Raw genomic sequence first — 42,487 nt, forward strand, 5'->3', positions numbered from 1 at the left:
CATGCTGGGCGCACAAGAAAAGGACCTCCGCAGAGGCCCTTGGGCAAACGGAAGGAACTGGCCTGCGCTTACTGCAACGCCTGCACGCCCGCCACCAGCCAGCCCCCGTTGCCGGCCTTGGGGCGGGTGATGTTCCACACCTCGCGGAAGGGGTTGGGTCCGGCCGAGGGTTCCTCCCGGATCATGCCCGAGAACTCGACGCTGGCCATGTATTCATCATCCAGCTCCTCGATGCCCAGCAGCTGCGCATCCAGCATCACGACTTCCGTCTTGTTGGGGGCACCACCGGACTGCCGCTCGCGGTCGGCCAGCTGGGCCTGGATCTGCTCGATCATCTCGTCGGTCATCATCGCGCGCAGGGCGGGAATGTCGGCACGGTCCCAGGCGTCTTGCAGCTTGATGAAGTTGGCCTTGGACGCGCGCAAAAAGCCTTCGGTATCGAAACCGGCGGGAATGCCCCAGGTCTGCGGGCCGCTGAGGGCAGAGCCGATGAGGCTGCCGCCGTTGCCGGCCGGCTCCTGCTGGCCGAAGGTGCTGTTGCCACGTTCCCACGGGCGTGCCGAGGCATCGTTGCCGACGTTGTTCGGGCTGTAGCTGCGCGCGGCCGCCTGGCCAGCGCCCTGGAATGCCAGCGGGGAAGACTGGGCCGCTGCACGGGAGCGGCGGATCATGCCGATCACCGCGAGGATGGCCACGCCCACCAGCAGCAACAGCAGGAATTGGGCAAACCCTTCACCAAAGCCCAACGCGGAGGCCAGCCAAGCAAGACCGAGACCTGCCGCCAGCCCTCCCAGCATCGCTCCCCAAGGCCGGGAAGCCGGCGCCTGATTCGGCGTGGAGGCAGGCCGGTTGGCGGCGTTCGTGTTCTGGGTCGTGTTTTGCGTCGGCGCCTGGGCCGGCTGGGCCGGGGTGTTGCGCTGCGTCACGTTGCCCGACTGCTTGCCAAACGACATGCCGCCCCCCAGGCGCTTCTGGGCCCAGACCTCCGTAGAGGACAGCACCATCACCAACGCCAGACACACAGACCAGAATTTCATGCTTCTCTCGCTTCTTTCGTCCAATGAGAATCCATCATTCAACACTTGATGCCCACGTGCAAGGCCGTCACGCCCGCGGTCAGGTTGTGCACATCCACATGCCCGAAGCCGGCGCCACGCATCATGGCACGCAAGGTTTCCTGGTCCGGGTGCATGCGGATGGATTCCGCCAGGTAACGGTAGCTGGCTTCGTCTTTCGCCACCCATCGACCCAACTTGGGCAGGATGTTGAAGCTGTACCAGTCGTATGCCTTTTGCAAGGGCGGCGCCACCTTGGAGAACTCCAGCACCATCAGTTTGCCCCCGGGCCTGAGGACTCGATTCATTTCCTGCAGCGCAAGTTCCTTGTGTGTCATGTTGCGCAGCCCAAACGCCACGGTCACGATATCGAACCAGCTGTCGGCAAAGGGCAATTGCTCGGCATCGCAGACCAGCGTGGGCAAAACCACGCCTCGGTCGAGCAGGCGATCGCGGCCCTCACGCAGCATGGATTCATTGATGTCGGTATGCACCACGGTGCCGGTAGGCGCCACCAGCGGCGCGATGGCCAAAGCCAGATCGCCGGTGCCACCCGCGATGTCGAGCACCCGATCGCCGGGGCGCGGGTTGGCCACCGTGATGGTGTAGCGCTTCCACCATCGGTGCAGCCCGGCAGACATCAGGTCGTTCATCAGGTCATAGTGGGACGCGACCGAATCGAACACGCCGCGCACGCGACGCGCCTTGTCACGCTCGTCCACCGTCTCGAATCCGAAATGGGTTTGGCTCATGGGTGCAATGGTAGCCGCTACACGGAACGGCTCAATGGTGGTGCCCGCAGGCCGAAGCGGCTTTGTCGGGCATGGGCGCATCGCGGTCCAGACCGGCCTCGGCCAAGCGGCGCTCGTAGTCGGCCCACAGTTCCTCCTGTTTGGCCCCCAGGAAGTAGAGGTAGTCCCAACTGAAGATGCCGGAGTCGTGTCCGTCTGAGAAGGTGGGTTGAACGGCATAGTTGCCCACCGGCTCCAGCGCCACGATGCCAACGTCGCGCTTGCCGGTTTGCAGCACCTCCTGCCCTGGCCCATGGCCCTGGACTTCGGCCGACGGGGAGTAAATCCGCATCAGCTCGAACGGAATCCGGAAACGGGCCCCGTCGGAAAACGCGATCTCGAGCATGCGGGACTGGGCATGAACCGTGATGTCTTGCGGATAAGGGCTTTGTCTGTCGAGTCCGGCCATGGGTGCTGCTCCTGGGTGTGCCTCTATGAAAGGGATGCTAACGCGGCCGGCCCGTCACGCGGCGGTGCGCGATCGAAACACCCCGCCGGCGATGGCGGCATCGCAAGCGGGCAGGCGCGAGACGATGGCGTCGAGCCGCTCCGGATGAGACGCGCGTCGGGCGGCGGCCCACAGCGGGGCGGGGAAATGGCTGTCCCAGTCGTAGCGGGCAATCACATGCCAATGCAGATGGGGCACCATGTTGCCCAACGAAGCCAGGTTGACCTTGGTCGGCTGCAGGTGCTTGCGCACCGCCCGCTCCACGCCAGCGACCGCCCGCATGAGCAGGCCCTGCTCGGCTTCGGACAAATCGGTCCACTCGGCCACATGGGCATTCCAGATGACGCGGTAGAAACCGGGAAAGCCCGTGGCTTCGGCACCCGTGACACGCACGATACGCAGCTCGGCCTGACGCCACAGCACCCAGCCGCCGTCGTCGGCGCACAACGGGCAGGAAACCGCTTGGCTCACACCAGCACCCGCTCGATACCCCCGGCATTGGCCTGGGCCACGTAGTCGGGCATCCAGTTCGGGCCCAGGATCTGGTTGGCCATTTCCACCACGATGTAGTCGGCCTCCAGCAAGCCGTTGTTCAGGTCGTCGCCATAGCGGCTCAGGCCCTGGTAGCAGCTCGGGCAGCTGGTGAGAATCTTGGTCTTGCCCTGAGGCACGGCCACGCCGTTCTGTTTCGCCAGTTGCGCAAGCTGCTCGGCATTCTTGCGCAGCTCCTCTTCCTTGCGGAAGCGCACCTGGGTCGAGATGTCGGGGCGCGTCACGCCCAGCGTGCCCGACTCACCACAGCAGCGGTCGGCCTTGACCACGGTGTCACCCACCAATGCCTTGACCGTGGCCATCGGGTCTTGCAGCTTCATGGGCGTGTGGCAAGGGTCGTGGTACAGGTAGGCGCCCTTGGCCTCGAGCGTGATGCCCTTTTCCAGCAAGAATTCGTGGATGTCGATGATGCGGCAGCCGGGGAAGATCTTGTCGAACTGGTAGCCCTGCAACTGGTCGTAGCAGGTGCCGCAGCTCACCACCACGGTCTTGATGTCGAGGTAGTTGAGCGTGTTGGCCACGCGGTGGAACAGCACCCGATTGTCGGTGATGATCTTCTCGGCTTTGTCGTACTGGCCACTGCCGCGCTGCGGGTAGCCGCAGCACAGGTAGCCTGGCGGGAGCACGGTCTGTACCCCGGCATGCCAGAGCATGGCCTGGGTGGCCAGGCCCACCTGGCTGAACAGGCGCTCGGAGCCGCAGCCGGGGAAATAGAACACCGCCTCGCTGTCGCTGGTGGTCGTCCGGGGGTTGCGGATGATGGGGACGTAGTTCCTGTCCTCGATGTCGAGCAAGGCGCGCGCCGTCTTTTTCGGCAGTCCACCGGGCAACTTCTTGTTGATGAAGTGGATGACCTGTTCCTTGATCGGAGGAGCCCCGACCGTGGCCGGCGGCGAACTGGTCTGCTTGCGCGCCAAGCCCTTGAGCAGGTTGTGCGCGAAACGCTGCGCCTTGAAGCCCACCCCCACCATGGCGGCCCGGGCCAGCTTGATGGTTTCGGGATTGGTGGCGTTGAGCATGAACATGGCGGCCGCATTGCCCGGACGCCACGTCTTGCGCCCCATCTTGCGCAGCAGGTTGCGCATGTTCATGGACACGTCGCCGAAGTCGATCTTCACCGGACAGGGGCTTTCGCACTTGTGGCAGACGGTGCAATGGTCGGCCACGTCCTCGAACTCCTCCCAATGCTTGATGCTGATGCCGCGGCGGGTTTGCTCCTCGTACAGGAAGGCCTCGATCAGCAACGAGGTGGCCAGGATCTTGTTGCGCGGGCTGTAGAGCAGGTTGGCGCGCGGCACATGGGTCGAGCACACCGGCTTGCACTTGCCGCAGCGCAGGCAGTTTTTCACCGAGTCGGCGATGGCGCCAATGTCGCTCTGCTGCATGATGAGCGACTCATAGCCCATGAGCCCGAAACTGGGGGTGTAAGCCATGCTGAGGTCGGCTCGGCGTTGGTCGGGCTGCTCGAACAGCGCGCCTTGGCGCAACAGCTTGCCCCGGTTGAAGCGGCCATGCGGATCCACCTTCTGCTTGTAGCCGGTGAACGGCGCCAGTTCCTCGTCGGTCAGGTACTGCAGCTTGGTGATGCCGATGCCGTGCTCACCCGAGATCACGCCGTCGAGGCTGCGCGCCAACACCATGATGCGGTCCACCGCCTCGTGCGCGGTCTGCAGCATCTCGTAGTCGTCGCTGTTGACCGGGATGTTGGTGTGCACGTTGCCGTCGCCGGCGTGCATGTGCAGCGCCACCCAGACGCGCCCTTTGAGCACGCGTTTGTGGATCGCCTGGCATTCCTGCAGCACCGGCGCGAACACGCTGCCGGTGAAGATGGCACGCAAGGGTTCGCGGATCTGGGTTTTCCAGCTCGCGCGCAGGGTGTGGTCTTGCAGCTGCTCGAAATACGTGCGCCCGGTGTCGGGCTGGGTCGTGTCCAGCCCATCCATCCATGCTTGCCATTGGGTGCGGGCGGCACGAATGACGCCCAATGCGCGCTCGACGTGCTCCTGCACCGTCTCGGGGCCAGGCATTTCGCCGGCCTCCTCCACCTTGCCCAAAGGCAGGTGGCCGCGCGAGAAAAAAGCCTCCAGCTCGTGCGTGAGCTTGATCTTGTTGCGCAGGCTCAGCTCGATGTTGATGCGCTCGATCCCGAGCGTGTATTCGCCCATGCGCGGCAGAGGGATCACCACGTCCTCGTTGACCTTGAACGCATTGGTGTGCTTGCTGATGGCCGCCGTCTTCTTGCGGTCGGCCCAGAACTTCTTGCGCGCCTCGGGGCTGACGGCAACGAAGCCTTCGCCGGCGCGGCCATTGGCCAGCCGCACCACCTCGCTGGCGGCGCGGGCCACGGCGTCCGGGTCGTCGCCCACGATGTCGCCAATCAGCACCATTTTGGGAAACCCGCCGCGCTTGCTCTTGGTGGAATAGCCCACGGCGCGCAGGTAGCGGTCGTCCAGGTGCTCCAGGCCGGCCAGCAGCGTGCCGCTGCGCTTCTGCTCGGCGAACATGAAGTCCTTGATTTCGACGATCGAGGGCACGGCATCCTTCGGGTTGCCAAAGAACTCCAGGCACACGGTGCGCGTGTGCTCGGGCATGCGGTGCACCACCCAGCGCGCACTGGTGATGAGGCCGTCACAGCCCTCTTTCTGCACACCGGGCAGGCCGCTGAGGAACTTGTCGGTCACGTCCTTGCCCAGGCCTTCCTTGCGGAAGGTCTTGCCGGGAATGTCGAGCCGTTCGGTGCGGATCAGCGTCTTGCCGTCGGCCTCGAAATACTGCAGCTCGAAGCTGGCCACGTCGGCGTCGTGGATCTTGCCCAGGTTGTGACCGATGCGCGTGACCTGCAGCCACTGCGCGTCGGGCGTGACCATGCGCCAGCTGGCCAGATTGTCCAGCGCGGTGCCCCACAGCACGGCCTTCTTGCCGCCCGCGTTCATGGCGATGTTGCCGCCCACGCAGGAGGCTTCGGCACTGGTCGGGTCCACGGCGAACACGAAGCCCGCACGTTCGGCGGCGTCGGCCACCCGCTGGGTCACCACCCCGGCCTCGGTCCAGATCGTGGGGACTTTGTGGTCCACGCCGGGCAGGTCGATCAGCTCGACCTCGGTCATGGCTTCGAGCTTCTCGGTGTTGATGACCGCGCTCTTCCATGTCAGCGGAATGGCACCGCCGGTGTAGCCTGTGCCGCCTCCACGCGGGATGATGGTCAGCTCCAGCTCGATGCAGGCTTGGACCAGGCCGACCATCTCGGCCTCGGTGTCGGGGCACAGCACCACAAAGGGGTATTCGACGCGCCAGTCGGTGGCATCGGTCACATGGCTGACGCGGCTGAGGCCGTCGAATTTGATGTTGTCCTTGGCGGTGTGACGGCGCAGCGCACGCGCCACGCGCTGGCGCAACGCGGCCATGTCGTCGAACCAGCGGGCAAACGCCCGCACGGCCTGTTGCGCAGCAGCGAGCAGCTCACCCACCAGGGCGTCGCGCTCGCCGTCCTCCTGGGGCCGACGGCGCTTTTCCACCTCGCCCAGGCGGTGGTGCAGGGCATCGACCAGCGCGGCGCGGCGCTTGGGGTTGTCCAACAGGTCGTCGTGCAGATAAGGGTTGCGCTGCACCACCCAGATGTCGCCCAGCACCTCGTACAACATGCGGGCCGAGCGGCCGGTGTGGCGTTCCTCGCGCAACTGCTCGAGCACCTGCCAGGCGCGCTCACCCAGCAGGCGAATGACGATCTCCCGATCGGAAAACGAGGTGTAGTTGTACGGGATTTCGCGCAATCGCGGCGTGTCAGGGGCGGCTTCAAGCACATGCTGGAGCGGAATGGGCGCGTTCATATCGGTGGGCACTGGCAGCACAACGCTGGGCCGCAGATGTTACCGCAGCGCAACACCGCCTGGGCGTTCCCAGCGGTATGCACCTATGGCCGACAGGGGCTCGATCAAAGGGAGCGCCGGATCGCCACCGCCGTGCCCAACACCAGCACCAGAGCCGCATAGGTGGACAGCAGCCCATCGCGCCCATGCCACCACAACCCGGCCAGCATGACCACGCCCCCCAGCACCGACAGCAGCAGCCATCCCCACAGCAGGCTCTTCCAGCGCGCCCCCTGAGGCCGGCCGGGTCCGCGGCGCCACCGCACCATCGCCGGGGCCAGCAATGCGGACAAAGCCAGAGCAGGCAGCAACACGTGCAGCAGATGCAGGCCAGCAGCCAGGATGTTCATGCGGATGGCGTTTCCTTGGGAGCGCCGATTTTATAATCGGAGGCTTATGGCAGTCTGGGCGCTCGGCATCAATCATCAGACCGCTCCGCTGGACCTGCGGGGCCGTTTCGCGTTCGCCCTCGACCAACTGCCCTCGACGCTGGCGCGCTTCCGCGCTTCCCTGGCCCGCCAGCCCGAGGCCACGCTGCTGTCCACTTGCAACCGCACCGAAATCTACTGCGCCTGCGACGAACTCGCCGTGGAACCCACGGTGCAGTGGCTCGCCCAGACGGGCGGCGTCTCGCCCCAGGCCCTGCTCGACCACGCTTATGTGCTGCAGGAAAGCGAAGCCGCGCGGCACGCCTTTCGCGTGGCCAGCGGGTTGGACAGCATGGTGCTGGGTGAAGCCCAGATCCTGGGCCAAATGAAAGACGCCGTGCGCGCCGCGGATGCCGCTGGGGCATTGGGCACCACCCTGCACCAGCTGTTCCAGCGCTCTTTCGCCGTGGCCAAGCAGGTGCGCAGTTCCACCGAAATCGGTGCCCACTCGATCAGCATGACGGCCGCCGCCGTCCGCCTGGCCGGGCAGTTGTTCGAAGACCTCAAAGACATTCGGGTGCTGTTCGTGGGCGCCGGCGAGATGATCGAACTCGCCGCCACCCACTTCGCTGCCAAGCACCCCAAGGGCATGGCCATCGCCAACCGCACCCTGGAGCGCGGCGAAAAACTCGCCACCCGCTTCGGCGCCGAGGTGCTGCGGCTCTCCGATCTGCCCGATCGCCTGCACGAATTCGACGCCGTCATCAGCTGCACCGCCTCCACCCTGCCGCTCATCGGCCTGGGCGCGGTCGAGCGCGCCCTGAAAAAACGCCGCCATCGCCCCATGTTCATGGTGGACCTGGCGGTGCCGCGCGACATCGAGGCCGAGGTCAAGGAGCTCGACGACGTCTATCTCTACACTGTGGACGACCTCGCCGCCGTGGTGCAGACCGGCAAGGACAGCAGGCAGGCCGCCGTGGCCCAGGCCGAAGCCATCATCGACGCCGGGGTGCAAAGCTTCATGCACTGGTTGCAGCAGCGCGACCCACGGGTCGGCGTGGTCGGGCTGATCCGCGAACTCAACGCCCAGACCGACGCCTGGCGCGCCGCCGAGCTGGCCCGGGCGCGCAAGCTGTTGGCCAAGGGCGAAGACGTGGAAGTGGTGCTGGAAGCCCTGTCGCGCGGCCTGACCCAGAAAATGCTCCATGGCGCCCTGGCCGAGCTGCATGCTGGCGACGAGCGCACCCGACAGGCGGCCGCCGAGACCGTCTCCCGCCTGTTCCTGCGGGGCACGGGCCGGTCATGAAGCCGTTCGTCCGCGACACGCTCGAGCGCCAACGGCTGCGGCTGCACGAACTCGACGCACTGCTCAGCGCCCCCGACGCCGTGGACGACATCGAGCGATTCCGGCAGCTCACCCGCGAACACGCCGACACCGACGCCGTGGTCCAGCCCTATCTGCGCTACCTGCAACGCGAGGCCGATTGGCATGCAGCCCGCGCCATGGCCCAGGACGACGATCCCGACCTCGCCGCCATGGCCAGGGAGGAAATCGCCGCCGCCGAAGCCGACCTGGCCGCACTGGAAGCGGAGCTGCACGCACGGCTGGTGCCCCGCGACCCGGACGATGAGCGCAACGCCTTTCTCGAAATCAGGGCCGGCACCGGCGGCGACGAAGCCGCCCTGTTCGCCGGCGACCTGGCGCGTATGTACACCCGCTATGCGGAGCGCCAAGGTTGGCGCGTCGAAACCGTCAGCGAGTCCCCGGCCGAACTCGGCGGCTACAAGGAACTGGTGCTGCGCATCGTGGGGCCACGGGCCTATGGCTTGCTGCGCTTCGAATCCGGCGGCCATCGGGTGCAGCGCGTGCCCGTCACCGAAAGCCAGGGCCGCATCCACACCAGCGCCTGCACGGTTGCGGTGATGCCCGAGCCCGACGAGGCCGAGGCCATCCACCTCAACCCGGCCGACCTGCGCATCGACACCTTCCGCGCCAGCGGCGCAGGCGGCCAGCACATCAACAAGACCGACTCCGCCGTGCGGGTGGTGCACCTGCCCACCGGCATCGTCGCCGAATGCCAGGACGGCCGCAGCCAGCACAGCAACAAGGCCAAGGCCCTGCAGGTGCTGCAAGCGCGCCTGCAGGAAAAGGAACGCAGCGAGCGCGCCGCCCGGGAAGCGGCCGAACGCAAGGGCCTGATCGGCAGCGGCGACCGCAGCGACCGCATTCGCACCTACAACTTCCCGCAGGGTCGGCTCACCGACCACCGCATCAACCTGACGCTCTACAAGCTCGGGCTCATCATGGAAGGCGACCTGGACGAGGTGATCCAGGCCCTGCAAGTCGCGCGCGGCGCGGAGCTGATGGCCGAGCTGGAACAACGCGCCGAACAGGCCGCCCTCGGGACCTTGGCGTGACCCTGACGCTGCGCGCCGCTCTGCAGCAGGCTCAACAGCGCGGGTTGGAGCGGCTCGACGCGCAGATCCTGCTGCTGCACGCATTGGGCAAACCCCTGCACGAGCGGGCCTGGTTGATCGCCCACGACAGCGACGCGCTCTCCCCCAGCGAAGAGGAACGCTTCAGCGCCCTGTGCCAGCGGCGCCTGGATGGTGTGCCTGTGGCCTATCTCACGGGCGAACGGGCATTTTTCGGATTGCGCTTGCAGGTCGATGCCCGTGTGCTCGACCCGCGCCCGGACACCGAGACCCTGGTCGAATGGGCGCTGCACGTGCTGGCTCCCCGAGCGGCGCCGCGCGTGCTGGACCTGGGCACCGGCAGCGGCGCCATCGCCCTCGCCCTGCAACACCTGCGCCCCGACGCCGAGGTCTGGGCCGTGGACGCCAGCGCCGACGCCCTCGCCGTGGCCATGGCTAACGCCCAACGCCTGAACCTGCCGGTGCACGGCCTGCACAACCACTGGCTGCGCGACTGGCCTGCCTCGGCCCCCGAACGGTTCGACCTCATCGTCAGCAACCCGCCCTACATCCGTGCCGACGACCCACACCTGCCCGCCCTGCGACACGAACCCGCTCGAGCCCTCGTCGCCGGCGCTGACGGACTGGACGACCTGCGCGAAATCATCGCCACCGCCCCGCGCCACCTCGCCCCCGACGGCTGGCTGCTGCTGGAGCACGGCTGGGACCAAGCCCGCGACGTGGCCGCCCTGCTCCAGGCCCAGGGTTACCACGGCATCCTGCATCGACAGGACCTGGCAGGCCACACCCGCTGCACCGGCGCACAGGCGCCGGCCTGCACGGCGGCGGCCCCGAAGCGATAATGCGGGTTTGTCCCGATTCCCCTCCACCCTCCAGAGAGGCAACCCATGAGCGACGTTCAGCAACGCATCGATCAACTGGTCAAATCCCACGACATCGTGCTTTTCATGAAAGGCACAGCAAGTTTTCCCATGTGTGGCTTTTCCGGCCGCGCGGTCCAGATCCTCAAGGCCTGTGGCGTGGACCCCCGCTCACTGACCACGGTCAACGTGCTGGAAGACCCCGAAATCCGTCAGGGCATCAAAGAGTACAGCCATTGGCCCACCATTCCGCAGCTGTACGTCAGGGGTGAATTCATCGGCGGCTCCGACATCATGATGGAAATGTACGAGTCCGGCGAGCTGCAGCAGGTGCTCGCCGGCTCCGCCGGTTGAACGCTTGGGGCCTCGGGCCGCTAAACGGCCCTCCATGCATCTGTCCATCGGTTTTTCCCCGACGTTGAGCACAGGCACGATTTGTGCTTGAATATTGACAGCGTTGAAAGGAGATCCCGATGAGCACCACCAGCCTCGCCGTCCCCTCTGTAGGGCTGCCGATCGCCCGCATGCGCAATGTGTTCCGCGAAGACGATGTGGAGCGCAAACTCGCCAAGTTGCAGTCCCAGGGCAACGAACGCGAACACGAAAGCCTGCGCAGCACCTATGAACGCATGCTGGAGCGCGGCCCGCAGCGCTTCGCCGTCAAGCCGTCGGGGGTGCCGGACATGGCCCCGCTCTACGAACAGTTGCCCAATTTCGACGCCGCGCTGGACGACGTGAAACGCCACGTGGCGCTGGCTCAAGACAGCCAGGACCACCTGGAAGTCACCCCCATGCTGCTGCTGGGCCCGCCCGGCGTGGGCAAGACCCACTTTGCCCACAAGCTGGCCGAACTCCTGGGCACCACCATGAGCCTGGTGCCCATGAGCTCCATGACCGCCGGCTGGTTGTTGTCGGGCTCCTCGTCCCAATGGAAGGGCGCCAAGCCCGGCAAGGTGTTCGAGGCGCTGGTGGACGGCCAGTACGCCAACCCGGTGATCGTGGTCGATGAAATCGACAAGGCCAGTGCCGACGCCCAGTACGACCCGCTGGGTGCCCTATACAGCCTGCTCGAACACGACACCGCCCAGCGCTTCGTGGATGAATTCGCCGAAGTGCCCATCGACGCCAGCCAGGTGATCTGGATCACCACCGCCAACGACGAACGCGCCATCCCCGAACCCATCCTGAACCGGATGAACGTGTTCCAGATCGAGCCCCCCAGCCCCGAGGCGGCCCGCCAGATCGCCCGCCAGATCTACCAGAACCTGCGCCGGGAGCACGATTGGGGACGGCTGTTTGCCGAAGCCCCCTCGGACGACGTGCTGGACCAGCTCGCCACCCTGGCGCCACGCGAGATGCGCCGCGCCCTCATGACCGGCTTCGGCAACGCACGGCTGGAGCGGCGCGAGGCCATCGAGGTACGCGATCTGCCCAAGACCGGTCACGGCAAGTCGCGCATCGGCTTCCTGGAATAGCGGCGCAAAGCCCGACCACCGCCCATCAGGCCAGTCGCCACTGGCGCTGGGCGGCGAACACGGCGTTCGGGTAGGTGGCGCGGCCCCGGCTGCCGTTGTAGCGCCCCAGCGCCAGGAACAGATCGCCGCCCTCCATGTCCAGGTAGTGGCGCAGGATCACGCAGCCGAAGCGGATGTTGGTCTGCAGGTGAAACAGCTTGGCCGGGTCGCCGTCGCCAATCAAGCGGGCCCAAAACGGCATGATCTGCATGTAGCCGCGCGCGCCCACGGGCGAGATCGCAAATTTGCGAAAAGCGCTTTCCACCTGAATCACCCCCAACACCAGGGATTCCTCCAGCCCGGCCCGGCGGCTTTCGTACCACACGGTTTGCAAGAACTCGATGCGGTCCTGCAGTTGCGGCTTGCGCCGCTGCAACCGGGGGCTGAGCTCACCGAGCCAACGCAGATAGGCGATCCGCGCCTCGGGCGAAACGAATTCGGGTTCGGGCGGCCCGGCAAACTCCACCGCCGCGCGCAAAGCCTGGCGCACCGAATCGGACAGGGGCTCCTCGATCTGGCTGGCCTGCACCCAGGCCGGGCAGGCCCACGCGGTCAAGCCCGCAGCGCCGGCGCGCAAGGCCAACCGGCGCTGCTCGCCTTGGGCAGACAGCCCCGCCACCCGCACCATCTCACACCCCCAGCCTCTCCTTCAGCAGGCCCAGCACCTCGGCCACGGCCACCCGGGTGGCGGCGCGGTCACGGCGGTGCTGGTACTCCACAACGCCTTCCTTCAGGCCCTTGTCGCCAATGGTGACACGGTGCGGCACACCAATCAACTCCCAGTCGGCGAACATGGCCCCGGGGCGCTCGCCGCGGTCGTCCAGCATCACATCCACACCCATGGCGGCGAGCTGGTCATGCAACTGCTCGGCGGCAGCCTTCACGGCGTCGCTCCGGTCCATGCCGATCGGGCAAATCACCACGGTGAACGGGGCGATCGCGTCGGGCCAGATGATGCCACGCTCGTCGTGGTTCTGCTCGATGGCCGCCGCCGGCAGGCGCGTCACGCCGATGCCGTAGCAGCCCATCTCGAAGGGCTTGGGCTTGCCGTCCTCGTCCAGGAAGGTGGCATTCATGGCGCGGCTGTACTTGGTGCCCAGGTAGAACACATGGCCGACCTCGATGCCGCGCTCGATGGCAAGCACCCCCTTGCCGTCGGGCGAGGGGTCGCCCGCCACGACGTTGCGAATATCGGCCACCAGGTCCGGCTCGGGCAGGTCGCGGCCCCAGTTCACGCCGGTGAGGTGGTGGTCCACCTCGTTGGCGCCGCAAATCCAGTCGGCCATCACCGCCACTTCGCGGTCGGCCACCACAGTGACCGGGCGCTTCAGGTTCAACGGCCCCAGGTAGCCGGGCCGGCAGCCGAAGTGCTCGACGATCTCGGCCTCGGTCGCAAAGCGAAAGCCCAGGTCCAGGCCCGGCAGCTTGCCGACCTTGACCTCGTTCATGTCGTGGTCGCCGCGCAGCAGCAGCAGCCACACCGTGGTCTTGACGACTTCGTCGCGCTCGTTGATCTCGTCGGTGGCCAGCACGATGGACTTGACCGTGGTGGACAGCGGCACACCCAAGAACTCGGCCACCTGGGCGCAGGTGCTCTTGCCCGGCGTGGGCGTCTTGACCAGCGGCCGGGACGGGGCCGGGCGCGGCCCCTGCGGCGCCAGCGCCTCGGCCTTTTCGATGTTGGCGGCGTAGTCGCTGCTGGGGCAATAGACGATGGCGTCCTCGCCGGTGGCGGCGATGACCTGGAACTCCTCGCTCAAGTCGCCACCGATGGCGCCGCTGTCGGCGGCCACCGCCCGGTAGGTCAACCCGAAGCGGTCGAAGATGCGGCGGTACGCCTGCGCCATCACCTGATAGCTGGCCTGCGCCGACTCGCGGTCGCGGTCGAAGCTGTAGGCGTCCTTCATGATGAACTCGCGCCCGCGCATCAGGCCGAAGCGCGGCCGCCGCTCGTCGCGGAACTTGGTCTGGATCTGGTAGAAGTTCTTGGGCAGCTGCTTGTAGCTGCGCAGCTCCTGGCGCGCGATGTCGGTCACCACCTCCTCGCTGGTGGGCTGCACCACGAAGTCGCGCTCGTGCCGGTCCTTGATGCGCAGCAGCTCCGGGCCCATCTTGGCGAAGCGCCCGGTCTCCTGCCACAGCTCGGCGGGCTGGACCACGGGCATGGTCAGCTCCACCGCGCCGGCCGCATTCATCTCCTCGCGAATGATCTTCTCCACCTTCTGGATCACCCGCAGGCCCATGGGCATGTAGGTGTAGATGCCGGCGCCGAGCTTTTTGATCATGCCGGCGCGCATCATGAGCTGGTGGCTGATGACCTCGGCATCGGCCGGGGCTTCTTTGAGGGTGGAAATGAAGAACTGGGAGGCTTTCATGGATGGACGACGCACGACCCTGCCGGACGTTGCCGGCCCGAGGGCAAACCTGGGGATTACCCCGGGAGATGCTACCCAAGCCGAAGTCAACGATGCATAATCGAGACAGTTTAAAAATTTGGGGTTGATTATGCTTGACAGAGACGGCTTCAGGCCCAATGTCGGCATCATTCTGCTCAACCAGAAGAATCAGGTGTTCTGGGGCAAGCGCATCCGCACCCACTCCTGGCAGTTTCCGCAGGGCGGCATCGACCGGGGCGAAACCCCGGAACAAGCCATGTACCGCGAACTGCACGAGGAGATCGGCCTCAAGCCAGAGCACGTGACCATCATTGCCCGCACGCGGGACTGGTTGCGCTACGAAGTGCCAGACCGCTTCATCCGCCGGGATGCACGCGGTCACTACAAAGGCCAGAAACAGATCTGGTTTCTGCTGCGGCTGGTCGGTGGCGACTGGAATTTGAACCTGCGCGCCACCAACCACCCGGAGTTCGACGCCTGGCGCTGGAACGACTACTGGGTACCCTTGGATGTGGTGGTCGAGTTCAAACGGGGCGTTTACGAAATGGCCTTGACCGAACTGTCGCGCTACCTGCCCAAGTCAGACCACCGCAACCGCTTCCTGCGTGCCAACGCGCGGCCACGCCAGCCCCGGGCTGCGTCGGCACCGCATCCACATCTCTCGCACCCCCGGGCGATCCCGGCTCACATGGAACTCCCCCCGGGTGCGAGTTACGACCCGGACCCCCAACACCCCCTGGCTGCGCCCGCCGTTGCGCCCGCCCCTACGCCCACGGACACATCACCTTGAAAACCCTTTCCCTGCTGGCTCTCGGTCTGCTTGGCCTGGCCTGCTCGGCCCAGGCCCAATGGCAGGGCGCCGACGAACTCGACTGGAAGGAAAGCGACGTACCGGCGCCGCCCGCCTTCTCGACCGAGCAACTGGTCCCATTCGAAGTCTCCACCCACTCCGAGCTGAGCTACGGACTGGTGCCTGACACCCTGTCGGTTGGCTCCGACGGCGTGGTTCGGTACGTGATGGTCGCCCAGAGCCGCAGCGGCGCCGTGAACGTCTCGTACGAAGGCGTGCGTTGCCAGACCGGCGAAATGAAAACCTATGCCCGCTGGGCGCCGAACCGTTTGCCGTTACCAACACCCTTCTCGGCCACGGAAGGTGAATGGCGCGCCACGGCCCAGGCAGACTGGGTGGGCCTGCGCGATCACCCGGTGGCCAGACCCGCCTGGGCACTGGCCCGCACCGCCCTGTGCGAAGGGTCCACGGTCAACGGCAACCCCCAGCGCATGCTGCGCGACCTGCGCCTGGGCCGGTCACGGCGCGACTGAGCTCACGCCACCCGGGTGAGCACCAAGTTGTCGCGGTGGATCATCTCGGGCTCGGCGGCATAGCCCAGCAGGCGCTCGAAATCGGCAGATGACTTGCGGCACAGCAGCCGCGCCTCGGCAGCCGAATAATTGGCCAGCCCACGGGCCACTTCGGCCCCCCGCAGATCGCGGATCGCGATCACGTCGCCCCGCGAGAAATCGCCCTCCACCCCGGTCATGCCGATCGGCAACAGGCTCTTGCCCTCCTGCACGATCTTGGCCACGGCGCCATCGTCCACCATCACCGCGCCGCGCAATTGCAGATGATCGGCCATCCACTGCTTGCGCGCCTGTTTTTTGGGCATGTCGGCGATCAGGCAGGTGCCGATGGGCTCGCCCGCCAGCAGGCGCAGCAGCGCGTTCGGCTCCCGCCCCCATGCAATGACGGTGGAAGCCCCTGAACCCGCCGCCCGCTTGGCCGCGAGGATCTTGGTGATCATGCCCCCGGTGCCGATGCGCGAACCGGCACCACCGGCCATTTCCTCCAGCTTGGGGTCACCGGCGCGCGCCACGTGCACGAACCGGGCGGTCGGGTCCTTGCGCGGGTCGGCGGTGTAGAGGCCTTTCTGGTCGGTCAGAATGACCAGCACGTCTGCCTCCACCAGGTTGGCCACCAGCGCACCGAGGGTATCGTTGTCGCCGAATTTGATCTCGTCGTTGACCACCGTGTCGTTTTCGTTGATCACGGGCACCACCCGGTGCTCCAGCAACGTCAGCAGCGTGGAGCGGGCATTGAGGTAGCGCTCGCGGTCGGCCAGGTCGGCGTGGGTGAGCAGCACCTGGGCACTGCGCAGGCCCAGTTCGCGCAGCTTGGTCTCGTACATCTGCACCAAGCCCATCTGGCCCACGGCGGCGGCGGCTTGCAGCTCGTTGATTTCTTTCGGGCGCTTGACCCAGCCCAGGCGCTTCATGCCTTCGGCAATCGCGCCGCTGCTGACCATGATCACCTCGCGCCCCTCTTGCACCAGGGCGCTGAGCTGCTGGCTCCATTGGCCAATGGCGGCCTCGTCCAAGCCCTTGCCCTCGTTGGTCACCAGGCTGGAGCCGACCTTGACCACGATGCGGCGCGCCGCTCGCAGCACATCGGCGGGAGCGGCCTGCGGGGCGGCCACGGCAAGCGCGGGGGACTCGACGGTCATGATGCAGTCATTCACGGAAACGGGGGTCCACATGGACGGCGGGCTTTTCCGCGTCACGGGTTGCCGCCAAGTGCTGGAAGATTTTCTGCACCAGCGGCTCGCAGCCTTCGCGGGTCAGGGCCGAAATCTCGAACACCGGGCCTTTGTAGCGCAAGCGCCTGACGAAGTCCTTCACCCGCGCCTCACGCTCCTCGGCCGGCACCATGTCCAGCTTGTTGAGCACCAGCCAGCGCGGCTTGGCATGGAGTTCGGGATCGTATTTCTTGAGCTCCTCGACGATGGCCTTGGCCTGTGCCACCGGGTCCACCGTCTCGTCGAACGGGGCCAGGTCCACGATGTGCAACAACAATCGGGTGCGCTGCAAATGGCGCAAGAACTGGTGGCCCAGCCCGGCGCCTTCGGACGCCCCTTCGATCAGGCCCGGCACGTCGGCGATGACGAAGCTCTTTTCCGGCCCCACGCGCACCACGCCCAGGTTGGGGTGCAGCGTGGTGAAGGGGTAGTCGGCGATCTTGGGTCGGGCGTTGGAGACGGCCGCGATGAAGGTGGACTTCCCGGCGTTGGGCATGCCCAGCAGGCCCACATCGGCCAGCACCTTGAGTTCGAGCTGCAGGTTGAACCGCTCCCCCGGATGACCGAGGGTTTTCTGGCGCGGGGCGCGGTTGATGGCACTCTTGAAGCGCAGGTTCCCGAAACCGCCGTCGCCCCCCCTGGCGATCAGAATCTTCTCGCCCGGGCGCAGCAGTTCGTGCATCACCTCGCCGGTATCGGCGTTGCGGATGATGGTGCCCACCGGCATTTTGAGGACGATGTCTTCCCCCTTGGCACCAAACATGTCGGAGCCCTTGCCATGTTCGCCGCGCGGGGCCTCGAACTTGCGGGAGTAGCGAAAGTCGATCAGGGTGTTGAGGTTTTCGTCGGCCAAGGCCCAGACATGGCCACCCCGGCCGCCATCGCCGCCGTCGGGGCCGCCGAATTCCTTGTATTTCTCGTGCCGGAACGACGCGCAGCCATTGCCGCCGTCACCGGCGGCGACCTCGATGTAGGCCTCGTCAACAAACTTCATGGCTGGATTGTCCCTGAAACGAAGAAACACAAAAGGCCCGCAAGCGCGGGCCCTTGGCATGCCGGGGCAGCCGCAGCCGCCTCAGCAGGTCGTCACGCGGGGGTGACGAAAACCGTCTTGCGGTTCAGCGCCCCCTTGGTGGCGAAGCTGACCTTGCCGTCCACGGTGGCGAAGATGGTGTGGTCTTTACCCACGCCCGTGCCGGTACCGGCATGGAACTTGGTGCCGCGCTGGCGCACGATGATGGCGCCTGCCGACACTTCCTGGCCGCCGAACACCTTCACGCCCAGCATCTTGGGCTTGGAGTCGCGACCGTTGCGGGTGGAGCCGCCGCCTTTTTTCTGTGCCATGGTGTGCTACTCCTTAGCCGTTGATCGAGCCGATCTGCAGCTCGGTGAAGTTTTGACGATGGCCCTGGCGCTTCTGGTAGTGCTTGCGACGGCGCATCTTGAAGATGCGCACCTTGTCGCCACGACCGTGGCCGACCACAGTGGCCGTGACCGTTGCGCCGGAGACCAAGGGGGTGCCCACCTTGATGCTGTCGCCGTTGCCGACGGCCAACACCTGGTCGATCACGATCTCTTGGCCCACGTCCGCAGCAATCTGTTCTACTTTCAATTTTTCGCCAACGGCAACGCGATACTGCTTGCCGCCGGTTTTTATGACCGCGTACATAGGTAACCTCAAATGGTGATTCCAGCGAACGGATTTCCGCTGAACTGTGCATTATAGTTGCGCAGATCGGCTTTTGCAAGCCAAAGTCGGCCTTCAACGCTTGGGTTTGCGGGCAAGGGCGCGGGTCAATGCAAAGCGGCCAGCGCGGCTTCGGGCGCTTTGTCCAATACCTTCAGCAAGGCCTTGGCAGCACCGGTTGGACAGCGTTTTCCCTGTTCCCAGTTCCTGATCGTGTCTAGTGAAACGTCAATGCGCTCGGCAAACTCCGCCTGGCTAAACCCCAGTCGCCGGCGTACGCGGCGCGCAAACTTGGCGGCATCCTGCATGGCCTCTGCGTCATCGGCGGCTTTATGCTTGGCAATATCAGCCTCGGTCGTTGCATCCACCCGCGCGGCGTCCATCCGGCCCACTGGCTTGGCCATCGGATTTTGTACGTCAATCGTCATGCGAACGGTTTTCATAGCGCTTCACCTCTCGTGAGTTGGCTTTTCGAGCAGAGATGATTCGGATCGCATCATGACGCAGTGTGTAAACGAGGACGAACAGGCGACCATCGATACGCCCAATCAGCTGATAGCGATCTTCGCCATAGCTGTGACGAGTGTCTCGCCGGATGATCCGGTCCGGATCAGCAAAGGCTGACGCTGCGTAAGCGAAATCAAACCCTCGATCCCGAAAACAAGCATCGCTCTTGCCTTCATCCCACTCGAAATTCATGGGCAAAGTGTAGTTCAATGAACGACTTTAGGCAAGCCCATCGGCGTCGGCCTTCAACGCTGATGCGGTCAGTCTCAACCTGCGACTCCCAACGCCTGCGCCTCGGCCTCCTGCTCTAGGTACACCCAGTCCACGATGTCGTCGCCGGGGGTGTAGCCGGCCACCAGTTGCTGCATCATCAAGCGAATCACGCCCACGTCGTTCACGTTCAGAGCGATTTCCAGCGCGTTGAGCTTGGCCTCGAATTCGGCCCAGGGGATGAACTCCTCGTGGGCTTTCATGATGCGCGGGTGCAAGGTCGGCTTGGGGTTGTCGCCGATCAGCAGCTCTTCGTAGAGCTTTTCGCCGGGGCGCAGGCCGGTCACGGCGATCTCGATGTCGCCCTCGGGGTTTTGCTCGTCCTTCACCGTCAGGCCCGAGAGTTCCACCATGCGCCGCGCCAGCTCCATGATCTNGTAGAGCTTTTCGCCGGGGCGCAGGCCGGTCACGGCGATCTCGATGTCGCCCTCGGGGTTTTGCTCGTCCTTCACCGTCAGGCCCGAGAGTTCCACCATGCGCCGCGCCAGCTCCATGATCTTCACCGGCTCGCCCATGTCCAGCACGAACACGTCGCCGCCCTTGGCCATGGCACCGGCCTGGATGACCAGCTGCGCTGCCTCCGGAATGGTCATGAAGTAGCGCGTCACCTCCGGGTGGGTGAGCGTGATCGGCCCGCCGTCGCGGATCTGCTGGCGGAACCTGGGCACCACCGAACCCGACGAGTCCAGCACATTACCGAAGCGCACCATGCTGAACGTGGTGCCGGTTTGCGTGGCGGCCAGCGCCTGCAGGGCCATTTCGGCCAGGCGCTTGCTGGCGCCCATCACATTGGTGGGGCGCACCGCCTTGTCGGTGCTGATGAGCACAAAATCCCTCACACCGGCCTCCATGGCCGCCTGGGCGGTGCGCAGCGTGCCCAGCACGTTGTTCTTGATGCCCGCCGCCGGGTTGTGCTCCACCAGCGGCACAAGCTTATACGCGGAGGCGTGGTAAACCGTGTCCGGGTGCCAGGTGGACATGATTTCGCGCATGCGGTCGCCATCTTGTACCGAGGCCAGCAGGGGCACCAGCACGGGGGCCTGAGGCGCCGTCTGCGAGGCCAGCTTTTGTTCCAACTCCTGGTGAATGGCGTACAGGGCGAATTCGCTCTGCTCGACCAGCAGCAACTTGGCCGGTGCCACGGCCAGAATCTGGCGGCACAGTTCGCTGCCGATGGAGCCTCCCGCTCCCGTCACCAGCACCACCTTACCCACGATGTTCTTGGCCAGCAGGATGTGGTTGGGCGCGACGGGCTCGCGGCCCAGCAGATCGTCGATGTCGAGTTCCCGCAGGTCCGAGATGCTCACCTTGCCCTGGGCCAGATCGGTCACACTAGGCAGGGTGCGCACGGCCACATGGGCGCTGCGGATATGGCTCAGTATCTCGTTGCGACGCCGTCGTGACAGGCTGGGCATGGCCAGCAGCACGTCGTTGATGTTCAGCGTGGTGACCAGTTGATCCAGATCGTCCGGGTTGTAGATGGGATAACCGTCGAGTACATGGCCGTGCAGGCGATCATCGTCGTCCAAGAAGCCCACCACCGGAAGAGAGTTCCGATGCGGCTGTAGATTACTTGAACAACTTGCTTGAAAGGATTAACGAATGAGGCAAACGTCGCCGAAATCCGTCACACCGCATTCGCGGAACTCGCAACTGGTGCCGGGTGAACGGACGGGTACAACCAACCAGCGGCTTATGGCAGTGCTCGGGGTAAAAGGGTTGGAAAGGGAATGAACGTTTTGCTGGTGGCGTTTCTGGTGAGTTTTCTGGTGACGCTGGGGGTTACGGCTCGTAGCTTGCGCCAAATCCACGAAAAAGGCTGATGGACAATCTGGGTTGAACGTTATTAACGCAAGCTGTCGAAGCACGCTACCGCCCTGCCGTTTCACGATCGGCAAGCGCGGTCAGGGGGTTCAGCTGGGGATTCCGGGCTTTTGTGAGAGCAGCACAGTGCTGCAAAAGCCCGATAGGGTGCGATATTGTGCCACAGCGGCATGGCACTGAAAAAAGCGCCGGCTTTGCTTCAGCCGACCTTGCGCAGGTGGGCTGGGGCAACCCGCACCTGTACTTGCTTGGAGAGCAGTTCGATCAACACCATGACGCGGCGCTCGCCATCGGCCATGTGGTAGATGCCTTCGATGCCGGCAAAGGGGGCTTCCGTCAGGCGGACACGGCCGCCCGGTTGGAACAGCCGCTGCGGCGCGGCCTGAACCGCTGCCTCTTGCGCCCGCAGGGCATCGACCAGGCTGTCGGCCACCTTGGCCGGCTCGCCTCCAAAGCTCACCAAACGGCTGACGCCTTTGGTCGAACGGATGGGCGCCCAGCTTGGGGCCGAATCCCCCTGGCCCAGGCGAATGAACAGGTAACGTGGAAACAGGGGTTGGTCCGTCACCTTCAGCATGCCCTGGCAGAGCTTCTCAACTGGGAGGGTGGGCAGATAGCACTCGAACCCTTGGCGCTGGAGGTTTTCCAGGGCGCATTTTTCCTGTCTGGGTTTGGTATGGACGAGATACCAGTGCATGACCACCTCCGCTGGCTGTTTTAATGGTCAGCATTGTACGTCCGCCAGCCGGGGGCTGGGGCATTGACTGATGGTGGCGCGGCTGGCGGGGATCGAACCCACGACCCTTGGCTTCGGAGGCCAATACTCTATCCACTGAGCTACAGCCGCTGGACCAGCCTGGATTCTAGCAGGCGCCAAGCCGCCGGCGGTTCGTGGGCTGCGGTGAACGACTATAATCGCCGGATTCCTGAACGCATCAGGCGGGCAGTACGGCCCTATCTTCTGCACCAGCACCCTGAGGATTTTCATGAGCGACGCGCACGACGACCATACCGGCCCCATCAAGACGCCCAAGCAACTGTTTTGGACGGCCTTCTTCTCGTTTGTGGTTCCGGTGTTCCTGATCATTGGTCTGGTGTATTTCGTCACGCGGGCCGACAAGCCTTCTCCCGGCACCGACAATCAGGAACTGGCCACGGCCATTCGCATCCAGCGCGTTGGCTCGGTGGAGCTGCGGGACGCCAACCGCGTGCTGCAAAACGGCGAGGCCGTCTATCGCGCCCAGTGCGCGGCTTGCCATGACGCAGGCCTCGTGGGTGCGCCCAAGTTCGGCTCTGCCGCTGATTGGGCTTCACGCCTGGGTGCCGGGCTGGATAATTTGGTGAAATCTGCCCTGCAGGGCAAGGGTGCCATGGGCCCGCAATCCGGTGGCGCTTTCGAGGATCTGGAAATCGCCCGTGCCGTGGTGTTCCTGGTGAATTCCGGCGGCGCCAACTACGAGGAACCGGCTCAACCCGCTCCCGCCGAATAACCCCCCGTACCCGTGCTCATACAGCCCGCTCATCTGCGGGCTTTTTCATGTTTGCGCCTGCCGCTTGCGCGGCTTGTGGGCTGAGCACGCAACCCGCGCGTTCCAGCACACTCGCATACGGCAGGTACGCCAGCGTCCAGCCCCCTGCCTCCAGCAGCCGCGCCGCACGGTCCATGTCTTGGCTGTGCACATTGCCCCAGCCCAGATCGGTTTCGAGGTAGAGCCAGCCGTCTTCGTCCGTCCAGGCTCGTTGCACCACCGCGGGTCGGCCGGTGTGCGAGCACACTTCGCCCCGATCGTCCAGCCGCCACACCCATGGCAGCTTTTCGAGTTCCACATACACGCGCTGCGGCCCGTTCTGGAAATACCACTGGCCGGCTTCGTCGCAACCGTAGTTGCGCTCAATGAAGGCGATCAGCTTCTCATGCCGCAGTTCGGCCCCCCGGCTCGCGGCCGTCGCGCCGGGGCCCGCAAAGGGGCCCGCCCGCTGTGCGCGTTCGTCCCGCATCCACCAACGGCCCCGCGCATCCAGCCCCAACCAGCCATAGCAATGGGGCACGTTGGGCCATTTGGCCATGGCGGCCTTGACCAGTTCATCCATCGCTGACTCCCGCCGCCCTGGCCAGCCATTGGCAAACGGCCTGCGGCATTGCATCCACCTGCATGACACGGCCGCTGGGTGGCCTTGCCCTGCCTGCGAACCCCACATGCCCCCCATGCCTGGGCTGCCAGAGGGCGACATGGCTCGGCACTTCGGCCGCCGTGGGCAGGCTGGCGAACGGCACAAAGGGGTCATTGCGAGCGTTCAGCACCAGCGTGGGCAAGCGCAGCTCGCGCATGCCTGGCTTGGCGGAGGCGCGGCGCCAGTAATCATGCACGCCCAAGAAGCCATGCACCGGCGCGGTGAAGGCGTCATCGAACGCTTGCAGGGTGGTCGCGGCCAAGGCTCGCTCCAGGTCGAACAGGCCGGGATACTGCGCCCACTTCTGCCGCGCTTTGTGCTTCATGGTTCGCAGAAACATACGGGCATACACCTGCCGGTTGAATCCCTTGTCGATGGCGTGGCCCGCCGCGGTCAAATCCAACGGCGACGACACCGCGGCGACGGCGCCGACCGTGCGCCCCGCCGTTTCGCCAGCTTCCTGTGCCCACCGCAACAAGGCATTGCCGCCCAGCGAAACGCCCACGGCCAGCAGTGGAACCGTTGAGCCGAGGCTTTCCCGGACGCGGCGCAGTATCCAGCCTATTTCCTCGAAATCACCCGAATGGTAAACGCGCGGCGCCAGATTGATTTCACCGGAGCAGCCTCTGAAGTGGGGAATCCTCAGGCGCCAGCCACGCTGCACCGCCTGCCGTGCAAACGCCTGGGCGTAATGACTGGCCGAGGAACCCTCCAGACCATGAAACAGCACCAGCACCGGGGCAGAGGGCCGCGCGCGCTCCTCGGGAAGGTGGTCCACATCGATGAAATCGCCATCCGGCGTGCGCCAGCGCTCGCGCCGAAACGCTTGGGTGCGTGGGTGACGCCGCCCCCACAGGGCGGGCCCTATGGTTTGGAGGTTGCCGCCTGGCAACCACCAGGGCGCACGGTAGGTCCAGTGCATCGCATCAAAACAGGGGCTGCGTTCCAAAGCATGGTGGAAATGCATGAACGCATTGTGCCTGCAGCGGCAAGCGCCTGTCATCACCCCTGTTGGCGGTTCACAGACCGCGCGCCATCAGCGCTTCTGGCGGTACTTGCGCAGCGCTGCGATCTGTGCCGCCATGATGGCGAGTTCCGACGTGGCCTTGGCCAGATCGACATCGCTCTTGGCGTTCTTCAGGGCTTCCTCGGCGGCCTTGCGGGCCTCGTTGGCTTTGGCTTCGTCCAGGTCTTTGCCCCGGATGGCGGTGTCGCTCAGCACCGTGACCACACGCGGCTGGACCTCGAGAATGCCCCCGGCGACGAACACGAATTCCTCGCCGCCGTCGGCTTTCTCGATACGCACCGCACCGGGCTTGATGCGGGTGATCAGCGGCACGTGGCCCGGCAGGATGCCGAGTTCGCCGGCTTCACCCGGCAGCGCGACAAACTTGGCCGGACCACTGAAGATCGACTCTTCCGCGCTCACCACCTCGACTTGTATCGTGCTCATCTTTGCTCCTTGTCAAAAGTCGTTGGCCTGGGGCCGCCCGAACGCCAGGGCGCCGAAGCGGCCCGGTGCATCAGGCCAATTTCTTGGCTTTCTCGAAGGCTTCGTCGATGGTGCCGACCATGTAGAAGGCCTGCTCGGGCAGGTGGTCGCACTCGCCGTTGGTGATCATCTTGAAACCACGGATGGTTTCGGACAGCGGCACGTACTTGCCGGGCGCGCCAGTGAACACCTCAGCCACATGGAAGGGCTGGGACAGGAAACGCTGGATCTTGCGGGCACGGGCCACGGCCAGCTTGTCTTCCGGCGCCAGTTCGTCCATGCCCAGAATGGCGATGATGTCGCGCAGTTCCTTGTAGCGCTGCAGGGTGCCCTGCACGGCACGGGCCACGGAGTAGTGCTCCTCGCCCACGACCAGCGGATCGAGCTGGCGGCTGGTCGAGTCCAGCGGGTCCACGGCGGGGTAGATACCCAGGGCAGCGATGTCACGCGACAGCACCACGGTGGAGTCCAGGTGGGCGAAGGTGGTGGCGGGCGACGGGTCGGTCAGGTCGTCGGCGGGCACATACACGGCCTGGATGGAGGTGATGGAGCCCACCTTGGTGGAGGTGATGCGCTCCTGCAGCTTGCCCATTTCCTCGGCCAGCGTCGGCTGGTAACCCACGGCGGAAGGCATACGGCCCAGCAGCGCGGACACTTCGGTACCGGCCAGCGTGTAGCGGTAGATGTTGTCCACGAAGAACAGCACGTCGCGGCCTTCGTCGCGGAACGATTCGGCGATGGTCAGGCCGGTCAGGGCCACACGCAGACGGTTGCCCGGCGGCTCGTTCATCTGGCCGTACACCATGGCCACCTTGGATTCGGACAGGTTGTCCAGCTTCACCACGCCGGATTCGGCCATTTCGTGGTAGAAGTCGTTGCCTTCACGGGTGCGCTCACCCACGCCCGCGAACACGGACAGACCCGAGTGCGCCTTGGCGATGTTGTTGATGAGCTCCATCATGTTGACGGTCTTGCCCACACCGGCGCCACCGAACAGACCCACCTTGCCGCCCTTGGCGAAGGGGCACACCAGGTCGATCACCTTGATGCCGGTCTCGAGCAGCTCGGTCGAGGGCGACAGCTCGTCGTAGGCCGGGGCCTTGCGGTGGATGGAGCTGGTCAGCGACTGGTCGATCGGGCCGCGCTCGTCGATGGGCGTGCCCAGCACGTCCATGATGCGGCCCAGCGTCGCCTTGCCCACGGGCACGGTGATCGGCGCGTTGGTGTTGGTCACCACCATGCCGCGACGCAGACCGTCGGACGAACCCAGCGCGATGGTGCGAACCACACCGTCGCCGAGCTGTTGTTGCACTTCCAGGGTCAGTGCGGAACCTTCCATTTTCAGGGCGTCATAGACGCGGGGCATCTGGTTGCGCGGGAACTCCACGTCAACCACGGCGCCGATACACTGAACAATCTTGCCTTGTGCTTGAGACATGATGGATACCTTCAAATTTCTTTAAGTCTTCGAGTCCCCGACCTCAAACGGCCGCGGCGCCTGCAACGATTTCCGACAGTTCCTTGGTGATGCCGGCTTGGCGGGTCTTGTTGTAGACCAGTTTGAGCTCGTTGATCACGTTGCCGGCGTTGTCGGTGGCCGCTTTCATGGCCACCATGCGCGCGGACTGCTCCGACGCCATGTTTTCGGCCACCGCCTGGTACACCTGCGATTCGATGTAGCGCAACAGCAGCTCGTCGATGACGGTTTGCGCGTCCGGTTCGTAGATGTAGTCCCAGTCGTGCCCGGCTTGGCCTTCTTCCAGATCCTGGGCGCTCAACGGGAGCAGTTGCTGCACCACGGCTTCCTGTTTCATCGTGTTGATGAATCGGGTGTAGCACAGGTGCACCGCGCTGATGCGACCTTCGGTATAGGCATCGAGCAGCACCTTGACCGGGCCGATCAGTTTGTCCAGATGCGGCGTGTCGCCAAGCCCCGTCACATGAGACACCACCTTGGCGCCGATGCGGTTCAGAAAACCCAGCCCTTTGTTGCCGATGGCCACCACTTCAGCGGACTGGCCCTTGGACTGAAGCTCTTTGAGCTGGTTCGTGACCACGCGCAACACGTTCGTGTTCATGCCGCCGCACAGGCCCTTGTCGGTGGTGACCACGATCATGCCGGCCACCTGGGCCTTGTCGTTGACCACCATGAACGGGTGCCGGTACTCCGGATTGGCACGGCTGAGGTTGGCAGCGATCTGGCGCACCTTCTCGCTGTACGGCCGGGCCATGCGCATGCGGTCCTGCGCCTTGCGCATCTTGGAGGCGGCCACCATTTCCATGGCTTTGGTGATCTTCTTGGTGTTTTCCACCGATTTGATCTTGCCGCGTATTTCCTTGCCTGCTGCCATTGATGCTCCTTATCTGGTCGCGAGCGACCGCATCAGTAGGTGCCGGTCTTCTTGAACTCGGCAATGGCCGCGTTCAATTGGGCTTCGGCATCCTTGTCCATGGCCTTGTCGGCCTCCAGCTTGGCCAGCAGGGCGGCATGCTTGTCCTTCAGGTAGCCGTGCAGACCCGTTTCGAATGCCAGCACCTTCTTGACGTCCACATCGTCCAGATAGCCCTTGTTGGCCGCATACAGGGAAGCCGCCATCAGGCTGATGGGCAGCGGGCTGTACTGAGGCTGCTTGAGCAGTTCGGTCACGCGGGCGCCACGATCCAGCTGCTTGCGGGTGGCTTCGTCCAGATCGGAGGCGAACTGCGCGAAGGCGGCCAGTTCGCGGTACTGGGCCAGGTCGGTACGGATACCGCCCGACAAGCTCTTGATGAGCTTGGTCTGTGCCGCACCACCCACGCGGGACACCGAGATACCCGCGTTGATGGCGGGACGGATGCCGGCGTTGAACAGGTTGGTTTCCAGGAAGATCTGGCCGTCGGTGATCGAGATCACGTTGGTGGGCACGAAGGCGGAGACGTCACCGGCCTGGGTCTCGATGATGGGCAGCGCGGTCAGCGAGCCGGTCTTGCCCTTGACCTCGCCCTTGGTGAAGGCCTCGACGTAGTCGGCGTTCACACGGGCGGCACGCTCCAGCAGACGGCTGTGGAGATAGAAAATGTCGCCCGGGAAGGCTTCACGGCCCGGCGGACGACGCAGCAGCAGCGACACCTGCCGGTAAGCCACGGCCTGCTTGGAGAGGTCGTCGTAAATGATCAGGGCGTCCTGGCCGCGGTCACGGAAGTATTCACCCATGGTGCAGCCGGAATACGCCGACAGGTACTGCATGGCGGCGGATTCGGAGGCCGAGGCGGCCACGACGATGGTGTAATCCATGGCGCCGTGCTGCTCCAGGGCACGCACCACGTTCTTGATCGACGACGCCTTCTGGCCGATGGCGACGTAGATACAGGTCATGTTCTGACCCTTCTGGTTGATGATGGTGTCGATCGCCACGGCGGTCTTACCCGTCTGGCGGTCACCAATGATCAACTCGCGCTGGCCGCGGCCGATCGGCACCATGGAGTCGATGGCCTTCAGACCGGTCTGCACCGGCTGGTCCACCGATTTACGGGCGATCACGCCCGGTGCCACTTTTTCGACCACGTCGGTCAGCTTGGCGTTGATGGGGCCTTTGCCGTCGATGGGCTGACCGAGCGCATTGACCACGCGGCCGATGAGTTCGGGGCCGACGGGCACTTCCAGAATGCGGCCCGTGCACTTGACGGTGTCGCCTTCGGAGATGTGCTCGTACTCGCCCAGCACCACGGCACCGACGGAATCGCGCTCCAGGTTCAGCGCCAGCCCGAAGGTCGGCTGGCCCTCCTTGTTCGCTGGAAATTCCAGCATTTCGCCTTGCATCACGTCGCTCAGGCCGTGGATGCGGCAGATACCGTCGGTCACGGACACCACGGTACCCTGGTTGCGCACATCGGCAGAGGGGGCCAAGCCTTCGATGCGGGACTTGATCAGTTCAGAAATTTCTGCGGGATTGAGCTGCATGACTCTTTCCTTCTTTCGTAAATGGTGACGCTTCAGGGCACACCGCGGCTCACGCCGTCAGGGCCATTCTCATTTGTTCCAGGCGGGCTTTGATCGAGGCGTCCAGCACCTCGTCGCCCACCACCACGCGCACGCCGCCGATGAGTTCGGGCTGCAGCACAACCTGGAGGTTGAGCTTGCGGCCGAAACGCTTTTCAAGAACGCCTGCCAGTTCGTCCAGGCCAGCGGCGTCGATGTCGTAGGCGCTGTACACCACGGCATCGGATCTGCCCTGCTGGGCGTTCATCAGACTGCGGAACTGCCGAGCGATCTCGGGCAGCACCGCCAAGCGACCGTTTTCAATCACGGTGCGCAGGAAGTTGCGGCCCATCTCGGGCAATGTCTGCTTGGCCACGCCCACAATCACGTCAAACACCTGTTCGGTGGTGACTTTGGGGTTGTCGGCGAACTGGAGCAACTGCTCGTTGCCAGCGATGACAGCCAGCTCGTCGAGCCACTGGGCAGCGGCAGGCGCATCCGCCCCGGCGGCCTTGAACAGCGCTTCGGCGTAGGGTCGTGCGATGGTGGCGATTTCGGCCATGGGTCAACCTTTGTTGCGCGGATCAGAGTTCGGTCTTCAGGCGGTTCAACAGCTCGGCATGCACGCCGGCATTGACTTCACGCTGGAGGATTTGCTCGGCGCCCTTGACCGCCAGGTTGGCCACCTGCTCGCGCAGTTCCTCGCGGGCCTTGAGCAATTGCTGCTCGGCGTCGGCCTTGGCGGCAGCCATGATCTTCGCGGCCTCCTCATTGGCACGGGCCTTGGCCTCTTCGATGATCTGCTGGGCACGGCGCTCGGCGTCGGCCAGACGGGCTGCGGACTCGTTGCGCGCCTTGCTCAGCTCTTCCTCGACGCGCTTGTTGGCCACGGCGAGTTCGATCTTGGCCTTCTCGGAAGCAGCCAGGCCTTCGGAAATCTTTTGCGCACGCTCATCCAGGGCCTTGGCGATCGGGGGCCACACGAACTTCATCGTGAACCACACCAGAATCGCAAAGACGATGGCTTGCGCAAAGAGGGTTGCATTGAGATTCATCGCAACGCCTTTCTGTGTGTTGAACTGATAGTTGAAACGCTGCTTGCCGTGGTAAGCGCCGCGGCATCAGGCCGCAGCGCTCCCTTCCTCACAGCAAGACGATCAGAGAACGAAGGGGTTGGCGAAGGCGAACAGCAGAGCGATGGCCACGCCGATCAGGAAGGCGGCGTCGATCAGGCCGGCCAGAATGAACATCTTGGTCTGCAGGTCGTTCATCAGCTCGGGCTGACGAGCAGAAGACTCGAGGAACTTACCACCCATCAGCGCAATGCCGATCGAGGCGCCGATGGCACCCAGACCCACGATGATGCCGCAAGCCAGAGCAACGAGACCCAGAACGTTTTCCATGTTGATTCCTTTGAATTGAGAGGAAGGTTGAGGTTACAGAGAGAGAAAAAACACCTTGTGCGGCCGAAGCGCAAGCCCAGCGTGCTCAGTGCGCGTCATGCGCCTGCCCCAAATAAATCAGGGCCAGCGTCATGAAGATGAACGCCTGCAGGGTGATGACCAGAATATGGAACAACGCCCAGATGGTGCCGGCGATCAAGTGCCCGACGAAGAACAGGCCTCCGCTGATCGACAGGGCGGCATAGCCACCGAGCAGTGCGATCAGCATGAACACCAGTTCACCCGCGAACAAGTTGCCAAACAATCGCATGCCGTGCGAAACCGTCTTCGCCACGAACTCGATCATTTGCATGAGGAAGTTGACCACGCCCAGCACCAGCGCCCCGATGGGGTTCTTGCTGGTTCCGAAAGGAGCGGTCACCAGTTCGTGGGCCCAGCCACCGAGGCCCTTGATCTTGATGTTGTAGTACAGACACATGAGCAGCACCGACACCGACAGACCCAGCGTGGTGGACAGGTCGGCCGTGGGCACGACACGCATGTAGTCTTTCATGCCAAAGACGGCATGCAAGCCGGAATCGGTGTGATCATGGACGAAAGGAATGCCGTGCGCCCAGATGAAAGGAATCAGGTCCACCGGAATCAGGTCCATGAAGTTCATCATGAACACCCAGCAAAACACCACCAGAGCCATGGGCGCGATCACCTTGCGGCTCTCGGCATTGTGGATCACCGACTTGGCCTGGTTGTCCACCATCTCGACGAGCAGCTCGACGAATGCCTGAAAGCGCCCTGGCACGCCAGAGGTGGCCCTGCGGGCCGCGGAATAGAGGAACCAGCAAACCAGAATGCCAAGCACGATGTTGACCACCACCGAGTCGATGTTGACGATGGTGAAGTCGATCACGCTCGTCTGCTTGCCGGTCGCGAGGTGACCGAGGTGGTGGCGGATGTACTCGCCCGGGGTGGGTCCTGCGCCTTCAGTTGCCATAGTTGAATCTGCCCATCTATAAGTCAAATCACATGTTCACGCCGGCTACGCCCCATCCAGAACGCCAGCCAGTACGCCTTCAGCACCACCACCAGCCCGACCACCAAGCCGAGCCAGCTCAGGTCGGGGACGATGCGCGGCGCCAGCCACAGCATGGCCAGCGCAAGCAGGATCTTGACCCCTTCCCAAAAAAACACGCCCGCCAGCGCGCTCCCGGCCGACTTCGGCCGTGACGCACCGCGCCAACGGGACCAGGCACTCGACGTGAGGCCATAGGCCATCAACGCCGTGGGCAACACGATGCACAGCCCACCGTAGAACACCGACCACCCGACCGGCGACGCCTCGAAGAAGACCATCGCCGCCAGGGTCATCAGCGCCAGCAGGATCAGCTGCCACCGCACCACCCGCCAGGCCGAGACATCGGGCTGGCGCGCTCGCCACTGAACCGCCTCTTCAGGCGTCAGGGGCTTGAAATCTTCGGTTTCCGCCTCATCTTCCCATGGGTCGCGAGCAGGGCGTCGGCCGTCCTGGGCTTGAGGCGACGATGGCTGATGCGTCATTGTCAGAGCCTCGAATTACATTCCGGTTACACGCGCGCTGTCGACCCGACGGGTCCAGCAAATCCACGCATTATACGTAGAAACCCCGATGCCTCGTCAAGAACTCCCCTGAAGCGTCGGGGGAAGGATAATCCGCCCATGAACGCGATTCCTCCCGAACAGTCGCTGATCGAATACCCGTGCCATTTCCCGATCAAGGTGATGGGGGCCCGCGTCGAAGGGTTCACCCAGGCCATCGTGCACGTGGCGCGGCAGTTCGATCCCGATTTCGACGCCGACACGGTGGAACAACGCCCCAGCCGAGCCGGAAACTATCTCGGCTTGACCCTCACGGTGCGGGTGACGAGCCGCGATCAGCTCGACGAGCTTTACCGCACACTCACCACCCACCCGATGGTGAAGTTCGTGCTCTGACCCCCAGCCCATGACGCTGCTGCTGCGACGCGACCTGGGGCGAGTGGCTTACGAACCCACCTACGCAGCCATGCAACGCTTCACCGCCGAGCGTGGCCCCCACACCCTCGATGAACTCTGGCTTTGCGAGCATCCTCCCGTGTTCACCCAGGGCCTGGCTGGCAAGCCCGATCATGTGCTGGCGCCAGGCGAGATCCCGGTGGTACAGACCAACCGCGGCGGCCAAGTCACCTACCACGGCCCAGGCCAAGTGGTGGCCTATCCCTTGATCGATCTGCAACGAGCCGGCTATTACGTCAAAGAATACGTGTACCGGATGGAGGAAGCGGTGATCCGCACGCTGGCGCATTTCGGCGTCACTGGCCACCGGGTGGCCGGCGCGCCCGGCATCTACGTGCGCATGGACGACCCGTTCGACCACGCCGCCCTCACCGGCCCGCGCCCCGGCGATCGGCCTTTCGCTGGCCTGGGCAAGATCAGCGCCCTCGGTATCAAGGTGCACCGGCACCGCACTTACCACGGCCTTGCCCTCAACGTGGCCATGGACCTCGAACCCTACACCCGCATCAACCCCTGCGGCCATGCCGGCCTGCAAACCGTGGACCTTTCTACAATCGGCGTATCGGTCGAGCCCGCTGCCGTGGCAGAGGTGTTGAGCCAGCAACTGATTCAGCGACTCGTTCCATGAACGGCACCGCGCCCCGCATCACCTTCTGGAATTTTCCATGACCCAGCCCTCCGCCGCCAGCAACGCACCGCCTGCCTACGACCCCACCGTCAAGCAAAAAAATCAGGCCAAGACGGCGCGCATTCCCATCAAGGTCGTGCCGGCCGAGCCACTGAAAAAACCGGACTGGATCCGCGTCAAGGCCGGCTCGCCCAGCACCCGGTTCTATGAAATCAAGGACATCCTGCGCCAGAACAAGCTGGTCACGGTCTGCGAAGAGGCGAGCTGCCCCAACATCGGCGAATGTTTCGGCAAGGGGACGGCCACGTTCATGATCATGGGCGACAAATGCACCCGCCGTTGCCCTTTCTGCGACGTGGGCCACGGACGCCCGGACCCGCTGGACCCGGACGAGCCCGAAAACCTGGCCAGGACCATTGCGGCGCTCAAGCTCCGGTATGTCGTCATCACCAGCGTGGACCGCGACGACCTGCGCGATGGCGGCGCCGGGCATTTCGTGGCTTGCATCCAGAAAACCCGCGAGTTGTCGCCGCACACGCAGATCGAGGTGCTGGTGCCCGACTTCCGGGGCCGTGACGACCGGGCGCTCGACATCCTCAAGGCCGCGCCGCCGGATGTGATGAACCACAACCTGGAAACCGTGCCGCGCTTGTACAAAGAAGCGCGCCCAGGCTCCGACTACGCCTTCAGCCTGAACCTGCTCAAGAAATTCAAAGCCCTGTTCCCGCACGTGCCCACCAAGAGCGGACTCATGGTGGGCCTGGGTGAAACGGATGAGGAAATCCTGCAGGTGATGCGGGACATGCGGGCTCACGGCATCGACATGCTGACCATCGGCCAGTACCTGGCACCGAGCGGCCACCACCTGCCGGTGCGCCGCTACGTCCACCCGGACACGTTCAAGATGTTCGAGGCCCAAGCCTACGAGATGGGCTTCAGCCACGCCGCTGTGGGCGCCATGGTGCGCAGCTCCTACCACGCGGACCAGCAGGCCCACGCGGCAGGGGTCTGACCCGCTCAGCGGGCCTGCTGCACCACCGTCACTTCCACGCGACGGTTCTGGGCACGCCCTTCGGGCGTGTCATTGCTGGCCACCGGCTCGGACTTGCCCCGGCCCTCGGTGCGGATGCGGTTGGCCGGCACACCTTGGTTGACCATGTAGGCCTTCACGGCCTCGGCGCGGCGCTCGGACAGGCGCTGGTTGTAGGCGTCGGAGCCCGTGGCGTCGGTGTGCCCCACGGCGATCACCACCTCCAGGTCGATGGATTTGATGCGGCCGATGAGTTCATCGAGGTTGCGCCGCCCTTCAGGTTTGAGTACGGCGCGGTCGAAATCGAACAGCGCGTCGGACGAGAATGTGACCTTCTCGGGGACCGGCGCCACGGGGGCAGCGGCAAGACCCTGTGCCGGCGCTGTGGCGGCAGGCCGCGCGCGCACTGGCGCTTCAGCCACGGCCTTGACTTTGTCGACTTCGACCAGGGCTGGCGTCTCGAACGGGCAGAGCTCTTCGGGCGGCAGCAATCCACGGTCCTGACCCACGTCTTCGAGTGTCGGCTGGCCCTCGCGGCCGACCCCCAGCGCGACGGTCAACTTGCCCATGGCAGCCAGCGTGCGCGCCTGCGCCAGGAACTCGTTGTATTGGGCATTGATGTAGGCGCGACTGGCCTCGAAGTATTCGTTCTGGGTATCCAGCAAATCGAGCAAGGTGCGCTGACCGATGTCAAACTGCTGGCGGTAGGCCTCGCGCGCCACCTCGGTGGAGAGACGGTGCTGGTCGAGATAGCCCAGTTGTTCGTTCAGGCGGACCACGTCGTTGTACGCGATCGCCAGGGTCTGGCGCACATCGCGGCAAGCCTTTTCCTGCAGCTCACGGGCCTGGAAGTTCTGTTCCACCGCCTGGCGCTCGCGGGCCTGGTCGGCGCCGCCGCGGTACAGGTTGTAGTTCATGACCACTTCCGCGACGGTGTCGCGCGAGCGTCCGCTGACGTTGTCGATGTTGCTCCCCCACGACTGCCGGATGCGGAAATCCACGCGCGGCCAGTAGCCGGCCTTGCGGGTTTCGATCTGGGACCGGGTGGACCGCACGTTTTCATAGGCGGCGTTGATGGTCGGGCTGTTCGCCAGGCCATTCTGCATGGCCTCCACCATGGTGGCAGGAACGCCCTCGAGCTTCAGCCCTTCGCGCAGCGGGGGCAGCGTGGAGGGCGGCAGCGCACCCATGATGCGCTGGTAGCGAGCGCTCACATCGTGCAGGTTGGAGATTTCGGTCAGCAGGTTGGATTCGGCCAGTGCCAGACGGCCGGTGGCCTGATCGGTATCCACGCGACGGCTCACGCCGGCTGCGGTACGCTCCTCGATCTGCTGGGCCAGCACCTTGTGCTCCACGAAGTTGAGCTTGGCCTCTTCCAGCAGGGCGGAATAACGCGCCACATCCACATAGGCGCGCGCGGCTTCCAGCGCAATGTTTTCCGCAGCTTCCAGCAGTTCGTAATAGCGCACGAGCTTGGCGTAATCCAGCCGCTGCACCTCGTTGCGGGTGAACATGCCGTCGAACAGGACCTGGTTGAGGGTGAGCGCACCGCCATGGCGCGAATACCAGCCGGTGCGCTCGGTCGGGGTTTTGTTGTTTTCACGCCCCGTGCCGTAGGTCAGGTCGACCTGGGGACGCCAGCCCGCCTTGGCCGCGTCACGCTCGGCCTCGGCCGCCGTGAAGTTGTACCAACGCGCCTGCACCTCCGGGTTGGTGGTGATGGCGGTGCGGATCGCATCGATCATCGGTTGTGGCAAAGCCTGCGCCTGAAGCCCTCCACTGCATACCATGGCCGCAAGCGCGACGGCCGACCAAACATGTTTTTTCATGATTCCACCTTGCTTAGGGCGCGCCAGGCTTCCCGGCACGCAAGACTTACTTGACCCAGCGGGAGCACACGCTCTTTTTGCGTTATGCTGGTGCACATCCTATCGGATGTCGGGGTTTTTAGGTGGGTTTTCGGCGCGTTATCGTTACGATCATTTCACCTGTTGTCATTCACGCCACACTTTTTGCCCGCTTCCTCGTCCGCTCCCGTGAAAACCTGGGCCTTGTTCCTGCGCCTCGCGTCCCTGCGCTGGACGGGCTGGATGGTGGCAACCTGGCTGGTGATCGGCCTTTCGGGGGCGGCTCCGAATCTGGACCTGATGCAGCGCTTGGCCCTGGAGCGTTATGGCCCCACGGCCGCCGAGACCGTCGCCGCCTGGCGCCGGATGATGGACGAGGCCCGAGACCAACCGGTGGAGCAGCAACTCAACCTCGTGAACACCTTTTTCAACCGACGCATCCTGTACGCGCTGGACTCCCAGGTCTGGGGGGTGAACGATTACTGGGCCAGCCCGCTGGAGTTCATGGGGCGCGGCATGGGCGACTGCGAAGACTATGCCATCTCGAAATACGTGACGCTCAAATTGCTGGGCGTGCCCAACGAGCGCCTGCGCCTGATCTACGTGCGCGCCCGCACCGCCGGGGCCCTGACCGAAGCCCACATGGTGCTCGGTTACTACGAAGATCCGACCGGCGAGCCGCTCATTCTGGACAACCTGATCACCAGCGTGCGGCCGGCCTCCCGGCGCAACGACCTGACCCCCGTCTTCAGCTTCAACAGCCAGGGGCTGTGGGTGGCCGGTCAGCAGCAGTCAACGGCCGATCCGACGGCCCGCCTGTCGCGCTGGCGCGAAGTTCTCGAACGCATGTCCAAGGAGGGGTTGTGAAGCACAGCCTTGCCGCATTACCCAAGGGGCACTGAAATGTCACTCGTCAAACAGTTGTGGATCGCCATCGTGGTCGTGATGACCGTGGCCTTTGGCGGCAGCCTGGTGGTCAGCGTGTTGTCGGCGCGCGGCTACCTGGAGCAACAGCTGCAGGTCAAGAACATCGACAACGCGACTTCATTGGCGTTGTCGCTGACCCAGCTCGACAAGGACCCGGTGACGGTGGAGCTGCAGGTGGCCGCCCAGTTCGACGCCGGACACTACCGCTTCATCCGGGTCGTTTCGCCCACCGGCGAGACCATCGTCGAACGGGTCTATGAAGGCGAACTGTATGGCGCTCCGCGCTGGTTCGCCAACCTGATCCCGATCCAGGCCGAACCGGGTCAGGCTCAGATCATGGACGGCTGGAAGCAGTTTGGCACCATCATTCTTGCCAGCCACGAACAGTATGTGTACCAGAGTCTGTGGGAAGGCACGCTGGAGCTGCTGCTGTGGTTCGTGCTGGGCAGCACGATCACGGGGGTACTGGGCACCTATGCCATCCGTGTCATCACCAAACCACTGCGCGATGTGGTGGACCAGGCTCAGGCGATCGCGCAGCGGCGCTTCCTGACGGTTGCCGAGCCGCGCACCCCCGAAATGCGAGCCGTGACCCAGGCCATGAATGCCATGGTCGAGCGACTCAAGGCCATGTTCGCCGAAGAGTCCAGCCGGCTGGAGAACCTGCGCAAAAAGGTCAACAGCGACCCGGTGACCGGCATCGCCAATCGGGAGTATTTCATGTCACAGCTGCGTGAGGTATTGACCGGTGAAATGCACGGTTCGGTGGGCAGCCTGGTCATGGTGCGGCTGGCCTATTTGAACGAACTCAATGCCAAGCTCGGCCGCCAACGGGCGGACCAGTTGCTGCGTGAACTGGCCGACGTGCTCTTTCACAGCGGGGACCATCATCCGGGCCAGCGCGCCGGCCGCGTCAAAGGCGGCGAATTCGCCGTGGTCTGCCCGACCTACACCTCGCCCACGGAAGCGGCCAAGGACATTTACGAACGCCTTTGCAGGGATTGGCTGCCGAAATGGGAGCCCGAATTCCCCGACCTCTTTCACCTGGCGGCCGTGGGCTATGTGCGCAACCAGAGCGTGGGCGACCTGATGACCCGAGCCGACCAGGCACTGGCCAAGGCCCAGGCCAAGGGCCCCAACACCTGGCATGCCGAAGAAGAAGCGAACAACAAGCTCAGCCTGCCGGCCGAGCAGTGGCGCACCCTGCTGACCGAAGCCGTCAACGGCGGCCAGATCAGCCTCGCGTTTTTCCCTGTGGTGCAAGGCGATCCGAATAGGCCCCTGCACCTGGAGGGCGTGATTCGCCTGCAAATAGACGCATCGGGCCAGTTGCTGTCGGCGGGCGACTTCATGCCGATGGCCGCCAGCCTGAACCTCACCGCCCCGATCGACCTGGGCGTGGTGAAACTGGCGATCGAACACCTGCAACAGGGCACAGGCGACGTGGCGGTGAACCTCTCGGCAGAAACGATTGGCAACTTTGGCTTCCGCAACCAGTTGCTGCAACTGCTGCAAAGCTACCCGCAGCTGTGCAAGCGGCTGCTGTTCGAGGTGCCCGAATACGGCGTGTTCCGCCAGTTCGACGCCTTCCGCGACCTCACCCGTGCGCTCAAGGCACTGGGCTGCCGGGTGGGCATCGAGTATTTCGGCCAGCGCTTCGCCGAAAGCGACAAGCTCGCCAGTCTGGGGCTGGACTACATCAAGGTGCACCCGGCTTACGTGCGCGGCATCAGCGAAAACCCGGGCAACCAGGAATTCCTCAAGGGCCTGTGCACCATGGCGCATGCACTCGGCATCACCGTCATCGCCCTGGGTGTGGAAAACCGGGACGATCTGCCGCTGCTGGCGCAGCTGGGATTCGACGGGGCGACAGGGCCTGGGGTGGACTGAGCGGGGAGGCCCCGCAGGGGCCTCCTCGCACTCCATGAGCCCTGATGGTTCAGATATCCAAACTGCCGCTCTGCTTCATCTTGGCAATCAGGTCGGCGCCGGTGTCGCTGGCGCCGAAAGCTATCCGCAACTCTTCCAGTGTCATGTTCTCGAACACGATCTTCTGCTCCGGCATTTCATTGGCGTTGACATCCACGGACAGCACGGCCTTGCCTTGGTCGTTGACTCCGAAGCTGAGATACTGGGTCAAATTGTCTTGGTCGGCGCCAACAAGCAAATCCCTCAGATCGATCTTATCGCCTTGTGCCTTATTGAAATCGGCAATGGTGTCCACGGCAGGGCTGGAGTCGGTTCCGATATCAGTGAGATGCCATTTGAATACGTCGGCGCCAGTACCACCCACCAAATAGTCGTTGCCAGGTCCGCCGATCAGCACATCATTGCCTCCCTGACCAAACAGCAAGTCGTCACCTGCACCGCCGATCAGCGTATCGTTGCCGCCGGCTCGTCCATCTTCATGCGCGAGATCGACCGCATTGGCACGAATGTACTGGATCGTGTCGGCCCGGGTCCAGCCGTGGTTGGCCTCCAGCACACGGAACACCTCCCACCCCGAGCCGCTGGGCAAGCCTAGGTTGTACTGGGCGGAAAGGGCGTCCGTGTTCAGCACGTCGCCGAACAGGACATCGTTGCCATCCCCACCTTCGATCCTGTCATCACCCACTGGCAAGAGGACCGACTCCTCCGAACCGCCCACGAGTGCGGCTGTCAATTCGCTGCCGGTCTGCACGATTTGGGGTTCACCAACCGGGCCCGTCACCACATCCAGCACAGCGATGTTGTCCACCCGGATTTCGAAATTTCCATTCGTGGATCCATCGAGCAGCTCAAACTGCAGCCTGTATTCACCCGGCGCCAACCCGGTCACTGAAATGGTCGTGAAGCTCGACTGCGTTCGAGACAGATTTCCGGACTGCACCGCAACGCCGTTGGCATCCAACAAACGCCAGGTAGCGGTATCGCCGTTATTGCTGTTTGCAGCGCTGTACTGGAAGCGAATGCCTCCGTTCGCACCCACCTCGATCGGTACCGATGTGAAGGTAGAAGGATGCTGGGTACCCGAATCTCGGGCATCGCGCAGCATCAGGTAATCGTTGTTGGTGCCATTGGGATTGTTCAGAAGGATAGAGCCACCTCCAGTTCCTGTCCTCGTCCATCCGCTGGGGCTGTTGATGCCAACCGTACCACCGTCGGAGAAGTCGGCAATGGTGGTCCAGCTGCTGAATTGCACGGCTCCAGTGCCCACCGCTGCAGTGTTGTCGAAGAAGCGCAGGTAATCGCTGTTCACTCCCGTGCCCACACCAATTGCATAGACTTGGCTGACCGAACCCAACGGCTGGAAGGCCTCTACTGAGTTGACAAAGGTGGCGTAGTCGGTCGTGTTGCCCGGACCGGCATTTTGATCCGCGGGGTTGATGTAACGGGTCGGATCGCCGTCTGTTACGAAGAAGGTCAGGTTTTCAAACTCGTCGTAGCTGCTGTTGGCCCCCATGGTGTTGAACCAATTGACCGTCGCATTGAAGGCCGCCTCATAGTTCGTTGCGCCACTGGCAACCAATCCGTTGACGATGGCCGTCAACTGGGCCAGATCATCTTCGCCAAAGTTCTCGATGCTGATTCGTTGTTGCGCATTTTCCGAGAATGTGATCAGCGTCAGGTTGATTTGACCATCATGCCCTGCCAGTTGACCCGCGAGATGGTTGATCGCGTCTTTCAGGATGGCCAGGCGGTTACCCTGCATACTGCCCGAGACATCGAGCACCAGTGCGATGTTGTAGTCCTTGCCGGGAATGAAATTGGTGGTTCTTCCGCCCACATCGCCGACGAGGACGTCTGCGCCGCCAGACCCCATGATGATGCCGTCTGGGTGGCCATCGCGCGGCACGGCGTGATTGTCAGTGGCCACAGGCGTACCCGCGGAGTCCACCGTGTCGGATGCGTTGCTACCGACCACCAACAGCCCAGTGGTAGCAACAGGGGTTTGCTGGGCGGCGATGTTGACCTTGAAGGGTGCCTCGTGCCAGTCGCCATCCGAGTCGGTTGCGCGAACCGTGAAGCCCAGCTCCAAATCAGGCGGCACGACGCGGTCGATGACCTCAAAGTCCTGAATTCGCACCGAATCGTTTCCATTGAGGACAAAACGCACCACCACGCTGGAGAACTCTTGGTTCGACTCGATGCTGGCCACCTGCGGAGCCGCTTTGAGCCCTGTCAAGGTCAGGGTGCCGGAGTCAACCACTGTGGTGCCATTGGCCGCATAAGCCACCCATTCGATGGTGGCGACGTTGGCATTACCCACCCCATAGACGCTGAAGGTCAGACCATCAGCCGGTTGCGACATGACGGCTTTGAAGCCCTCGTTGTGGTCAAGGTTGCCGTTTTTGATCCCAAACCCGTTGTTGTTGGGGTTGAGGTCGTCATCTTGTGAGGCCGCACCGGGATTTTGCGGGTTGTTCACGCCTCCTGTGTTGGAGAAAAGCAACCCGTCGAAGGTCACTGCAATCGGGCCTGCATTGACTGCGATGGTTTCCTGCGGACCACCAGCCCCGAATTGGTTCCCAATCTCATAGACGGTGGTCGGCTGGGGCGTGACGAGATCGAAGGTATAGGTGCCATTGTCGTTCAACACCAATGTGTAAAACACTTTCGGCGGCTGCCCACTGCCATCGATGGTGGCCGTCAACGTCTTGCCGTCAGTGGACAACGTTTCCGTGATCCCCGGCAAATCGGGCCATCCGGTGATCTTGAGCGCACCCGATTCGGCAGGCCCATCACCACCAAAACCAAAGACCAAGCTGCCAGTGGCAGAGGAAACCTGGTTTTGCAGCGCCAGGTTTTGAGCGTTGGTGATGTGCGGCATGTCGTCTTCGATGGCGATCGCAATCGTGCCGGTGGCCGCGGGATTGACACCATCACTGATGGACACGCTCACGTTGAAGCTGAGTGCGTCCTCCACATTGTTGATCGGATGGGCTACCGGTGCCAGCAGATCGACCTGGTAGGACACTGTGGAAGCACCCGTCACAACGCTCGTGTAGCCGCCATTGAGGGTGATGCGGAGCACATCGGTCGTGCCCGACTTACCCAGCAGGACCGCCTGATTGGAGCCATCATGGCTCCAGGTGATGGGTGTACCACCCAACTGGGTGGGCAGCCCCGTCAGCAGCAACGCAACCGTCACAGGAGCCGTACCGTTGCCTGAGATGGACAAAGTTCCACTGGCCGAAGCGGCGTTGGTTGTGTCCACGGTTCCCGTGTTGTCGGGGATGCCGGTTTGTCCATGCGTGGCCTGGGTGAAGCCTTCTTCGGAAACGTTTGCGGAAGCATTACCGATGGTGGGTCGGGCGTCGTTGTCCACAATCGTCGTGACCACCGCCGTGGCGTCGTACTCCACCGCCTCGAAGTCGCCCGCACGACTCCAGTCTTGGCCCAGCGTCAGCGTGAACACCTCTCCGCTGTCAGCCAGCGCATCGTCGAGCACATCAATGGTGAAGATCGTGCCCACCGTCGCCGTGATCGTCGCGCTCGCCGCATAGTCCGAACCACGCGTGGCCGTGTCGTCTTGCGCACCCACATTCACCGTCACCGTGCCGCCAGGCTGCTGGGCCGCAGGCAGCGGGTTGCCGCTCGCATCCACCGCCAGCNCGCGCTCGCCGCATAGTCCGAACCACGCGTGGCCGTGTCGTCTTGCGCACCCACATTCACCGTCACCGTGCCGCCAGGCTGCTGGGCCGCAGGCAGCGGGTTGCCGCTCGCATCCACCGCCAGCACCACGTATTGCCCCGTCGACGGGTAGCCCGTGTTGTCCCCAGGCTCGCCCAGCGTCTTGGCCGATACATACTGCGGCCCATCTTCGCCTTGCACCACCGCAAACAGCTGCAGCGTGGTCGTGTCGATCGTGTCGC

General features: G+C 64.1%; 41 protein-coding genes, 1 tRNA gene and 1 pseudogene. 13 read left to right on the forward strand and 30 right to left on the reverse strand.

The genetic code is table 11. The features are described 5' to 3' along the window. Positions 1-68: 68 nt before the first annotated feature. From HZS63_RS12540 to HZS63_RS12565, 6 genes are all read right to left on the reverse strand, one after another. Positions 69-1,037: a Tim44 domain-containing protein gene (locus HZS63_RS12540; RefSeq protein WP_180684353.1), complete on the reverse strand. Its 969-nt coding sequence runs from the start codon at positions 1,035-1,037 to the stop codon at positions 69-71. 38 nt (positions 1,038-1,075) lie between these two features. Next, the gene (gene ubiE, locus HZS63_RS12545) at positions 1,076-1,807 is read right to left on the reverse strand and encodes a bifunctional demethylmenaquinone methyltransferase/2-methoxy-6-polyprenyl-1,4-benzoquinol methylase UbiE (protein ID WP_180684354.1); all 732 of its coding nucleotides are present in this window, start codon (positions 1,805-1,807) and stop codon (positions 1,076-1,078) included. A gap of 31 nt (positions 1,808-1,838) precedes the next feature. Next, a complete protein-coding gene (locus tag HZS63_RS12550) occupies positions 1,839-2,255 on the reverse strand; it encodes a gamma-butyrobetaine hydroxylase family protein (RefSeq protein WP_180684355.1) in 417 nt (138 codons plus the stop codon). Positions 2,256-2,309: 54 nt separating this feature from the next. Continuing rightward, entirely contained in the window at positions 2,310-2,765 is a 456-nt protein-coding gene (locus HZS63_RS12555; protein ID WP_180684356.1) for an HIT domain-containing protein, read from the reverse strand. Then, positions 2,762-6,673 (reverse strand): DUF3683 domain-containing protein, encoded by a 3,912-nt coding sequence (locus HZS63_RS12560; RefSeq protein WP_180684357.1) that lies wholly within the window; start codon positions 6,671-6,673, stop codon positions 2,762-2,764. The genes HZS63_RS12555 and HZS63_RS12560 overlap by 4 nt, the downstream gene beginning before the upstream one ends. Before the next feature lie 104 nt (positions 6,674-6,777). Continuing rightward, positions 6,778-7,062 (reverse strand): hypothetical protein, encoded by a 285-nt coding sequence (locus HZS63_RS12565; RefSeq protein ID WP_180684358.1) that lies wholly within the window; start codon positions 7,060-7,062, stop codon positions 6,778-6,780. Positions 7,063-7,108: 46 nt separating this feature from the next. Between HZS63_RS12565 and hemA the strand changes: the two genes are divergently transcribed. From hemA to HZS63_RS12590, 5 genes are all read left to right on the forward strand, one after another. Further along, the gene (hemA, locus tag HZS63_RS12570) at positions 7,109-8,386 is read left to right on the forward strand and encodes a glutamyl-tRNA reductase (protein ID WP_180684359.1); all 1,278 of its coding nucleotides are present in this window, start codon (positions 7,109-7,111) and stop codon (positions 8,384-8,386) included. Continuing rightward, a complete protein-coding gene (gene prfA / locus HZS63_RS12575) occupies positions 8,383-9,498 on the forward strand; it encodes a peptide chain release factor 1 (protein ID WP_180684360.1) in 1,116 nt (371 codons plus the stop codon). Before hemA ends, prfA begins: the two co-directional genes overlap by 4 nt. Next, positions 9,495-10,358, forward strand: a complete 864-nt coding sequence (prmC, locus tag HZS63_RS12580) for a peptide chain release factor N(5)-glutamine methyltransferase (RefSeq protein WP_180684361.1) — start codon at positions 9,495-9,497, stop codon at positions 10,356-10,358. Before prfA ends, prmC begins: the two co-directional genes overlap by 4 nt. A gap of 45 nt (positions 10,359-10,403) precedes the next feature. Then, complete coding sequence (grxD, locus tag HZS63_RS12585; RefSeq protein ID WP_180684362.1) at positions 10,404-10,730, forward strand: Grx4 family monothiol glutaredoxin; 327 nt, start codon at positions 10,404-10,406, stop codon at positions 10,728-10,730. Positions 10,731-10,849: 119 nt separating this feature from the next. Next, on the forward strand, positions 10,850-11,851 hold the full coding sequence (locus HZS63_RS12590) for an AAA family ATPase (RefSeq protein WP_180684363.1): 1,002 nt from the start codon (positions 10,850-10,852) through the stop codon (positions 11,849-11,851). A 25-nt stretch (positions 11,852-11,876) separates the two neighbouring features. Here HZS63_RS12590 and HZS63_RS12595 read toward each other — a convergent pair whose 3' ends face one another. Both HZS63_RS12595 and HZS63_RS12600 read right to left on the reverse strand, forming a co-directional pair. Next, positions 11,877-12,509: a lytic transglycosylase domain-containing protein gene (locus HZS63_RS12595; protein ID WP_425505963.1), complete on the reverse strand. Its 633-nt coding sequence runs from the start codon at positions 12,507-12,509 to the stop codon at positions 11,877-11,879. A 10-nt stretch (positions 12,510-12,519) separates the two neighbouring features. Further along, complete coding sequence (locus HZS63_RS12600; RefSeq protein WP_180684365.1) at positions 12,520-14,265, reverse strand: proline--tRNA ligase; 1,746 nt, start codon at positions 14,263-14,265, stop codon at positions 12,520-12,522. A gap of 130 nt (positions 14,266-14,395) precedes the next feature. On the opposite strand from HZS63_RS12600, the gene HZS63_RS12605 reads away from it, so the two are divergent. Continuing rightward, positions 14,396-15,076 (forward strand): RNA pyrophosphohydrolase, encoded by a 681-nt coding sequence (locus HZS63_RS12605; protein ID WP_180684366.1) that lies wholly within the window; start codon positions 14,396-14,398, stop codon positions 15,074-15,076. Beyond that, positions 15,073-15,609, forward strand: a complete 537-nt coding sequence (locus tag HZS63_RS12610; protein ID WP_219339191.1) for a CNP1-like family protein — start codon at positions 15,073-15,075, stop codon at positions 15,607-15,609. Before HZS63_RS12605 ends, HZS63_RS12610 begins: the two co-directional genes overlap by 4 nt. A 2-nt stretch (positions 15,610-15,611) precedes the next feature. Here the strand turns inward: HZS63_RS12610 and proB are convergent, their stop codons facing one another. The 9 genes and pseudogenes from proB to HZS63_RS12655 all read right to left on the reverse strand — a co-directional run bounded on the left by proB (position 15,612) and on the right by HZS63_RS12655 (position 21,994). Beyond that, the gene (gene proB, locus HZS63_RS12615; protein WP_180684367.1) at positions 15,612-16,787 is read right to left on the reverse strand and encodes a glutamate 5-kinase; all 1,176 of its coding nucleotides are present in this window, start codon (positions 16,785-16,787) and stop codon (positions 15,612-15,614) included. A 7-nt stretch (positions 16,788-16,794) separates the two neighbouring features. Continuing rightward, on the reverse strand, positions 16,795-17,853 hold the full coding sequence (gene cgtA / locus HZS63_RS12620; protein WP_180684368.1) for an Obg family GTPase CgtA: 1,059 nt from the start codon (positions 17,851-17,853) through the stop codon (positions 16,795-16,797). A 92-nt stretch (positions 17,854-17,945) separates the two neighbouring features. Then, positions 17,946-18,203, reverse strand: coding sequence for a 50S ribosomal protein L27 (gene rpmA, locus HZS63_RS12625; protein WP_180684369.1), 258 nt, complete (start codon positions 18,201-18,203; stop codon positions 17,946-17,948). Between the two features lie 13 nt (positions 18,204-18,216). Beyond that, entirely contained in the window at positions 18,217-18,528 is a 312-nt protein-coding gene (gene rplU / locus HZS63_RS12630; protein ID WP_180684370.1) for a 50S ribosomal protein L21, read from the reverse strand. A 125-nt stretch (positions 18,529-18,653) separates the two neighbouring features. Beyond that, positions 18,654-18,989 (reverse strand): helix-turn-helix domain-containing protein, encoded by a 336-nt coding sequence (locus tag HZS63_RS12635; protein WP_180684371.1) that lies wholly within the window; start codon positions 18,987-18,989, stop codon positions 18,654-18,656. Further along, on the reverse strand, positions 18,964-19,245 hold the full coding sequence (locus HZS63_RS12640) for a BrnT family toxin (RefSeq protein ID WP_180684372.1): 282 nt from the start codon (positions 19,243-19,245) through the stop codon (positions 18,964-18,966). The genes HZS63_RS12635 and HZS63_RS12640 overlap by 26 nt, the downstream gene beginning before the upstream one ends. Positions 19,246-19,319: 74 nt before the next feature. Continuing rightward, a pseudogene (locus HZS63_RS12645) lies at positions 19,320-20,876 on the reverse strand (polysaccharide biosynthesis protein); the annotation flags it as partial. Positions 20,877-21,346: 470 nt separating this feature from the next. Next, positions 21,347-21,844 (reverse strand): transcription/translation regulatory transformer protein RfaH, encoded by a 498-nt coding sequence (rfaH, locus tag HZS63_RS12650; protein ID WP_180684374.1) that lies wholly within the window; start codon positions 21,842-21,844, stop codon positions 21,347-21,349. Positions 21,845-21,918: 74 nt separating this feature from the next. Next, a tRNA-Arg gene (locus tag HZS63_RS12655) sits at positions 21,919-21,994 on the reverse strand. Positions 21,995-22,133: 139 nt separating this feature from the next. Here HZS63_RS12655 and HZS63_RS12660 point away from each other — a divergent pair. Continuing rightward, the gene (locus HZS63_RS12660; protein WP_180684375.1) at positions 22,134-22,637 is read left to right on the forward strand and encodes a c-type cytochrome; all 504 of its coding nucleotides are present in this window, start codon (positions 22,134-22,136) and stop codon (positions 22,635-22,637) included. Between the two features lie 16 nt (positions 22,638-22,653). On the opposite strand, the gene HZS63_RS12665 is transcribed toward HZS63_RS12660, so the two are convergent. From HZS63_RS12665 to HZS63_RS12715, 11 genes are all read right to left on the reverse strand, one after another. Next, the gene (locus HZS63_RS12665; RefSeq protein ID WP_180684376.1) at positions 22,654-23,238 is read right to left on the reverse strand and encodes a DUF2946 family protein; all 585 of its coding nucleotides are present in this window, start codon (positions 23,236-23,238) and stop codon (positions 22,654-22,656) included. After that, positions 23,231-24,286, reverse strand: a complete 1,056-nt coding sequence (locus HZS63_RS12670) for a YheT family hydrolase (protein ID WP_246316363.1) — start codon at positions 24,284-24,286, stop codon at positions 23,231-23,233. The genes HZS63_RS12665 and HZS63_RS12670 overlap by 8 nt, the downstream gene beginning before the upstream one ends. A gap of 69 nt (positions 24,287-24,355) precedes the next feature. Next, entirely contained in the window at positions 24,356-24,772 is a 417-nt protein-coding gene (locus HZS63_RS12675; protein ID WP_180684377.1) for a F0F1 ATP synthase subunit epsilon, read from the reverse strand. 70 nt (positions 24,773-24,842) lie between these two features. Next, a complete protein-coding gene (gene atpD, locus HZS63_RS12680) occupies positions 24,843-26,249 on the reverse strand; it encodes a F0F1 ATP synthase subunit beta (protein WP_180684378.1) in 1,407 nt (468 codons plus the stop codon). Between the two features lie 43 nt (positions 26,250-26,292). Then, on the reverse strand, positions 26,293-27,162 hold the full coding sequence (gene atpG / locus HZS63_RS12685) for a F0F1 ATP synthase subunit gamma (RefSeq protein ID WP_180684379.1): 870 nt from the start codon (positions 27,160-27,162) through the stop codon (positions 26,293-26,295). 32 nt (positions 27,163-27,194) lie between these two features. Further along, positions 27,195-28,751: a F0F1 ATP synthase subunit alpha gene (atpA, locus tag HZS63_RS12690; protein WP_180684380.1), complete on the reverse strand. Its 1,557-nt coding sequence runs from the start codon at positions 28,749-28,751 to the stop codon at positions 27,195-27,197. Between the two features lie 49 nt (positions 28,752-28,800). Further along, on the reverse strand, positions 28,801-29,331 hold the full coding sequence (locus tag HZS63_RS12695; protein ID WP_180684381.1) for a F0F1 ATP synthase subunit delta: 531 nt from the start codon (positions 29,329-29,331) through the stop codon (positions 28,801-28,803). Between the two features lie 22 nt (positions 29,332-29,353). Beyond that, positions 29,354-29,824, reverse strand: coding sequence for a F0F1 ATP synthase subunit B (locus tag HZS63_RS12700; protein ID WP_180684382.1), 471 nt, complete (start codon positions 29,822-29,824; stop codon positions 29,354-29,356). Between the two features lie 102 nt (positions 29,825-29,926). After that, on the reverse strand, positions 29,927-30,172 hold the full coding sequence (atpE, locus tag HZS63_RS12705; RefSeq protein ID WP_180684383.1) for a F0F1 ATP synthase subunit C: 246 nt from the start codon (positions 30,170-30,172) through the stop codon (positions 29,927-29,929). 85 nt (positions 30,173-30,257) lie between these two features. Continuing rightward, positions 30,258-31,163 (reverse strand): F0F1 ATP synthase subunit A, encoded by a 906-nt coding sequence (gene atpB / locus HZS63_RS12710; protein ID WP_180684384.1) that lies wholly within the window; start codon positions 31,161-31,163, stop codon positions 30,258-30,260. Positions 31,164-31,186: 23 nt separating this feature from the next. Beyond that, positions 31,187-31,726: an ATP synthase subunit I gene (locus tag HZS63_RS12715; protein ID WP_180684385.1), complete on the reverse strand. Its 540-nt coding sequence runs from the start codon at positions 31,724-31,726 to the stop codon at positions 31,187-31,189. 138 nt (positions 31,727-31,864) lie between these two features. On the opposite strand from HZS63_RS12715, the gene HZS63_RS12720 reads away from it, so the two are divergent. From HZS63_RS12720 to lipA, 3 genes are read left to right on the forward strand one after another with little or no spacing between them, the layout of a single operon-like run. After that, on the forward strand, positions 31,865-32,140 hold the full coding sequence (locus HZS63_RS12720; protein ID WP_180684386.1) for an HP0495 family protein: 276 nt from the start codon (positions 31,865-31,867) through the stop codon (positions 32,138-32,140). Between the two features lie 10 nt (positions 32,141-32,150). After that, positions 32,151-32,828 (forward strand): lipoyl(octanoyl) transferase LipB, encoded by a 678-nt coding sequence (gene lipB / locus HZS63_RS12725; protein WP_180684387.1) that lies wholly within the window; start codon positions 32,151-32,153, stop codon positions 32,826-32,828. Positions 32,829-32,865: 37 nt separating this feature from the next. Then, positions 32,866-33,840 carry a lipoyl synthase gene (gene lipA, locus HZS63_RS12730; protein ID WP_180684388.1) on the forward strand — a complete coding sequence of 325 codons (975 nt, stop codon included), beginning with the start codon at positions 32,866-32,868 and terminating at the stop codon, positions 33,838-33,840. Between the two features lie 5 nt (positions 33,841-33,845). Here the strand turns inward: lipA and HZS63_RS12735 are convergent, their stop codons facing one another. Further along, complete coding sequence (locus HZS63_RS12735) at positions 33,846-35,687, reverse strand: TolC family outer membrane protein (RefSeq protein ID WP_180684389.1); 1,842 nt, start codon at positions 35,685-35,687, stop codon at positions 33,846-33,848. Positions 35,688-35,894: 207 nt separating this feature from the next. Here HZS63_RS12735 and HZS63_RS12740 point away from each other — a divergent pair, with 207 nt between their 5' ends. Together HZS63_RS12740 and HZS63_RS12745 are read left to right on the forward strand one after the other, a co-directional pair. After that, positions 35,895-36,572, forward strand: a complete 678-nt coding sequence (locus tag HZS63_RS12740) for a transglutaminase-like cysteine peptidase (protein ID WP_343039994.1) — start codon at positions 35,895-35,897, stop codon at positions 36,570-36,572. Between the two features lie 36 nt (positions 36,573-36,608). Further along, positions 36,609-38,522 (forward strand): bifunctional diguanylate cyclase/phosphodiesterase, encoded by a 1,914-nt coding sequence (locus HZS63_RS12745; RefSeq protein ID WP_180684390.1) that lies wholly within the window; start codon positions 36,609-36,611, stop codon positions 38,520-38,522. Between the two features lie 49 nt (positions 38,523-38,571). Here the strand turns inward: HZS63_RS12745 and HZS63_RS14185 are convergent, their stop codons facing one another. Beyond that, the gene (locus tag HZS63_RS14185) at positions 38,572-42,219 is read right to left on the reverse strand and encodes a type I secretion C-terminal target domain-containing protein (protein ID WP_180684391.1); all 3,648 of its coding nucleotides are present in this window, start codon (positions 42,217-42,219) and stop codon (positions 38,572-38,574) included. Positions 42,220-42,487: the final 268 nt, after the last annotated feature.

Source organism: Tepidicella baoligensis (assembly GCF_013432195.1).
GTDB classification, from domain to species: Bacteria; Pseudomonadota; Gammaproteobacteria; order Burkholderiales; family Burkholderiaceae_C; genus Tepidicella; species Tepidicella baoligensis.

Excerpts from the sequence above, each read along its gene's own strand:
- lipA (WP_180684388.1), top strand. The coding sequence starts at position 32,866 with ATGACCCAGCCCTCCGCCGCCAGCAACGCACCGCCTGCCTACGACCCC.
- HZS63_RS12560 (WP_180684357.1), bottom strand. The coding sequence starts at position 6,673 with ATGAACGCGCCCATTCCGCTCCAGCATGTGCTTGAAGCCGCCCCTGAC.
- atpB (WP_180684384.1), bottom strand. The coding sequence starts at position 31,163 with ATGGCAACTGAAGGCGCAGGACCCACCCCGGGCGAGTACATCCGCCAC.
- grxD (WP_180684362.1), top strand. The coding sequence starts at position 10,404 with ATGAGCGACGTTCAGCAACGCATCGATCAACTGGTCAAATCCCACGAC.
- lipB (WP_180684387.1), top strand. The coding sequence starts at position 32,151 with ATGACGCTGCTGCTGCGACGCGACCTGGGGCGAGTGGCTTACGAACCC.
- HZS63_RS12540 (WP_180684353.1), bottom strand. The coding sequence starts at position 1,037 with ATGAAATTCTGGTCTGTGTGTCTGGCGTTGGTGATGGTGCTGTCCTCT.
- HZS63_RS12600 (WP_180684365.1), bottom strand. The coding sequence starts at position 14,265 with ATGAAAGCCTCCCAGTTCTTCATTTCCACCCTCAAAGAAGCCCCGGCC.
- prfA (WP_180684360.1), top strand. The coding sequence starts at position 8,383 with ATGAAGCCGTTCGTCCGCGACACGCTCGAGCGCCAACGGCTGCGGCTG.
- HZS63_RS12665 (WP_180684376.1), bottom strand. The coding sequence starts at position 23,238 with ATGGATGAACTGGTCAAGGCCGCCATGGCCAAATGGCCCAACGTGCCC.
- rplU (WP_180684370.1), bottom strand. The coding sequence starts at position 18,528 with ATGTACGCGGTCATAAAAACCGGCGGCAAGCAGTATCGCGTTGCCGTT.
- HZS63_RS12605 (WP_180684366.1), top strand. The coding sequence starts at position 14,396 with ATGCTTGACAGAGACGGCTTCAGGCCCAATGTCGGCATCATTCTGCTC.
- HZS63_RS12590 (WP_180684363.1), top strand. The coding sequence starts at position 10,850 with ATGAGCACCACCAGCCTCGCCGTCCCCTCTGTAGGGCTGCCGATCGCC.
- HZS63_RS12670 (WP_246316363.1), bottom strand. The coding sequence starts at position 24,286 with ATGCATTTCCACCATGCTTTGGAACGCAGCCCCTGTTTTGATGCGATG.
- HZS63_RS12745 (WP_180684390.1), top strand. The coding sequence starts at position 36,609 with ATGTCACTCGTCAAACAGTTGTGGATCGCCATCGTGGTCGTGATGACC.
- atpE (WP_180684383.1), bottom strand. The coding sequence starts at position 30,172 with ATGGAAAACGTTCTGGGTCTCGTTGCTCTGGCTTGCGGCATCATCGTG.
- HZS63_RS12550 (WP_180684355.1), bottom strand. The coding sequence starts at position 2,255 with ATGGCCGGACTCGACAGACAAAGCCCTTATCCGCAAGACATCACGGTT.
- HZS63_RS12660 (WP_180684375.1), top strand. The coding sequence starts at position 22,134 with ATGAGCGACGCGCACGACGACCATACCGGCCCCATCAAGACGCCCAAG.
- hemA (WP_180684359.1), top strand. The coding sequence starts at position 7,109 with ATGGCAGTCTGGGCGCTCGGCATCAATCATCAGACCGCTCCGCTGGAC.
- HZS63_RS12565 (WP_180684358.1), bottom strand. The coding sequence starts at position 7,062 with ATGAACATCCTGGCTGCTGGCCTGCATCTGCTGCACGTGTTGCTGCCT.
- HZS63_RS12695 (WP_180684381.1), bottom strand. The coding sequence starts at position 29,331 with ATGGCCGAAATCGCCACCATCGCACGACCCTACGCCGAAGCGCTGTTC.
- atpD (WP_180684378.1), bottom strand. The coding sequence starts at position 26,249 with ATGTCTCAAGCACAAGGCAAGATTGTTCAGTGTATCGGCGCCGTGGTT.
- HZS63_RS12700 (WP_180684382.1), bottom strand. The coding sequence starts at position 29,824 with ATGAATCTCAATGCAACCCTCTTTGCGCAAGCCATCGTCTTTGCGATT.
- HZS63_RS12715 (WP_180684385.1), bottom strand. The coding sequence starts at position 31,726 with ATGACGCATCAGCCATCGTCGCCTCAAGCCCAGGACGGCCGACGCCCT.
- HZS63_RS12735 (WP_180684389.1), bottom strand. The coding sequence starts at position 35,687 with ATGAAAAAACATGTTTGGTCGGCCGTCGCGCTTGCGGCCATGGTATGC.
- atpG (WP_180684379.1), bottom strand. The coding sequence starts at position 27,162 with ATGGCAGCAGGCAAGGAAATACGCGGCAAGATCAAATCGGTGGAAAAC.
- atpA (WP_180684380.1), bottom strand. The coding sequence starts at position 28,751 with ATGCAGCTCAATCCCGCAGAAATTTCTGAACTGATCAAGTCCCGCATC.
- ubiE (WP_180684354.1), bottom strand. The coding sequence starts at position 1,807 with ATGAGCCAAACCCATTTCGGATTCGAGACGGTGGACGAGCGTGACAAG.
- rpmA (WP_180684369.1), bottom strand. The coding sequence starts at position 18,203 with ATGGCACAGAAAAAAGGCGGCGGCTCCACCCGCAACGGTCGCGACTCC.
- HZS63_RS12675 (WP_180684377.1), bottom strand. The coding sequence starts at position 24,772 with ATGAGCACGATACAAGTCGAGGTGGTGAGCGCGGAAGAGTCGATCTTC.
- HZS63_RS12640 (WP_180684372.1), bottom strand. The coding sequence starts at position 19,245 with ATGAATTTCGAGTGGGATGAAGGCAAGAGCGATGCTTGTTTTCGGGAT.
- HZS63_RS12720 (WP_180684386.1), top strand. The coding sequence starts at position 31,865 with ATGAACGCGATTCCTCCCGAACAGTCGCTGATCGAATACCCGTGCCAT.
- cgtA (WP_180684368.1), bottom strand. The coding sequence starts at position 17,853 with ATGAAGTTTGTTGACGAGGCCTACATCGAGGTCGCCGCCGGTGACGGC.
- rfaH (WP_180684374.1), bottom strand. The coding sequence starts at position 21,844 with ATGCACTGGTATCTCGTCCATACCAAACCCAGACAGGAAAAATGCGCC.
- HZS63_RS12635 (WP_180684371.1), bottom strand. The coding sequence starts at position 18,989 with ATGAAAACCGTTCGCATGACGATTGACGTACAAAATCCGATGGCCAAG.
- proB (WP_180684367.1), bottom strand. The coding sequence starts at position 16,787 with ATGACCGTCGAGTCCCCCGCGCTTGCCGTGGCCGCCCCGCAGGCCGCT.